Genomic DNA, 57671 nt, shown 5'->3' with positions numbered 1-57671 from the left:
CCCAAAGACTTCCCCATATTTTCGATTCATATTTTCTTAGTGAGGAATTGATTAAACTTCTAAATGATCTATCCGTTAAGGTATCGACCCAATCATAAATCGACTGACACAACATGGTGACTTCCTCATCGCTATAAGGATGTGTAAATTGTTTGTCATTCTTCTTTGCTAAGTGCTTATCTTTGCTCGTAAATTCACCATTTGGTATGGGATATTCTGGCAGAACAAAGGGTGTGAGCCATTCTGCAACTGGGGTATTCAATGTCTCATCTTGGGTTTCTAATTTCTCAGGTACTACCTCTTCCATAGGGGCGTCTGTAGTAGTCACTTGCAGTTGAGAATTCGTTTCCTTCACCTCTATCGTGGGGCTTGTGTCAACTGCAGTGGTTTTATCAATGACCGTTTTTTTCTTAATAAGTTGGTCCATTTCTTCTAAAAAGTACTCTACCTCAGTGATTAGAAAACGACGATTGTGTGTTTTTACATAATTTAGATAGTGTTCCGCTATTTCTTTACACCGCTCAGGGGAATATTGTTCATTGCCTTCAAGCAGCCCTTTTTTATGCATCTCTCTCAGCACTTTTGCTACTTTTGGACCCGATTGTCTGTTTTCTTTAACAAAAAGAGCAATTTCTGCAGGATAATCGGTTTGAGTTGTTTTAGTGGATTGGTTCATTGAAAATATCGAATTCGGTATTTTAGAAGTCCAATGTGTATTCCCTTTATTATTCAAAATCATTACTGGATTTCCAGATTGAATAAAAGGACTGCTATCATTTCTGTGAAGGTGTAAAACGATCTCATGATCATAGAAGGTATCAATAGTTCCTTTTGTATTACGCACCATACGTTCACCTTGAATGGCTCGATGTAAGACAAATAGTGTTTCTTCCGAACCCCATGTATACTCATTTTGTAGATGATTTGTATATTGAATCAGATGCTTATCATTATCTGCTGAAAAAAATGCAACCGTTTCTTTTCTCAGGATATTATCTAAAAGATGTGCTTTGTGAGATTGAATCGCCGTTTCACTTAATCGTTTACCGGTTGATTTGATTTTTTGTTCTTTAATTGACCACTCGCGGGAAAACTCTTCTTTGACCTGAAGGAATCGTGCTTTGGCAAATTCTCCCATTGCAGTTTTCATGCCGCTAACTCGATATATTTCTGCTTCAGTATAATCCGCATGAGTAAATTCATGCGTGATGAGTCCTGACAACTCCTGATACTTCGTCTTAAACTGTTGCTTAAAATAATATTCTAAACCGTATTTAGAGGCAGTAAATAATGGTGAATCTTTAGGAAACATTTTGAATTCATGTTTTGTATGTTCCGCAGCCAAATCTCGTGTTGCTCTACCCAATATGGGTTCAATAATTGTTTTGATCTCATGGGAGGTAAACTCTTGATTTGCTTCCTTAGACAATAGGGCTCGCAAACTGACTTTAGCATCTTCTTTAAGTTTTAACTTGTTAAAAATATCTTCTGTCAGTTGTGGAGTGTTTTTCGCACGTAAAAAATACATTAAAGAAATGCCATATGCATAATACATGCAATTGCCTTCACCACTATTGTCTACATGAAACATAATAAGCTCCTTTTATTGTAAATCTCGATTCCTTAGAGAGATTTCTTGTGTCAATAGTTTTTATTTCTCACTTCTTTTCAAAAATATTTTTATGGCTCTAATCGTTAATTTAACTATTAATCAAAGACAGCCCAATAAATAATTGGGTTCGTTTTAAGCATTAGAAGACAGCTTTTTTGCAGGATGGAACAAAAGTAATGGCACCATTGTAGTCCTTTAGTTTTTACATGGCAATGATAACATCACTACTTTTATATCACTATCAAATCAATAAGTATTATTTGTGATCAATAATGAAAGAGGGTAGTCGACTCGGTCAAATTAATTACTTCATTAAACACTGGATTACTTAAATCATTTGATTACTACAACTAATGGAACTTAAATGAGATCACATCACAGTGTGATCTCATGATCTACCTACTATCTATGCCAGGTTGTACCAGTCCGCACCTTACCGCAATGACCATCAACACAACCTTTTTTAACATTTGTATGATGGCAGGTGCCTCCTTTACAAACAGTGGTAGATTTATGATATCCCCAAGCTGCAAAAGAATTAGATACAAAACAACTTACAATCAAGATCATAAAAATCTTTTTAATATGAGACATATATCAACTCCTCAATGATTATGGCATTAATCGTGGACATTAAAAGAACAATTTGTATGATTAGTATAGTTTAATTTGGAAGATTTTTTCTGCGGAAGGGAAAAAGGATGAAATTGATTTTGCTTTACTTTCTCGTTACACCAGAATTTAACAGAGCCATAAATTCATAAGGACTTACCTGGCGTGAGAAATAACCCCCCTGCCCATACTTGCAACCATACTGTTGCAGTTGTTCTCTAACTTCTTGATTTTCTATCCCATCAGCTAAAACATTTAACTCTAAAGTTTGTGCCAGCTTAACAATCGCTTCGACAATTTTAGATTTTTTCTTATCTTTAATCATGTCCAAAATGAGGGATTTTTCAATTTTAATTTCATTGATAGGAAAATTTACCAGATATGTAAATGAAGAATATCCACTGCAAAAATCATCTATCGATATTTTAACGCCTAATTTGCTTAATTGATTTAACACCTCAGTTGATTTTTCTTGATCAGATAAACAGGCACGTTCATTGAATTCTAATATTAAATATTCGGGTGCAATTTTATTTTTATTAAGTAATTTCTCCACAAAATCAGGTAATTTCCCGTCAATAACATCCTGAACAGACAAGTTAACCGAGGCAAATATTTTATACCCCTCTTGATGCCAAAGCACGAGTTGCTTTATGACATCGATTAACATATATGAGCTTAGTTGTTGAATTAAACTTGAGCCTTCAATAAGCGGATTAAATTGTTCCGCACTGATTAATCCATATTTTTCATGAACAAAACGAACTTTAGCCTCGGCACCAATTATTTTACCTGTTGCCAGCTCTACTGAGGGTTGATAATAGATCTCGATCTCTTGGTTTTCTATTGATTTTTTTAACGAACTCATCACAATTCGGTTTGAAGTAAAGTCGTCTTCCATATTCGAATTATAAAGAGCGAAAGGCTTATTTTTCTTTCTTGCATGGAAAACAGCAGTTCGAGCATGACTCACTAATGAAACGTCATTTTCCCCAGCATGAGGATATATGGCTACACCTGCAGTAGTACTGATGTTTACATGAACACCATCTACAACAAAATTAAGAGTGGTTGCCCCAATAATGGCCTCTAACAAGGTGTTGAAATTAATATTTTTATTTAATCTTGGTAACAATAAAGCAAACTCATCACCTTCTATCCGAGCAATGCTGTTTATTCCCATAGTAGCTTGTAGCATGAAAGGATTGATCAACATATCTTTTAATTTTTTAACAAACTGCATTAAGGCGCTATTCGCATTAAAATTACCGAAATTGTTATGAACGACCTTAAAATCATTCAATTTTAAGATAATAACTGCCAACTCATTGGGTTTCTCAATCTTATCAATTGCTTGTTTGATTTGTTCACTAAACAGGAGTGCATTGGGCAGTTGAGTAAAATAATCATGTTCACTTTCATATTTAAGTTTTGATTCAAGATCACCACTTTTATATAGAAGCTCCTTAGTTTTATCTGCTACAAGCGATTCTGCTGTGTTGGCCAATCCATGACAAAATGACTGGCCCCAATAGGCAAAGAGAAAAGGACTGAGATCAAGAATCCATATGGCAGGATTTGTTGTTTGAGCTCTAACAAAACCATTCAGATTGATGAATCCTGTTATTTGATAAGACACAATAAGTGACGCAATGAAAATACTAAAAATAGAAATACCCAAGCCTATATACGCATACTTGTTCACATATTCTTTGAAAACAATAGAGCTTTTTGCGAGTCTGTGATTTATATCCATTTATGTAAATGTGTCTTTTATCTCCATATACTAATTTTAGTACTTAATTTACAAATTTTTTAATCAAAAGCACAATTCATAGCTACTCATCTTCTGAGCCATTTTATCACGCAAAATGAAGTAAAAAGGAAACACGCTCTGATACTTTTGGAATAGCTTTAAAAGCATCTAATGGTGAATGGAGCGCTTTTTTTGATAAATTTGCCGATACCAATTCTGAGGGTAAGCGATTCGTCTCGATGGTGCGATTACGTAAATTTTATGAAGACAGTCATGAAGTAGGCGAAGAAGTTGAAAACCGATTCGGTAAAACGATGTAAGACTGAGATTATCAGAAAAAATTTTGAATAAGAGCTATGTGATAGCAAGCGTAATCCAAGTGTATTAATGTCTTAGATTACACTCGCTTTTTTTGGTAGGGTTGTCAAATTTCTAAAGCTTCAGGCCAAACGCTACATTGAACTTCGCCAATATGTTTTTTTTGCAATAAAAGCATCACTAAACGAGATTGACCAATACCACCGCCAATTGTTTGAGGTAAAGAGCCGGATATTAATTTCTGGTGCCAATCAAAATCCAAACGATGCTGACAACCTGTTAATGCCAATTGATATTTTAATATGGTTTCATTGACTCGAATACCCATAGAAGAAATTTCAAAAACATCTGCAAGTATCGGGTTCCAAACTAAAATATCACCGTTTAAGCCGGTAAATCCTACTTCATTCACTGAACTCCAATCATCATAATCAGGAGCACGTAAATCATGAGGTCTTCCATCGGATAACGAACCACCGATCCCAATTAAAAAAACAGCCCCATATTTTTTAGCGATAGACCGCTCTCGATCTTTAGGCGATAGATGAGGATATAAAGCGCGTAATTCTTCGGCGTAAATAAAATGAATATATTGAGGAAGAAATGGAGTCAGACCATAAAGCTCACTCACCACATGTTCTGTTTTTTTTATTGCATCATAGAGTTCAATGACCGTTTTTTTCAAATAACTTAAACAACGATCTGCCTGATCTATGACACGTTCCCAATCCCATTGATCCACAAAAACCGAATGGGTTGCGCTTAATACCTCTTCGTCAGGTCTTAAAGCGCTCATATGAGTATAAATGCCCTCTCCTGCCTGAAATGCAAACTCTCCAAGTAATTTTCTTTTCCATTTTGCCAAGGAATGAACAACCTCAAAAGAATGATCGGGTATGGCTTTAACCTTCACAGAAACAGCTTGTTCCGTGCCAGACAAGTTATCTTGTACACCATCCCCAACACAAGTCAATAATGGTCCTTGCACCTCAATAAGACCTAATTTTTGTTCCAATTCACGGGAAAAAAAACCCTTCACAAAGCTTATTTGCTTTTGTTTTTCAATAAATGCCTGTTTCATCACACTGCCTCTAAATTAAATGAGACTAACATTATATTGAATTTTTAGTTTATTTTTATTACCGATTTAAAATAAATGTAGATAAATAAAATAATATCCATTAAAATTACCATTTAATTAAATAAATTTTAATAAACACCCGTGAAAGACCTAGAAAATTATCCAATCGATAATCTTGACCGAAAAATACTGAACTCATTAATAAAAAATGCTCGTACTGCTTATGCAGAACTCGCTAAAGCATGTGCTGTAAGTCCTGCTACAATTCATGTTCGCGTAGAAAAAATGCGGCAAGCGGGTATTATTGAGGGAGTGCATGTACATATTAATCCCAAGCGATTAGGATATGATGTCTGTTGTTTCATTGGCATTACGCTCAACCATGCGAAAGATTATCAAGCGGTCTTAAAGAAATTGGAAGATTTAGAAGAGGTCATCGAGGCTTATTACACGATTGGTCATCATTTTAATATTTTTATTAAAGTAATGTGTCAATCCATAGATACGTTACAGCAGTTACTCGTTAATAAAATTCAGCTTATCGATGAAATTCAATCAACAGAGACACTGATTTCACTGCAAAATCCCATCATGCGCTCAGTAGTTCCCTGATCCTGCTGTGATTCGTATTCCTTAATAAATGAGTCGGGATAAAACTGTTGATATCAGTTGTGTTTTATACTCAGGTCTCTTTCTTCTTTAACAGTCCCCACTTTCGTGGACTCTTTCTCTCTGGGAGAGAGTAATTCATTACTTGGTGGAAGAGTGGTTCCTTGAGGTATTGTTTTTTGCGTTGATTTAGGAGCACTCATTAGGGACATCTCTATCTCGGTATCTGATTTTTTTGGGGCATTACTTTTATCAAGAGCTTTAGAAAATTTATCCATAAACGTAGAAAAACCTTTTTCTACAGCATTTACGTATTTTTCTTTTAAACTGCCGCCCCCCTCGAAACCCTTTATGAATGCTGTTATTCCATCTCCTGCTGCACTGGCATAGGCTTTAGTCATATCCCATAATTTTGATGGCATACTTTTAGACGAATCATCAAGTATTTGATTTATATTTCTGGTGATATTTACCGTATCCTTTCCTAATTTTTCTACTAGCCCGGGATCTAATTTTTTGTCATCGCCAAGAACAAGACGATGCAGGAATGATAAGCCAGAGCTTTGCAGCGACGTACCTGCATTGCTTAATTGCAATAGTTCTAAGGAACCCACAGTCTTTGAGAGTTTTTCACCTTCACTATTATTTAAATCTTCTTCAAGATCATCTAAATATCTGGCTTCCTCGTCAATAATTGCTTTTCGTGCCTGTTTTATGGGATTATCAGGATCATTTTCTAACTCCTGCGCTACTTTGTCATGTGCACTTCTAAGATCGGATATAATTTGCTTGCCTCGTTCCTTCTCGCCCAACAAACTCGTAGCAAGTGATTTGTTATATCCTCCCATGCCTTGTTCAAAACTTCCCGTAACCATATTCTTTATTGTGTCAAAAAAGCCTTTGCCTTCCTCAAATCCTTGTAGGGCACCTTGACACATACCAATTACTCCATTACCGCAGGCCTTAGCAAAACCTATCATTTTTTCAGTCAAGGATGTGGATTTATCAAAAGCTAAGTCAGTTGCCAAGTTCCATGCGACTCTCACTGAATTTATACCCACTTCCTGAAGTGATTTTGGATCAACCCGTTCCTCTTTGCTTAGATCATAAGTCATAATTACAGCATTACTCAGTAGTTGAGCTGTTGTAGTCTTCTTATTCAGGTCTTTAAGCGACTCATAAGCTTCGTTAAGACGGCCTTTTTCATCAGGAGAAAGCGCCTCGACTTGAGCTTTGTCTAATTCCTTAAGCACGGTGTCTAATCGATCAAGCTCTTTACCTACCGCTTCTGTAACATCCTTATGGGCATCACGATATTGGGCAGGCATTTCAGTTTTCTGCCAATCTGAAAGATTCTGACGTATGCTCTCCACTAAAACTTGTGAATCCACAAATTTACGTCGTTGATCTTCAAGTTCGCGTCGTTGACGCTCTTCTCTGCTAAGCATAATTAATATTTTCTATTTTATATTCCATACAAAAAGTATAGCTTAAGAAGTCACCCGATGATCAGTAAACGCATCATTCAGAAAATCAAAAAGACTACATTTCGCCGCTTTATGCGCAGAATTCAGTTAAGAATTACTTAAGGTCTTCCTGTTAAAATAAAAAACACATTGTTTTAATGATAGAAAAATGAAACAGGTCCTGACTGGTATATTGACAACACTCCTATTGCCATTTACTGCTGCTGCAAGCGTAGTGATAGTAGCATTGTTACTGGCCATGCTTGCTCTCCTTTCTCCTGTTATCCTTATCGGCGGTGCTTTATGGTCTGCTGGAAAGTTATCTGAAAAATTCACAAACTGGCTATATCCTCCTCAAAATATTATGACGTCAAACCACGGAAATGGCCCCATAATTACCTCATTATCAACGACAGGCATCCTTTTCTTTTTGCTCATTGCACCGGTTGCTGTGGGTTCTGCGGCAACAGCTGCCATAGTTTCTATTTTACTTGTACCCGCCCTGGCAGTAACTGGTGCTTATAAAATTGCTGACTCAACAATAAATTATCTCTATAAGCTACTCCGTTTAAACAAAGAAGAAGCTCGAGTAAAACACAGCTATAGTATATTACCGCACGATTTAGATGAGTCCACTGAAGGTCCCGAAGACGTCTTGAATTTTGATCCCTTATTTCGACAAGCCACGAATAACGTGAAAAAAAGGCATGCTTTTAGCTCCGAAGAAATAACCACTCTGACACATGAGGAGTTAGGGCATAGAGCTCTTGGCTACTCAACATCTTCAGATGAGACATAACTGACTCAAAGTGTTATTCTACTCAGTTTATTTTCTTGGCAGAACAACTATCTGACATGGATAATGAGCAATGAAACAATTTAAATTTCTAAAAACAATTCATTTTAAATATCAACTAAAACTCTACAAATTAATGACCGCATCCATTCAACAAGAGATCGCGCATCTCGAATCGAAGAAAAAAATTAATGAACTCACAATGGATGAAACGCATGCTCTAGAGTTTTATGAACAAAGCATACAGACTCTAGTTGAATCGACCTTCCTGCAAATTTATGCCAAATTAGAAGAAGCCTTGTATTATGAATGTACCCAATTGCTCATTAAGAAAAATGCAAGCATATCACGATTTGAACTCGCTCTGAGCGAACTAGGGTACATTATTGATAACACGCATTGGAACATGCTAGTCAATATTTCTAAAATTCGTAATTGCCTCTTACATGGAAATGGAAGATTAGATTCAGACCGATACGGAGTGGACACAAAAGAAACCATTAACGCCCTTAACTCGGATGCAAACACCCTCCTAATTGAAGTAATTCCTTTAAAAGATCATAAAGAAGGAATTTCTAAAATAAAACTCAATGAGCCATTTCTCCGCTATTGCTTTATTGAAATAAAAGACTTTATCCATTCTCAAAAATAGAGGTTTAACGTACGCTCGCTCCTAAACATCCCAAGCATCGCGATGAACTCCTATCAAATTCAATGAAACTGAATAAATAAATATCCATTTGATCAAATAATAATCTCATACTACAATAAAATTGCATTTTAACGACAGGAGGTCATTATGAATCAAACAATTAAGCTCGTGGGGATTGCTGCAACGCTAATAGGTCTAGGTGGTTGTACCACGACTACCGTGAATTCACCTGGATACCGCGCCAATCATGTTTATTCTGCTGGTTATACTCCTCCAGGATATACAACTAATTATTATAGAGTAGGTAGTTATGGAGCTGGCTGGCATGATGGCTATTATGATAATCCCTATAGCTCATATGGTTATAGGCCTAGCTATTACTCTGGAGGAAGAGGATATTACTCAAACAATGTCCTCTATAATACTGGAAAAACAAAATATTACACCGGCTATAGAAACTATAATAAGCACCACGGTTACTACAACAATAATACCTACGTTGGATATGGTCATACCAAGTATTATAAAGGCAACGTAGGGTATGATAATGGCCAGGTACAATATCAAAAAAGATATAGAAATGGTCAGCTAAACTATCAAAATGGTCAAGTTAATTATCAAACTGGCCAGCCGAACTACCAAACAAAATATAAGAAAAGCCAGCTAAATTATCAAAACAATCAAGTTAATTATCAAGCTGGTCAACCGAATTATCCAACACAATATAGAAAAAGCCAGCTAAATTATCAAAATGGCCAGGTAGGTAATCAATAGGATGATGATAACTCCATGCTGGGCTGCACTATGTTTAGCCCAGCCTACTTTGTTATTTGCAATATGTGAACGGTCGTAGTTATATAGTTTAAATTGTTGGGTCAAAATGACCCAACCTACTACTTCCTCAACCTTCCAGTCTTGGGACTATCAGGAGATGTATTATGACAATTCACATGCGTAGCACACATAATCACGGGAGAAATTAAGCGATATTATTTTTTAGCATTTTATTACCAGGAATGAAACGATTACAAATATATATGATATTTCTTGGGGAATCGCTATTTTGACAATTTTCTGCTCTCGATATAAAGAGGTAAACAAAAATTAAGTAGGTTGATGGCGTTGGGTGTCCTCATCTTTTTGCAAATTTTGTTGCTGCTCCAATTCTGATTTGGATCTAAAAAATCTGATTTCTCCAGCTCTTGCCTGATGGGAAAGCTTTTTGTCAAAATCAAGAATTGCCTGATAAAACGCCGTCGTCTCTGGCTTTTGTAACTTTCTAGGATTATCAACCGCCTCACGTGCTAACTTCATAACCTCCAAATACTTAGCCGCTAAGCTTAGTGTATTATCATTGGCAATGTTATAAATTTGGGCAACCCGATGGGGAACTTTTATTTGCTGACCATCAACTGTAATTGGAGAGCCTCCTCCGAATCCCCATAATCCAGTTCTCCATTTTTCAGTTTTGATTTCGTTTGTGATGAGATTAATGATGAAACTATTGAAAAATGCGTGGTAACTCTTTTGGTGGGAATGTTTGGGTACATACGTACTCACAATATCAGGCTTAGACTCCCAAGGAGCATCCACTTTGACTAGTTGTTTCTCTTTCAAAAAATAAAAGTTAATTTTTCCTTCTTCATAAAAAGGCTTAAATTGCTCCCAATGTCGATAAAGAAAACGAAGTTCAGCGAAGGTTATCTTATCAAATCTTTTCTCAAAGCACATTTTGTAATCAATATTGTTTAAAACAAAATGAAGTTTATTTTCATTATTTAATACCCACATAATGCCTAATTTAGACATTTTTTTGATGAAAGGTGCATTGTCCTCTGCTCGCCATGAAGGAGAAAATTGCTCTAATTCAGGTTTAAAAAGCGTTGCATAAGATTTGAATGATTGGGCAGGAACATAAAAAGGATCGCTTGGATTTGATGAGTCCTTGAGAAAAATATCAATATAAGGATCAATAGTAGCCTTGTGTGTTCCATTAGCAAGTCGAGTAGTAAAATCATCTCGATGCTCACTTTGCAAGGCATTAAATAACATGATACGGGCACCATTTATACCATAAACCAGGTCGCCAGCTGTAAAACCATCGGAGATTGCGTGTAAGTCCGCCTCCATAATCTCAGGAATAAATTCTTTCCATCGAAAAGGATAGTGAGGTACAGATGGATCATACACAACCCGCACCACATGCTCGTATTCCTCTTGAATTTGAGCAGGAATTTCATCGTCACCACTCAGATTTGTTAAAGACTCATAGCTTTTTCTTAACTCATGAATCTCATCCAAAGTTGAGTCTTGATTTTCATCCAGAAATTTCGCCAGTTCATTTTTTCTCATAAAAATAAAAAAAAACAAATTGTATAAATATTATAGCATTTATTTATTTTCATGCATGGTCGTCTATACCCCCATAATGGGATTTCTCGCATATTTAGCGACGGTTCTTAGGCGTTTTGGTAGTTCATTTAAAAATGAGATATCTAGTCCATATTAACCAATGAGAATCTCATTGTTGGTGACAGAATAATAAAGAAATTAACCCCATATTCGTCATTCCTGAATGTAGGGTTTGGATATTCTATTTTCGATCTTATCAGGTTAGATTGATACTTGTATCGTTGAGGCCATCATGAACAGGAACAATTTTTGACTCCTCTGAATTTTTAGGAGCATAGATACTTCGAGACAGTAATGGCGATGTTATTGGTTTAACCGAGGACGGCAACTTAGATGCTGCTTCTTTATCAAGTAGGATAGTAACGTTTTTATGAGCATATAAAGCGGTTGCCGGAATATCTTGAGTCGGTGAAGAAGCCAGATTAACAGCAGCAATAATATCTGCCTTTGCTGAGCCTGACGCGAGCAAATAACACGCTTTACTGTGTTGCAAAATCGTTCTAATACCCATTGTTATTGCATGGGTTGGCACTTCATCTTTTGAATTAAAAAATCGCTTATTCGCCTCGCGAGTCTTATCATCTAACTCGATTAATCGTGTTTTAGAATCAAATGAGGAGCCCGGTTCATTAAAACCAATATGGCCATTCACACCCAAACCTAAAATTTGAATATCTATTCCACCGACTTCTTGAATCTTCTCTTCATATTCTTTCGCATGCTGTTCAATGGACTGAAGTGGAACAGTTCCATCAAGCATGTGAATATTCTCTTTTTTGATATTAACATGATCAAAAAAATGATGATGCATGTAGTAATTATAAGATTGAACATGGGTTGGTTCTAACCCTAAATACTCATCTAAATTAAACGTGATGACTAATGAAAAATCTAAATTTTCCTCTTTATGCAGACGAACTAATTCTTTATATAAAGGTTCAGGAGTACTCCCTGTTGCCAGTCCCAAAACGGTAGGTATTTTTTTCTTATTATTTTCCATGATTGTCATTTGAATAGCTCGAGCAGCTTTACTTGCCATGCCTTCAGATGTTTCCCTAACAAAAATGCGGCTAAACATAAATATTTTCTCCGAGAATTCGAGGTGTTATATCCGATATAAATAGGAATTTAGAAGAAAGACGATCAATATTAATTAAAAAGGTCTTCATTCATCTCATTCCCATATTTTGTTACAATTACAATGATGCAGGATGCCAATGAATCATAAAGAAATTAATTTATCGACATGCGATTTTAGCCAATTTAGCAGTGAAACTCTAGGGCATTTCCTGATGGGGTCCGGGTTCTAAAATATGTCTTTAGAACGCTGACCGAATAGATTAAGCGCCCAGCAATTGTTTGTGGAGCTCAGCCAAGGAGGGTATTAAATGCTAATTAAAAATATTTATGTCTACAACGATGCCGGGATTAAAGAATTAAAACACGTGCACGTTACTGAAGATGGGTCAAGGATAATTTTCAATATTGATGCTAATTTATCATCTCTCCAAGAGGAGAAAATAATTGATTCTAAAGGCTGTTATTTCTTCATGCCAGGAATGTTGGATTCTCATGTTCATGGTCAAGGTGGTATTGATTTCGCTGATTTAGGCGATGAAATAAGTACTGAGGGCTTGGAGCGTATTGTCAAAGCACTAGGAAGAACAGGGCTTTCTTATGCATTAGCAACTCTAGTATCCATGCCTATCCCCGCCTTAAAAAAATCACTGATACAACTTAATGATTTCATTCAGAAACAAGAACAGAATCCTATCCCAGGCTGTACCCAGATCCTTGGTGTGCATTTAGAGGGCCCCTTTATCTCAAAAAGTTGCAAAGGTGCTCATGCTGAAGAGGCACTACAAAACAGTATTTGTATGAAGCAATTCAGGGATATTATTGACGTAGCGCCTCATATTAAACACTGGAAAATAACAATTGCGCCTGATTTATTAGGTGCAGAAGATTTTATTAAACAGACAAAGGCACTTGAGCAAGAAGGTATTTTCGTAAAAGTATTTATTGGCCATTGCAATCCGGATGATAAGGAGATCATTGGCCGTGCTATTGCAGCAGGCGCTTGTGGGTTTACTCATTTGGGCAATGGCTGCCAAGAATCGTGTAGCAGAGAAACACGCCCCCTTACTTTAAGCGACGCCAAAAGCCATGTAGTACAATGGATACTTGAAAATCCTGAGCATTGTCCGTCTGGGGTGGAACTCATTATTGATGGGGTACATTTATCCCCCTCATTTATTTCGCTCATTCAAAACGCGGTTAAAAACAAAATTATACTTGTGACTGATGCCTTAGGTCCTACAGGTTGTAACGATGGAACCTATAAATTAGGAAGTTTGGATATTCGTAAAGAGCAAAATAGTTTCTATTTGGCAGATAATGAAGGTAATTTTCTGATGAAAGAAGGCAGACTATCTTCTGGGGAAAAAGGCTTTGTAAAAACACTCGCAGGCAGTGCAGCCTCATTATCTTTTTGCGCGCAAAAGTATTTTGAATCGATGCGTGATGAACCCCTAGAAAGCCGCATGGATTTTATGTATGCAGCACTTATCACTAACCCCAGAATGACCTCCTTATCGAAGAAAGCAATCCAAAATTTACCCGATAAAAAAAATTTCTCTATTTTTAATCAGAGCGGACAACTTATTTTGAGTTCATGCCATGGTAAAGTAATTGAGCATCAGCAATTACAATGGCCAATATCAGGTATGCTCAATTATGGATTTTTATCAAGACCTTCTACTATTGAAAACAACGGTCCCGAACAAGAAAGAAGTTACACCTGTAATTAGGGTCTACAAAAACCTGAGGGATCGTCAGTTTTTTGATAAGAAAAACTTCCACTAATTTTTTGGCTTACGTACCGCGCATAAAGCCTGAGAGATCCTCACAAAATCGAAACAGGAAAATACATATTCTACATTTACAGCTATACCTAAAAAACTGTCATCCCCTGCCTTCGCAGGGATGACAGCCTTTTTGACTTCGATATAGGGCGTCCATTCCTTAGGCTGGATGGATTCAAGTAACAAATGAATTCTACCTGGTTAAATTTTGTGAGGATCTCTCAGGCATAAAGCGCAGTACGTAGAGAAATTTTAAATGAAAAACTGACGATCCCTCAGGCCTACAGCACAATATTGCTAACCCAAGAAACACCTTGGGTTAGCCCCATTTCCTATTAGGTCTGTAAAAGACCACTTTCAGAACCACCTACACTAAACGTAAGAGCTGAAATAGCGCCAGGAATAGAGGCGATACTCGGCAAAAAGATGGTCCAGGTTATTCCATTATCCAAACTTTGATAGGTTAAAGGAAATGTATTCTCCATTGCGTCAACATAAAAACCTACAGCGGAACATATATTATTCTTACACGAAACTCCGGTTAATCGGGCATTCTCAAAGCCTGCAGGAATCCCGCTTGTGGGAGGAAATATAGCTTCTGACCAAGTCACTCCATTATTTGCACTGAAATAACTCACAGGTAATTGTTGATCAGCACCGTCGGGAGTTTCTCTAGTATAATACCCTACTGCAGAACAACGAGTCCCTGCACAACTTACGCTATTTAGAAACGCCCCTCCGTTTCCAGGTGGCAGTGCAGCTGTTGAAAGAAACCTTACTGAAGACCAGGAAATTCCACCATTTGCACTGGTATAACTTAGAGGCAAGTCGACGTTAGAATCTGCTGGATTAGGACTCTCACCTACAGCACTGCAATTAGTTCCAACACAGCTTACACTCGTCAACCTGGCACCACCTACATATCCAACTGGAAAATTAGCCGTGCTTGGTATGATTGCTTCAGACCATGTTACGCCATTATTCGCACTATAATAACTCACAGGTTGTCGATCACCTGTAGCGTCATTATAAAAACCAACCGCAGAACAATTTGTTCCAACACAACTAATTGAGCCCAGTCTCGCGCCCTCGTTTCCAGGTGGAAGAGCTGCAGTTGAAAAAAACGTAGGCTGAGACCAGGTGACTCCATTATTAGAACTCCTATAGCTCAGTGGATAAGCATTTCCAGTAACACTGTCTCGCCATGTTCCTGCACTCACACAATTGCTACCCACACAACTCACAGTAACAATGAAAATCTCATTACTTGTCGCAAGAGGACCGGTTCGTGCAAAGAAACTAGGCGCAGACCAGCTCGCCCCTCTATCTGAGCTTGAATAGAAAAAAGGTAGAGCGTCGTCTACTTCTCCGAGAACCGCACCAATGGCAGTACAGAGATTGCCATTGCACCCAACAGCAATAAGTGCTGCTTGATTGCCGGGTAGACCAATAGTTGGCGGTAATACTGGAGTAGGCCAGGTAGCGCCATTATTATTACTTATATAAACAAGCGGAAATCCTGAAGTCAAAGTTCCATAGCCTCCTACTGCAACAGAAATTTGAGTTTCAGGTGGGGCATTGGTTACAGTGACGTTTAACGAATTAGCAGGTGTTGGGCCGGCACAAGTTTTACCCCCAGGGAAGCAAGCAAATAAATGATGGTGCGGATCAGGATCATTACGATTGACCGCGCCAGATATTTTCAACTTTAAAGTACAACTTTGATTAATCGAACCATTTGGACCTAAATTAAAAAAAAGTGGGCAAACAGTCGCGTCTGTTGGCTCGAGTATTTGCGTTACATTGGGCGGAAACCACTTAATAAAATTATTAAAACGCATGGATAAGGTGTTGTTTGTCACCGTATATGCAGCATTCACGCTTCCTCCCACAGGAACGGTGGTAGGTAAAGTACCTTGGGGAGCAATATTGAAAGGTAAGGCAAAACTGGCCATTGAAGTAACAACCCCCAAAAAACCAACCGCGCACAAATGATATTTATAGTTCATTGTTCATCCTTTGATCGATGCTTAAAAAATTAGCTACTCGAAAAGCACATCTTTTAATTCAAGTACTGATGCCCAAAGCTCAAGACACTATCAATTGAGTGAGAAGAATGAGTTAAATCACTTGCATGACAATTTAGATCACACTCAAAACGCCAATCATGTCCCTAAAATTTAAGCATCTGAAGTAAATTTTGTGCTTTATTGGAGTCTCCATAAAACCAAACTAAGTTTTACATCTCCTTTAAATCACAAAAGTGATTTGTCCTAATACTTCGTTAGTATATAAATGAGATTGTGATAAATTATTAAATGTTGCAACTCCGTCGATTGAAGCATTTCCAAGCTCCACTTTACCAAAGTCAGAAAATCGATAGCCCACACCTACACGGATATGATTGGTCACCTCATAATCTACACCCGCCCCTACTCTGTAAGAGAAGGAGGTACGCGTCTCATCCTTAAATTGATTACTAAAGGTACTAAATTCCGGTACAATATTGACCGTGTAATCTTTTGCAGTATTTGAACTAACCCCAATACCTCCTGAAATGTACGGATGGAAAATCAGCGATTGATACATGAAGTTATACAAGAGTTTGTTTTCAAATAATACTTGTTGTGCCTGTATATCATACTTATATGAAAATGAATCAAATATTAATACATCCGATGCGCCTTGTGTCACAACACCTTGGGTATGAAACTCCATGGGTTGATAATAACTAAATCCAGTTTGTAAAAACCAACTCGGATTTAATAGAACTTCTATCCCAAGCGAAACACCGTATATAAATCTAGATTGATCCGTATTGTCGGCAGCATAACTAAAAGACTCATCTTGAACAGGATCGTCAATAGAAATAAATTGTGACTTACCTGCATCGTCAGTGAATGCCGCACCTAATGATACAGTTGCAAAAGGACGCCAACTCATTGAAAACCAGTCAACTTTTTTTTCAATCTGATCTTTCCAAACAGCATGCTTTTTTACTACTGGCGACGTTGCCGCAATACTTGGTTGAACACTAATAGAAGTTAATCCAAAAATAGCTAATGCAAATCCATATTTACTCTTTAACAATTTCTTCATCCTTAAAAAATAACCACACGAAAAAAAGTGCTTTAAGCAAACTTCTTCTGCTAAGAACAACAACGAATTAATTTAACAGAGATTTTGAAAGAATTATAGGTGTACCTAAAATAAAAAAATACACTATTAATTAATAAGTTAAATAATTTTGATGCACTTTTTTTAATAAACAACTAAAAAATCATCAATAATATTCAAGCATCACAACCTATTTAGCTGGTTTTAAATATACCAAGCACAAAATGCCAGCAGTCAATGCAGTGATACCGCATAAAATAATGGGGGTAACAATTGACAAAACAATCAGAAAACCACCAACAAAACAAATAATCGCGTCACCTAGAGTACGCAAACTTAATTGCGCACCCATGACTTCGCCCTGAATGGCGGTATGAGACATGTTTGAGATGTGAATCGTCATAGTAGTTGTAACAGTAGTGATACTAAACCCAATAAGTGTGAACAATAAAAATAGAGCTGAGGGGTATTGAAAAGCAACCATTGCTGCAAAAATCAGGGCAGTGGCCATCATAGCCACGATTATTATTTTATGAATGGGCATATGTTTTGAAAGATAATGAGGAAGCCATGCAGCACCTAAAGCAAGGGCGGCTGACAATGCAGCGTTATAAATCGCGATCATGCCTGGAGACATGAACCATTTTCCGGCCAGATAAACCGGGCCGAATTCGTAAAACATATCCACTGCAAAGGTAAACAGTGTACTGATGATGAGCAAATGGATTAAATGAGGATGATTTTGAAATAAGAGCTTGAATTGTCGGATAATATTGAGTTGGCCCAATATGGATTTTTTTTCAGGTTTGGATAGAGTTTTATGTTCTGGTAATTTCCACCAGGCAAGGCTCAGTGTGGTAATTGAAGCGAATGCTGCAAAAGTAAAAGGGAATGACCATGAAAACCAGGGAACAATATTTGGGTTTGATAATAAACCACCCATGATTGGTCCAATGATGTAGCCAATGCCAGCCATGCTGTTAATTCTACCAAAGCTGACAAACTTGTTAATTGTAGTTAATTCTGATGCCAATGCCCTTGCAACAGCAAAAGTCCCCTCCATGAATCCGGTTAAAAAGCGGCTGAATAATAAGAGCCAGAAACTGTTTGTCCAAAATGCGATGACAGTCAATAAATACCCCAGTATGCTTCCGGCCAAACTGATGACCATTATTTTTTTGCGACCATACAAATCAGAATTTCTTCCTAGAATAGGAGAACCAATAAATTGCCCCAAAGGAAAAATTGCAAGGGTTAGTCCCAGCAAAATACGTCTGCTCGTTTCACTCCATTCCGGAGAAATAATTAACTGATCCGTAGATTGTAAAAACAATGGTGGAAAAATGGGGTAAGCAATAGATGAACCAATAAAACTAATTAAGACGATCAGTAAAATAATCCAGAGTTGTCTTTTTTCTTGAGCTGTTTGTGCGTACATATTCATTCTTGGCCCTTGGGATTATGGAGCGGCGAGCCGACTTTAAAAGCAAATTTTATTGAAAATATTGGCATTATGGAAAATTTTTCATCAATAATTCTAACTTTTTTTTCTAAATAGTGCGATATTTATTTTTGTTCCTGATGAATTCTTAAGTCCAGTTAACTCGTGCATTCATTCTCAAGTGATGCCTTAAATTGCTCTACCCATAAATTATCCACATAATTTGGGAGCACTATATTTTCTGCTGATCTCAACGTTTCTGCAAAATGCTTATATAAATAAGGGCGATAATAAACAAGGTCTGGAACCTCCAAACCAATTTCCTTGGCTTTTTCATCATTGACTCGCACTCGTAATATCTCTTTAAAATGGGTGTTTGCCTCAAAGTGCAGCATCTCTTCATCCGACATCACTCCACCTTGAAAGAGAAGCGTTTTCTTACTTGCTGCAGATAAACGCTCAAAATAGTCTTTTTTCTTTCCCGCCAGATAGCGTTTGGCATTCACATGATTACCAATAAGCAATGCAACTTTTGCAGAAAATCCTAAGATATAGGCTAATTGCGCGCCGATCCATTCATGATGCACAACCCCTAAATCTGCCATCTTGTTTTGCTTGGTATCTGAGGCAAAATGCCCTATATCATGAAATAAGCACGCGAGAATGACTTCCTGGCTGTGTCCCGCTTGCTCGGCAAAATAGGCGCACTGTAACGCATGTTCTAATTGCGAAACAGACTCTCCAATGTAATCCATGCCTTCGGAGAGCCACAAATACTGAAAAGCCCTATCAATTTTTTGGTCGATATGATTCATTGTCTTCATTGCATCATTTCACTAATAGGATTAGCGACATTATAAATAGCAGCACCGGCTGAGTAATCTTTATTGGGATCACGCTCACAATCTGGAGGAAATTTTTCTCGTTTATCCTGGTAATAAGCTTCACGTTTCGCCCCGCCTTCAGAAAATCTGCTAAAGGTAATAAAAATCGCACGACGCGGTTTATTACTGCGATTTGCCTCAGAATAATGAGGTAAATAAGAATCAAATAAAATGACATCTCCTGTTTTACATTCAATTGGAGTCCACTGGAAAGTCTCTGCAATTTCCTTTTTAATAGACCCATCCGCTTCTTGAGGAAGAATTACAGGTTTATTCGCTCCTCCTGTAACTACTTGTAAACAACCGTTTTCTAAAGTGCAATCATCAATTGCCACCATCATAGTTATGTGAAATCTTTGGTTAAAGCTAATAAAAGCAGGAGCATCTTGATGCGGTTTAAAACCTCCCCCGCCCGGAAATTTATAGTTAATTTTTTCTTTGAAAATAGAGGCCTGCTCTCCCATTAATGAGGACACTAAGCTTAAAGTACGTGAGCCATTAGCAACCTCATCCATCCCTTTATGATAATCAATAAAATTTTCAACGCGACAAAGCTGGCGTTCACCCTGAGCATTTTTTTCAAAATACTTCATCCACTTTCCTGGTGTTTCAGGCCAAGATGTTAATTCATCACACCAGGTTTGCAGATGTTGTTTCAGATTAATAAAGAGAAAATCTCTCAAAATGACAAATCCCTGTTTTTGCCAAAAACTGTGTTGCTCTTCACTTAATTGATAATTCATGATTTTCCCTTTTAAGACGCTGATAGCAATGTATTCTCAGAAATTGAATCCGAAACAGTAGTTAATTTACCCTCTTCCCGTTCTAACCATTTTGTTAACAACCAACCCAGAAGAAGGGTACTGGCAAGAATCGCCAAAGTCAGATAGATGCCCAAGTGAGCCTGGAAAATAGGTAAAAATACCGTTCCAATAAACGCACCAAATTTCCCAGTTCCAGCCGCCAATCCATGTCCGGTAGCTTTAAATTCAGGATTATAAAGTTTAGCGGGCAACAGATAAGTTGAAATTCCTGGACCAAAATTTATAAAAAAATTAAACAGAATAAATCCGATAAAAATAATACTGATATTGGGGAACAGATAGCTGATGCTAAGAATTAACAATCCCACAAATGAAAAAAGAAATCCTGTTTTCTGCAGTTTAATTAAAGATACGTGATTGACAAAAAAAATGACGACAAAAGCGCCTAAGGTAACAAAAATATTGACCACTAAAGTGCTTTTTAGAACTTCCGTTTGCGCGCTGAGGAAATTTGCTTCGCTCGAAAGATTAAATGCCTGTAAGACGTAAGGAGTGAATAGCCCTATTCCATAATACGATATATCGAGTAAAAACCAGCAAAGACAAAGACAAACAGTAACTCTTATCATTTTTGGCGAGAATATAAATTGATAATGAGTGAAAATAGCACGTCTTGAGCGAGGTTTTAACCGTTGATGAACTTGCCATAAAAAGCTCTCTGGCAGTTTCGCTCTAAATAACAGTCCTATAATTGCAGGAATTGCTCCTGAAGCAAATATCCATCGCCAAACATCGAGTTGAGGATGCAGTTTAAATAAAAGCCACGCAACAAGAACACCTACCGGCGAAGCAAGGCAATTGATAAACATAGCAGTTGCGATAAATTGGGCACTTTTACGAGGCGGAATCATTTCTGCTAAATAGGCTGCACAGATAGGATAATCAGCACCCACACCAAAACCGAGTAAAAATCGAAAAACACAAAGTGAGGTTATACTCCAGGCAAAAGCGGAAGCCAGAGCAATGAGCACAAAAAATACAAGATTTATAATGAGCATACTTTTCCTGCCCAGCATATCTGCCAAGCGACCAACAATGATTGCACCAAATACCGCACCAAGAGGTGCTGCAGCTTGAGTGAGGCCAATCATAAGGGAGGATGGATGATATAAAGCATTAATAAAAGGCTCTGCAACAGAAGCAATATATAAATCATAACCATCAATGAACAAACCCAGCGCACAGACTATCCAGACATGAAGAGCCAGGGATTTATTATTATTTTCGTCCATGAAAATCTCTTTATAAGATAAAGGATATTTGTCGCTTTATTGCGACATGAAGCCCCTGATCTTTAACATAATCACGATATAAAAACAAACAAGTCCCCTGAAAAAACGAACTTACAAAAGATATCTATAATTAAAATAGATGAGACTTAATCAAAAGCAATGAAATAAACACTCTTTGCTCTGAAAAAGGAAGGATAAAATGTTAACTGCAGCTTTTATTTTTTTAGTGATAGTGATTGTTTCAGGATACATTGGATATAAAGGCTCTGATCCTTCATTAACAAATAACGCAAAAATTGTATTTTATATTTCTCTAATTATTTTTCTCATCTTACTACTTCTCTATTTCTTTTCCCCAGCCCCACCCGTTCAAAATGAAATAAAAAATCCCCTTTTATAAGCATCTGTTTCATAGTCACAAGTTAAGCATTTTGGGGAAAAGTCGGATTTAAGTGCAGGTTGAGTGAAAAAATACAGTGATAAGATGGGGGTAATCCTTAGACTAATAGCATTTTAGCCTAACTCGACTATACCTTTGAAAAGGAGTTTACTGTTGCATTAGCAACAATAACAATAAGGAGAGAATATCATGCCAAGCTTTTTAGTAAATTATGGAGGGCCAGCGCCGCAATATAGTACAAATAATCAATCTTTTCCTGGAATATTAGCAGCCTGTGAAAAATTTTATCATAGCCAGCCTAAATCTACAGCGTTTACGGTCAATGGGCTTGATATAACCTACTATCGAGTAGGAATTCATCGGATGATACAGGTAGATTTACCTGATCAAGTTATGGAAGACATGAAATCTAATGATAAGGATATCAAGAAAAAAGCAATTGAAACAAAAAAATTATTTGATAAGGCTAAATCTCATGCCAGTGACTTTAATACTAAAGACTATAAGCTATTAGGGAACAATTGTGTCTCAGCTGCAGCAAACGTGCTCAATACGATTGAACCTGACTTATTAGGAGGATTACATAAAGTCATACCCCAAGTGCTTGATGACAATGTGGAGAGCGTGCTTAAATTAGATGCTGCGGTGGATAGTATTTTAAGAGGAACCATCTTACCTCAACAACACGATCAACAACATAAAGACTATACACATGCGCACATATCCTCTGAAATATGGGAAAATGTCATGACACCCGTGGGTCAACAGCATCAAAAGGAGCTAAAACAAAAATTACAGCAATCAAAGCAGACTGACATCAAACCACAATCTGAAGAGGATGTTGCACATAAAATCTGGGAGCAGGCAATGACCCCTGTTGGAAAATCTTCTCAGTAAAAGAGCACATAGCCTGGGGGCAGGTTCAAACCGGAACCCGGGTTCACACCCAGCCATAAACTATTACAGCGATAGCTTTTTCTTTATAGTTAAAACACTCCATATAATTTATGCTAAAAACCGCTGTTAACCAATGGAGAGAAAAGATGAAAAAACAATTAGTGCAACAAATCGTTAAAGCCAAAATAGCAAAAGGTATGATGCGCTGCAAATGCTGTCGCTACTCCTAAAATTCTGTTAGCCATAGATTATTTGTGAGAATGACCATGAAAAAATTACCCGATCTCAGACTATTACTGGAATACAAAAATCCATTAGTTATAGAACGATTTAAACAGAATTTTCCTGGTTTTTCTGATTCTGCAGAACTGCTGTTTGCCGACATGCTCAAATACCTATGGCTCAGTGTAAAACACGAACATGATTTAAAAGCCAACCCTGGTAATCCAGAGCTCCAATTCATTCCTGTGATGCATGAAGAAATGAGGCCTGTGGATAATATGTGGCATGAATTTATTCTGATTACCTTGGATTATCATGAATTCTGTAATCACTACTTTGGAGAGTATTTGCATCATGTCCCCAATATGCGTGAAAAATTGAAGTTTACTGAAGACGATTTTACCAACCAATTGGAGCTGTTTTTGAATTATATTTACGAGCAATTAGGTGAAGAAACCTTAATCCGTTGGTTTAATGAACATTTAGAAGAAGACATGCTTTCAGATGTTGCTTAACCATTTAGGTTTGCAAATTTTTGCACGAATCACGAATGGTTTGCACCATAACCTGTAATGCCTTAACGTGCCTTTGCTCCGGTCGGTATGCTAAATAAATTTCATCATGAAAAGTGGGTGTGTTCGGAACTTGGGAAAGTAGCGGCTGATGATGAGTATACACTACTGAACGCGGTAGAATACCCACACCACACCCCGCTGCAGTCAAACTGGCAATTACATCCAGATTCGAGGTAGGTAATAAACGATATTCCTTGATGCCCATTGCCTCCAAATCTTTGAGTAATTTTTGCGTTTGCAATAAATCGACATCGCATAATAAGGTTAACATCTTTTGCTCTTCCATGAGATTTTTATCTTTAGGCTGCCAAAAACCAACCTCATCATCATAAAGCTTTTGCAGAATCAAATCTCTATGCCTCACTGGATTAACAACAATACCAATATCAATGGAAAAATTAATAATTCCTTCGAGAATTTTGCGTGATAAATCATGTTTCAGGGTAATTCTTATTTGAGGATATTGCTCAAGCAATTTGGGCATAAATAAAGGCAAATGATATTGAGCTACAGAAGGATGACAACCAAGAACAAAATCCCCTTGGATTTCATTAACACTTGCTAGACTTTCAGCCCGAGCGGTTTCCCATAAATGAATCAATTGCTTGGCGTGGTTGTAAAATTGTTCCCCCGATTTAGTTAATTTCAACCCATTTTTTATGCGAATAAAGAGACTGGTACCAATTGCATGTTCAAGTCGTTTGACGGCACTACTTAAAGAGGGTTGACTAATTCCCAGGCGTTCAGATGCGCGTGACAAATTCAGCGTTTGACACACTTCGATAAAATAATATAAATCATTTGAGGAAGGCAGCATGGGAACCATCTTAAGAAAGCAATAAGAGCATGTCAAGGAAGTGTTCCATTTACTTGAAAAACACTAAAATATATTTTAAAAACAAAAGCTTGGTTCATGATGCAAAGCCCAGGTTTCGGACCTGAAAACCTTCCTGGCTTGCTATTAAAACCATTTAAGACGGGAAAATTTATTGTCATTTTGAACAAAAAATAACAGTCATTAAGGAAATCTCAATAAATTTAGAATATAATTTCTTATTTTGGATAACAAGGAATCAATATGGCGATAGTATTAGCATTCGATGTATCAGAGACATTACAAACTGGTTCAGAACATGATGACAATGGCCTAGGACAACCGATGCGTGTAGGAAATGAAGTTATTCCAGGAGCATATTCAGTAATGGTTGGCGGACAAAAAACAGCAGAGTTACTTCAACGCGCCCAAAGAAAAGGCATCCCCATCGTTTTAGTAACAAATAATGGTGCAGATTTAGATAAAGAGGTAATTCAACGCACCCTGGATTTTTTTAAAGGCTATGGAGTACATATCCCACCTGAAAACTATATGGGCCCAGAAAAAGATACCGACGGCAGCAAGGTACCAAGACTGGAATCACTTTGCCAACGATTTAATGCAGCTAAAGAAGACATATATTTTTTTGATGATTCCTTTCATAATGTATCAGAAGCAAGAGCCAATGGGTTTAAAGCAATTCAAGTAAAATCTCCAAAAGATTTACAAGACGGCATTACCGAAGTGCTCGATGCACCCTCAGCAACACAAGAAGCAGAAAGAAATCCTTCTATTCCAGGAAACAATTCCAGTTTCTTTACTAATGAATGGGACTTATTTGAACCAGAGTTAAAAGCCTATATTTCTGAAACGACACGTTTGGTACGTATCGAGTTTTTTAACCATGTTCCAACTGGCGAATATTGGAGTATGATGGAAAAACCAGAAAAAGAAGTTATTCTCCAGGATTTCCTCCGGAAAAAATCAAGAAAATATGAGACATTAGATATTGAATTTAGGTCTTATTTATCAGAAGAAACGCAAGGTATTCGCCATAAGATGTCCCCAAAGCCAACGACGGAAGCTTTTTGGAATGGATTAGATGAACAATCTAAAGATCGGTACCTTCAAAAATATGAACAAGCAGTTGGTTATGCTTTATAAATAAAATAGGGTCTGTTTACAGACCCTAACATTATTCATCCCCAAACTACTGCTTTTAACTAGGAACTTAAGACAGTTTATTTACTAACATACCCTCTAACATTTGTGATATAATTGCCCTGAAAATAAACAATTTGAAATGAAAACAAGACCATTTCCCCTTACACTGTCCCCAATAAATAAAGGAAACCGCATGAGTTTTAAGCCGTTAGGTTTAATCGAACCATTACTTCAAGCCATTAACGAATTAGGTTACAAAGAGCCTTCCCCTATTCAAACTCAAGCCATTCCTAAGATATTATCAGGTCGTGACGTTCTGGCTTCAGCACAAACAGGAACAGGTAAAACAGCAAGTTTCGTATTACCTATTTTACAAAAACTCAGCTCAAAACCTCGAGCTAAAAGCAATCGAACTCGAGTACTCATCCTCACTCCAACACGTGAATTAGCCAGTCAAGTACATGAAAGCATCATTCAATACGGACGCTATCTATCGCTTCGTTCTGCGGTAGTTTTTGGCGGAGTAAAAATTAATCCGCAAATGATGAAATTACGTTCGGGGGTTGAGCTTCTAGTCGCTACCCCGGGACGTTTATTGGATTTGCATCAACAACGCGCCATACAATTCGATGAAGTGGATACGCTTGTTCTGGATGAAGCCGATAGAATGTTGGATATGGGCTTCATTCATGACATGAAACGAATTATTAAATGGTTGCCAAAAAACCGGCAAAATCTTATGTTTTCAGCTACTTTTACTGATGAAATTCGTAATCTTGTAAAAACCATTCTAAATCAACCCGTAGAAATTGATGTTACCCCTCGCAATACAACTGTAGTTAAAATCCAGCAAACAGTACATCCAGTTGATAAAAGTCAAAAAGCAGCCTTACTGAGTCATTTAATTCATAAAAATAAATGGGGGCAAACTTTGGTCTTTTCAAAGACCAAACATGGTGCAAATAAATTAGTGAAGCAATTGGCCGAAGCTCAAATTCATGCTGCTGCTATCCATGGCAATAAATCGCAATCCCAGCGAACTAAAGCGTTAGCCGAGTTTAAGTCTGGAGAGTTACATATTTTAGTCGCGACAGACATTGCTGCACGAGGAATTGACATTGAGCAATTGCCCTGTGTGGTCAATTTTGATTTACCGCAAGTTGCTGAGGATTACGTCCATCGTATCGGGCGAACTGGACGCGCTGGCGCCTCAGGATTAGCTATTTCCTTAGTAAGTGCTGATGAAGTAAATCAATTACACGCTATAGAAAAACTAATTCAACGCAAGTTAAACCGTATTGAAGTCGAAGATTTTGAACCCAAGCACAATGTCCCTCAGACCACTATCGGTTCAAAGCCCAAAAAACATTCGTCTACTCATAAGAAAACAACATCAACATACAATAAACCCAATAGAAAACCATTCACAAAAAGCTCAAGAAAAAGTGGCTCTAAAACCTAAATTGGCTGAAAAGCAGTTGTCATTCCTGCAAAGGCAGAAATCCATCCATGATTGAGCACAATGCCAGCATAAAAATGGAGTGCACCAACTCATTCAAGAAAAAGAATTACGAGAAAAGCAAAAATATGCGAATGGCTCATCACGTTTTTTTACGAGTACAGTTGAATCCCAGCAAGTTTCTACGGAACCCATGTCACAGATCTCAGCTGCATTTTTTCCTGGTGCTTCAAATCCAAGTGTAGGGGATAACTGCTAAAGGCATTGCTCTGAGACAGTAAGCAGTGGAATATTGATTAAATAATGGCTAGGCTTACTAGAATATTTAGGTTTATCAAACCAGGAATTATGCTAGGTCAAAAATGACCCAGCATAATTCAATTAAAATTCAGAAGAAATCTTTTTCTCCTGTAATTCAAGATGCTTTACCAGTGCTGTATAGCGAGGTAACACATGATTTAAAGATTGCATTTTAGAAGATTGAAAGAATGGCTGATGATGTATTTCTCCCTTATTTAAAATTAATTCTACTTCCTTGTCTATTTTCACTTCTGTTTCTAACCAACCTGATGAGTCATGTACTAATACCGGTAAGGCAGTAGGCTTAGAAGAGAGAGCTTGATTCAATTGACGGCTGTATACCCTTAGCTGGAATCTAAGAGGATCAGCTACACACGTTTCAACACTATAACCTAATGTAAGCAATTTATTTGTTTCTTTAGGAGTAATGCCTGGAGTAGCAATTTCTTTAAAATCATTAAAAGAAAAAACCTGTGGTGCTTTTTTCAAATGATTATAAACCACTGTTCCTTCATCGCTTTCAAGAACTCTCTGTTTACCTGATGCAGGAATCTGAGATAAACCCATTTCATCCAAAGCAGTAAGAACTTTTAGATCAAGATTACCCTTACCTGGTTTTTTTATTATATCAATAGTATATTCCCCATCCATAAAAGCAATTTCATTTTTAATGAATGATAAATCTGTATCGGCATCCACGTGAGTTATACTGACATTACCTTTTTTGTCAGCAATAATTATTGCCACACAGCCCTCTAATCCTACGGTAGCAGGAAACCCATTTTGTGCTGCTGTTTTTCTAATTGTTTCATTTTGACCCGCAACCCACATTGTTCTAGGTGGTCGTTCGGTAAATATTTTTGCATCCATTTTTGTCTTCTATTAAACACGTTGAACGTGCTTGAAGTATACTTTATTTTGGTCTTTTTGACTAATTATTTTGCATCCAATAATACCCCCATAAGTAAAGCGGGTTCGGTATTATAATTTATCCAATAATGATTTGTTCCGCGTTGCACAACAACATCAAATGGTTTCAGTTTTACTTCAGATTTATCCAATAACAGAGTTACCTCACCTTTTAAAAGAACAACATAATCGATTGTTCGAGTCGTATGCATCATAGGATTAAGGCGAGTATCAACACGACAATGGCTTGCCTGCACAGACGCAAAGACTTCCGCTGCTTGTTTTTCAGCTTCTTCAGGAGATAAATTCTTTTGAAATGGAGGAATTTCAAAAAATCGAAATAGTGTACCGTGAGTCGAGGCTTCTAAACGCGTTGGTTTTCCAGGCAAAAGATTTTTTCCATGAAGGGAGGCAGGCATTTCTTCTGTTTCCCAGAAATCAATAATACCAAGAGGGCCCACACCTACTTCCCGATCTTCTGAAATAAACGATTTTCCATTTTCTCCCCTTTCGGTAACGATGCAACGAAATTTCTTTTCCATTATTTTCTCAATTCCTAATTGTAATTAATAATATAGCTACAAATCCAAAATTAGTTTCAATTTTTAATTATTAGAGAGGAACTAAAGATACAATTTCTCAGCGCCCTGAAATAGAAATATGTTTTATTTCTGCTATTCTTCTTTAAGAGATAATAAAAATTCAAAGGAAGAATCATTATGAAACGATTACCTATCGCCGCTGCTTTATTGGCAGCCTCCTCACTTAGCTTTGCTGCATCGATTTCTTCAATGAGTAAATCGGAAGTAACAGAAGCCTTAAGTGATAAGACTGTCACGACCATATCAGCCGCTACACTCAACGATAAAGTTCTTGCCAATAGTTTTACTGGCTACTTTGGTAAAGATGGTAAAATGATGGGAGGATTTGCGAAACAAACCGAGGGTGCCCCACAAAATGATAAAGGAACTTGGCTAGTAAAAGACGATGGTAGTGTTTGCATGACTTGGGAACACTGGTTTAATGGAAAGGAAGAATGTGTTTATTTTTATAAACTGAATAACGGATTGCTGGTTGTAGGAGCTGACCAAAATTTTGAGAGTGTCATCTTAAATTCTGAGATAAAATCAGGTAATCAAATTGCAGCCAATCCTCAACAAAACCAATAAATAAATTATGTTCTCTGATTGTCGTTTAACAGCAATCAGAGAACTTACAACTCAATAGACTCGCCTAGCTCCTGGATTTTAACCTCTAACTGACGACAAAATTCTTCTTGCCTGCTACTTCTTCATTCGTATCCACTTCTACCGATGTTTTTATAGCTACAAGTTCATCTTTATATTGCTTAAAATTTCGAGCAACATCTTTTTTAGAACTATCCTCTTCGATAGTTTTATAAGACTCCGAAAATATTGAATCCTCTACATCGAAAATCTTTTTACCAATAAAATAATTAATTAATGCTTTAAGTTCATTTACCGTCCCAGGAGCTACTTTCATTAAGCACTCATATTGAGTAACAATCTTAACAGCATCATTGATTAATTCTTGCTGTGCATCATGTGCTGAAGAATTTGGATTTTCCAAATCCTTGGCCAAAAGAGCTCTTAATTCTGCCTCCAGAAGAAATGCAGCTCTTCCTGCAAGATGTTCTTGTTCATAACCATATTTATAATCAAGATTTTTCACATTCTTATAAAAGTGTTCTACTGCTTGATGCACTTTTGATTTAGGCATACATAATTCCTTAATTTTATTTCTGATCCCACGCATAAAGCTTGAGAGATCCTCACAAAATTTAAACACGAAAATACATATTCTACGTCTTCTATTATATCTAAAAAGACTGTCATCCCTGCGTAAGCAGGGATGACAGGCAACAAATGACATTCTTCCTGGTTAAATTTTGTGAGAATCTCTCAGGCATAAAGCACCGAATGTAGACTTTTTGATTCTATATTATTCGATTAGATCACATTTACCCTGTTTTATAAAGAATTACAATATGTCATTTAAGGTTCCCTTAATGATGCTTCTATATACTTGCGACATTTTGTCTTAAATAAATGATTCTACAAAAATCGAGGTGTTCTTATGTATGAAAAAAATGATTTTTTTGATGGCATCGAAGAAAATAATTTTGATTTCTTAGATTTTAATTTTGATGACCTCGATGTTTTTGGAGAAAACCGTACGCCAATTCATTTAGAACAAGAATTGAAACAAGATGATGAAAAACTCTCTACCCCAAGTGATTTACTGAGTTGGATCCCTTCTGAGCAATTCGATTTATTTCCAATACTTGATTCGCAATCGCCTCCTCAGGTCGAACATAGCTCCAAAAAGAGAAAACTTAATAATATGGAATTACAAAATAGAATTAATTCTCTTGAAGAAAGACGAGGCAAACTCCACGATGAAGAGAAAGAAGAATTAAGAAGAAGAAAAAATGCCTTATCTCAACGTCGTGTGAGAGAGAGGGCCAAACAAAAAATAGTTGGCCTGGAAAATCAAGCTGAAACGTTGAGGACGAGTATTTGGGAAACAAATAAAACAATTAAAGAGCTTGAAGTAGAAAATAATCTCCTGAAAAAAGAACTATCCTTTTTATCCAGTTTAGCTAAAACAATTCAGCAAATTAGTAATAATTCATCTGTTCAAAACTACTTCTTTCAGAGTAATCCATTTGAAAACCCTTCTGTAACTCGTTCACATGATGATAACAATTCCACTCGTGTTTCATCGGACTTAATACCCATGGACAGTCAATTTCTCACCGAGGATAAAAGTCATTATTTATATACGGAGAATGAAAGAGCGCCTTATTTAGTACATTTTAATAATGGCAAACTTTATAATTACAAAAATGAAGTCATTTTAGATAGTAGATTGCTCTATGTTCTTGATAAAAATAATAATCTTTATGCCGTGCCTTCCAGCTATGAGTGGAATCATTCTTGGTTTTTTGCAGGCCAGCCAGTAAAAGCCGCCGGCTTTATAGAAACAGATAACACAGGTGAAGTCTTTTTAATTAGCAATGAAAGCGGGTACTACAAGCCTACCATGTTGCAGATGTTGCCGACATTGCGCTATTTTTCACAACAAATTAAACTGTCTCAATCTCCTGCAAAATCAACCGTTGTTTACGAAAGTCATGATAGGGCAAATGAAGGGATTATTCTTACTTACAGACTCAACGATGTTGCACGGTTAAATGGAGCGCAAGACATAAACAATGTTTTACATAAGCTTATGGTGATGGGCAAACAAAGTACAAAAAAAACCAACGTAGTATCAGAGGGAATAAAAGGATATGAAACTAAGATGTATGAGGATAATTCAGAAGTAACACTGTCTCGTTATGGTTTAGGCTCCCAAAAAACTTAATCGCTGCACTATTTTTAAATTAACTTATTCCATAGAGAATCAGCAAACCTGGGATTACCCGTAACCCGGGTTTTGCCTCGCATGCTAATTCTCTCCTCTTTTTCCTTAAACCGGATATAATCGCAAGTTCATTCACATGCTATATCGGAATACTGAAAGAAAACATCATTGTACTGAGCGAGCTCATTATGAAATTTTTTAAAAAGTTATATGTGCAGGTTATTGCAGGAATTATTATTGGTATCATTCTGGGTATTGTTGCTCCAGCGCTAGCTATCTCATTTAAACCCTTTGCAGATTTATTCATCAAGCTAATAAAAATGATGATTACCCCCATTATTTTTTTAACCCTTGTTTCCGGCATTGCTGCAATGAGTGACTTAAAAACTGTAGGGAAGATTGGAGGTATATCACTGATTTATTTTGTGCTAACAACGCTTTGTGCCTTAACTTTGGGGTTGATTGTTGCAAATATATTCCAGCCGGGTACCGGAATGAATATAGACCCGTCTTCTTTAAATATCTCCGAAGCACGCTCATATCTTGGTAAAGCAGAGCAAATAGACAATGTTCAGGATTTTGTTCTCAATATTGTTCCTGAAACATTTTTTAGTGCATTTATTCATGGGGAAATTCTGCAAGTATTGTTTGTTGCAATCATATTTGCATTGGGCTTGATGTCTTATGGAAGCAAAGGAAAATTCATCTTAGAAGGCTTCGAGCATCTGGCAAAAATATTTTTTAATATAATCCATGCGATGATGCATTACGCTCCAATAGCAGCCTTTGCTGCGATGGCTTACACAGTAGGCCAATATGGCGCCCATTCTTTACTTGAATTGACTGAATTACTGATTTGTTTTTACTTAACATGCATTGTATTTATCGTGATCCTGCTCGGCAGCGTCCTCTATTTTGCTTTAGGCTTAAATGTATTTAAAGTGATTCAGTATTTTAAAACTGAAATTTTTATTGTTTTTGCTACCTCATCTTCTGAAACAGTAATACCTAATTTATTGGAAAAATTAATTGAATTAGGGTGCGATAAATCAGTGGTCGATTTGGTGATACCAACAGGTTATTCTTTTAACTTAGATGGGACTGCAATTTATCTTACTCTTGCAGCTTTATTTATTGCACAGGCAACTAACTCTGATTTAACGTTTCATCAGCAAATCTTTTTATTGCTTATCATGATTATCAGTTCAAAGGGAGCTGCCGGCGTTACAGGTAGTGGTTTTATTATATTGGCCAGTTCTTTAGCGGCTGTAGGCACGATTCCTGTTGCAGGAGTAGTTATAATTCTTGGGGTAGATCGTTTTATGTCTTCAGGAAGATCCTTAACCAATATGATTGGTAATGCCATTGCTGTATTGATTATTTCAAAATGGCAAAAATTGATTAATATGAAACGAGTTCACGAAAAGCTTGCGTAAAAGAATAAGCCTGGCTGCAAGCAACTGTCTTTTCACATCCTCTGCTTACGCCCCGCTGCTTGTCCTGTTTTTTAGGTAGTAGCCTGGGTGAAACGCAGTGAAACCCGGGTTCCGGTCTTACAGACCTGCACCCAGGCTACACAATTAAGTAAGCGTATTTGTTTGTTGTATTTCTGGAGCTAATGATTTTTGAGAAAACACCACCGGCTTCGATAATCCAAAAAAAGTTCTGTTATAATCTGAAATCCTCATGGAAGGTTCTGTTCCTGTTTTCATCAATCTAAAGAACGCATCATAAGCCCCCTCAACGTCATAAATCTTGGTTGCAACCTGAACATGAGCCATTTTAGAGCTTGGCGTCTTATCTATTTTTGTCTGGCTTGTGCTTAAGTCGACAGTGAGCTGCAGCGGCTCAAATAATGCCATCAAAGGATTTAACGCGATCATGGCGGATAAACTATCCCAAAATTGTAATTTACCATAGAACAATTCCTCTCCCATCCCCCGTAATAAAGACGTTAACATATCTTTGACCAATTTTAACGCGGGTAATGTTTCCTTATCTAATCGGGCAATAAAAGTTCGAGTCATAGGCATTTGACACGTAATGTCGATTGGAACAAGCCATATAGAAAGATTGGGAGTCGTAAAAACACGTTCTGCAGCTTTTGGATCAGCGTAAAAATTCCATTCTGCTTGGGTATTTTCTGTATTAGGGATCAGATCTGAAATATTTCCTGGCACTTTTACAGCACCTCCCATAATGACTATTTTTTCAATTTTTTCTATGCAATCAGGATGAGCAGAGATCAGCTGAGCAATATTGGTTAATGGTCCAGTAGCTACTAGTGTTATTTTTTCATCACTGGACATTAACGTGTCATATATTAATTTAACAGCGGAGTCTGTAACTTGAGAATCAGTCACCAATGGCACATCGGTATCATTTAAAATCGTATTTGCTTCTTTAGTAATATATTCAGGAAAGGGAGTACCATGATGATCCATTGCAGAATTAACACCGTATGCAACAGGGATTTTTGCTGTGGGTTTTAACATCCGACATACTCGTTCCATATTTTCGGCACCGATTTTGGTAGTCGACTCTCCATACGCTACAGTGACAGCAACTACATCCGCATTAAGCAGCAATAAACACAACGCCATTATATCTTCATAGGCAGCATCACCATCATGTATTACTTTCATTGCAAATCCTTAGTATATTTTACATAGTGTATGCTATGTTAAATTCATAAAAATTTCTGCATCCAACAAAATAGAACGAGAAAAAATTTTGGAGCAATTCGCTATCTTGAGCCAAAATGCTGCGATTTTTAGAGCACAGAAACGGAGCATACACGAACTATGTGAGTATCGGAGCGCAGAAAATCGAAGCATTTTGGCCAAGAAAGTAGAATTGTAAACAGCCCCCTATGGAGTAGCGTGTATGCCAAAACTAAATACTGTTCACACTTACGATCCCTTAAAATTTATTAAAAAAATGCACACTAAAGAGGAACTCATTAATGAAAAGGAACTTATTGAATATCTCCATAGTGCATATCGTCACGCTTTAAGGAAAATATTACTCGCATCCCCTGCTTCTTTCGCAGAAACATCCTCCATATATGAGCTTTGTGTTGATGTCATCTTAAACAGCGATGATTTAACCCAGGTCACTGTAAAGTGGATTGATGATCAAATAAATAAAAACAAAGAATTCCATAAATTAAAAAATTTAAAGTCAGATGACCCTGATGCTGAAAAACTCCAATTAATCAAGGATATCACCAAGGCACACCAAGCCAATTTAGCTATTGATGAACATGTTGTTTCTTATGTAAATAGTACTCTAGCTCTTGAGAATATATTAAATAAAGAATATAAATATGGATTTTTTGCAACTCAAAAGAGCGATTTGGCAAATAAAGAAGCTGTTGCGGCACTTAAAGATGCTTTAAAAGAAAATCCAACGAATCTCTTAACACATTTACCCACCTTACGTAAGGGTGAATTAGGTGGGGCTATTAGAGTCTTTGTAAAACAAGGTTTGGCAGATAAATTATTGAATGGCACAACAGTTCATACGGTAAGCGATTTCATAACGGCATTACACGAGCAAGCGCATCTTAATCAGCCCGCGACAGCAGGCGTGTCGTAACCTGGTTGTTTGCAACTGTCTCTTAGTCACAAGTTAAAATTCTTGGGGAAAAGTCAGATTTGAGTGCAGTCCCAACCCTATTTTTTCGTATCACCACTACTTGAATTATTTGGTGTTGTTTTTGGCATTTCTATAGTAGTTTTAGGAACCTCTTTAATTACTGCAGGAATTGTGGGTGTTGTAGTACCAAGACTCTCACGAAAGAAATAATATGCTGCAATAACGACAAGAATAACAATCACGACTAGAGCAACAATTGCAACACTACTACTTGAATCATTTCCAGCCATTATAATCTCCCTATAGTTATAATCCGCAGCAATTCAAGTGTAAATTTATTGCTCAATCCTAGTAAGTATAGGATAAAAACAAGCTGAATTTACATGATAAAATTTATTCCATTATCACGCTATATGAAAATTCAGCTTTGGGAACAAAGGGGAAATAACCTGTTGGTCTCATACTCAAGTTGCCGAAAATTGAGTCTTGATTTCCCCCTCTACAGCCTAATTGACCTAATAGTAAGAGCTATAAGAGTTAGAAAATGGGCTGGGATTAAATTTCCCTTCTTCTTGCTTTTTATCCTCATTTCTTACTTGATCCACTTCTTGAACAAGTTCATTTGAGTGTGTTTCTAGTTTTTGCTCTTGAACCGTTTGGGTTGCTGGTGGCATAAGGTTAATCATTTTTTGTGTACTATCACTTGGAGCAGTCACTTCCTCCTGAGATCGAGACAATTTCGGTGATTGTTTTTGATAGCTCATTCCGCGCTCACATCGTTTTTTTTGCAAAGCCTCCCAGTCTTCTTCCAAGCCCGTAGCAAAACCATATTTCTCTTTAAACCACCTCATCGCATGCTCTACTTGAAAATAGGGTTTGATCAGTGTCTCAGCAAGAATATGTCCATTTCCCTCATCGGGGCCCTTCGCAAAAAAAACGGTCGCTTTCCGTTCTTTTAAATCACCGGTTAAATCAATTGCAACCCACCCTCTCCATGGTCCCATATCCCCTGTCTTAAACGCAGTAAGTGGTTTGCCGTTTCCATCTACTTCAAGTTGAAACCCCAAACATTCAGCTACATAGTTTAAATCCTGGTGATCCGACACTGTCGCTTTTGCCCAAGGATCCTGTGTCATCCGAATTCGAGGATTAAAAGCATAGTGCAATGTTTTATCATTCATCCAAGCTTGCACAAATCGTGCATAATCTTCCGCAGTAGTAGTTAAGGTATTTGCTGCGCATGGTTTTTTCCCAAAACTGCTGTGGTCCATATGTAAAGGGGCAAACACATATTTTTTAGCAAGCACATCAAGGTTTGCGGTATGACCCCGTTTTGCTACTTCTTCAAGAATTTTGGGTAAGTAGGAATTAAGCTCCTGGACATCCGTAAGCTTTTGTAGATTACAATTGAGCGCATTTAAGTCTATGGTGCTCGATCTTCCTACCCCTGTAATATCAACAATAGTATATCTTAGATTCGGAGGATTGATTGAAACATACAGTGTGTTTTCTTCAAAAGAAACATTCTCCGGCATTAAAGCAAGTTTGGGTTCGTGAAGCTTTTCAATCACTTTTTGCAAATAAAACAAAGGTAGACCTGAATATCTATAATATTCTTGGCCAGGTTCAAACTGATGATTCACCTCATTGGTCCAGTTATTTAAATCAAAACCGGTTTTATGAGAGAGGATCATTTCTGGCGTGAATGCATTAATGCGTGCTATGTCCTCTTCATTAATTTCCTCATCTTCTTTCCATTTAAAACCATGTTGTTGACAAAAGTCCTTAAAGGGCAAAATGTCATTAAGCCTCTTCATATCTAAAGAGAGCTTGCCAGCTTCTGCAAGTTTTAATACCAGATAAGTAAATACTGGCTTACTCAGTGATGCAGCGCCAAACACCGTATCTTCATTTACGTCTCCATAGCCCTGGGTTACAGGAGTGTCATTACCTCTCACTGTAGCCACACTTATTTGTTCTATATTGGCTTTCTTCCTAATCATTTCCACATTAGATGCTGTGCTGTTGGACTTAAAGATCGGCGCCACAAAACTTATAAATTTTGCTTTCATGCTGTTCTCCTACAATGTTACCGTTCAATAAATCCATTATATCGAAACACACACCGCAAATTGTATAAACTTTGTATTGATTGGGTATATTTAGACAATAATTTAAAGAAGGGTTATGGGATGATCTGCTTCCATTTCGCTAGATCGAGTTATTTTGGCCAAGATAGTAGAAATGGGCCAACATGACTACACTAATATTAAACCGCATAGAAAATATAAACGATGAACATAAACATACTGTTGGTTGAAGATAACCTCAAATTAGCCAAGTATTTAAAAAAAATGCTTACTGATGAAGGGTATCATGTTGCTACGGAGTCTCGGGGTGATAGTGCTGCCTATCGTATCCTTAGAGAGCAGCCCGATTTAGTGATTCTTGACATCATGTTGCCAGGGATGAATGGAGAACAAATTTGTGAAACGGTACGCGATGCGTACCGTGGTAAAATATTGATGTTAACTGCTTTGAACACGGAGCAAAATGAGGTAACCAGCCTTAAACTTGGTGCAGATGACTATGTCACGAAACCCGTTAAAGAAGAGGTATTAAAAGCACGAATTGTCGCACTTTTAAGAAGACCCAACTTAATCGTAGAAGCTAAAAAAATTCAGTTTGATCATTTGATTATTGATTTAATAAAAAAAAGTGTCCGTTATTGTGGAAACCCCATTGATTTAAGCCCAAGTGAATATGAGCTGCTCGCTCTACTCGCAAAGAATGCTGATACCGTTTTAAGCAGAGATAATATTGATTATGCATTACGTGGCAGAGAATACGATGGTGTAGATCGAAGTATTGATCTTAAGATATCACGATTGAGGAAGATATTAGGTGATGACCTGGATAATCCTTATCGAATTAAAACGATTTACGGAAAAGGATATTTATTTTTATCGGATGCATGGAAGGATAAATGATAAAATTATACCTAAAAACAATTTCAGCCTCTTTATTGATATTATTTTTCATCCTTTTAGGTTTTTATCTTTCCTTTACTTACTCCATACGAGTAAGCGCCCAAAAAGTTCATGACATTTTAGGGATAGGCAATTTTTCAGTACTCGAACACCTATTACTTAAGTCAAACGAGTCACAATGGAATCGATCTAATGAGGAATTAAAAAAATTATTTCCGCAAAACATTAATGCCGCCCAAGTGATTGCTATGAACTCCCTACCCCTTACAGAAAAAGAAAAGGAGCAATTGCTTGCGGGGGGTATTGTTTACAAAGATGAACAGAATCTTATGTTTTTAACCTATAGTCTTCATGATGTCTATGCCTACAAGCGTCTAAACAAGAGCGCTTATGTCTTGAAAATACAAGTAGGAACATCGATGAATGAGATCATTCAAAGTTCAACTTATCTGATGAGAGCACTCATTTTAAATACGTTAAATACTACCCCGTTGAGCAAATGGAATGAAGCATTAGACAAACTCAGGCTTCAGTATCAGATTCCTTTAACACTCACATCAATTAACAGTAACCATATTACTTATAAAACCAAAAATAAATTAATGAATGGTGAGGTAGATTATGACATCCCTACTGATGAGAAACCTATAACAACGATTTATTTTAAAATTCCTAACAGTGACAAAATAATACGCGTAGGTCCTTTAAACTATCCTTACTTTTCACTTCAATTATCAAAGATTCAAATATATTTTGTTATCACAATAACCTTATTAGCTGTTTTTGCCGTAGCAGTGCTCACGTGGTTATTCAGCAGAAACAGTGCAAAAATACATAAGTTAACCCAAGAGTACAGCCAAGGTCATTTTAACTATGATGTAAACCTGAATCGCTTTTCAACTTTAAGAGGCGTCTATGAAAATGTCGTTGCTATGGGTAACAAAATAAATTTACTGATGCAATCACAACAAAATATGGCACGATTTGTCGCCCACGAAGTTCGCACTCCTTTATACACCATACAATTGGCCCTTGACTCGTTAAAAAAACTTAAAACTCAGTCCAGTGAAGAGCAAGAACATATTGAAAGCATCGAAGAAGATATCCAAGAATTAAATCGCTTGATTCACACGTTTTTACTCTACTCACAAAGTACGTCACACGAACTTAAAATAAATAGGGAACAACTTAATCTACGTCAATGGCTTGCGAATTTGTTAAAAACACATCAATCCTATGAAGTAAACGTGTCATTTAATTACCAACAAAGTGACAATGAATTCATCTCTTTTGATCCAAAACTCTTATATCACGCGGTAACAAATCTCATTAGTAATGCACTGAAACACGCTCGTAAAGAGATACTGATTCGTTTGGAATATCAAAATGAATCAGTGATTATTCACATAGAGGATGATGGCCCAGGTGTTCCTGAACAGGATAGGGAAAAAATAGTGGAACCTTTTACAACATTAAATTCAGGTGACACTACAGGAAAACATATTGGGCTTGGTTTATCCATTACGAAATCCATATTGAGTTTACATGATGGGATGCTTGCAATAAGTGATTCAAAGATCTTAAAAGGAGCGAGTTTTAGTCTTATTTTTCCACGAATAACGTGACGCAACCATGTCCTAAACAATACAGATTCCCCCCGGCTCTCTACTCATTATTTAAACATAATTATTTAACCTAGGGCATTATTGAGCTTTCTAATTACATCTTTTTTATTACTAATCATACCCTGGTTTTGCCCAGTCATCTTCATCACAAGTAGTACTCTCCTTAGCTCTATGGATATAAGAAGCATCGATGATTTTAGTATAAGGATGTTCTTTAAATGAGTTACCAGATGAACTTAGGAAAAAATCTTTCATCAAACCTATTTTTGATGTTACATGATTCGATTGAAAAAAATTCTCCATAAATTCCGGATAAAGCGTTAATAACTCTGAAAAGCTTTTATTAAAAGGATTGCCACTCCCGCTGAATTTATCATAAAACTCTAAATAGGCTGTAACACAAGCGTATAATGCTGTTTTCTCTTCTTCATACGCTACTTCTTGAGTGTATTTTTTTCTTAAAAGTGAAATGAGCTGACAGTAGAACGCATTAAACGCAATTGTTGCTTCGTGATTATCGGGAGATATACAGACATAAAAAGGATTCACTAATTCTTTATAGTGAATCGTTATTTTTTTTATGCTGCAAAACGGTACAATTAAGGCTGTATGCTCTTTTTCTCGCTCCATTCGTGCAGGAAAATTTAGCTGATTTTTACGAAAAGTTGCATGAACATCTACAACATAATTAGAAAATAAAGAAGGGTCAATTTCAATAAAGCATCCGCTCCCCCAATCTAATGCAATCTGAAGATCTTCTGACATACTTACCATATGAAAATCATTAGATAAGTTTGTTAATTTGTGCAATCTTATTTGCTCCATGTCTACTACTTCAGGAAGGCTTTGGCAAAAAACGCCTATAAGTAGAGTGGGCAAAAGAAAAACCACATCTGAAAGATGATTATCCCCTCGATATAATGTTTGGATTGCAGAGGAAGTTTTTACAACATTTGAAAACTGTACCCCTGAGAAAGTTTCTATATTTTTACTTGGGAAAAATCCTGGATATTTACAATACATAAGCCGTTTTATGGTATTTAAATTTGCGCAATAATATTCCAAGTTGTCCATAAAATTAAACATAAGGGCGCTTTTATGCAACCTAAATTACATTTAGAAATTGTTAACAATCTGAAAACATTGAAAATTAATAAAGTTTAACTCACTACTATTTTAGAGTAATACGTATAACCTTTTTCAGCTCCTCCGTAGAAAGTTGCTGGATCTGGGGCTACTAGATGTATTAGCTAAGGAGCGATTGACCAAGACTTTAACATGGCTTTAGCAATGGGTAAGGTATCTTTTTCTTGTGCTATAGGAGATACATAGACAAATCTTAAATACTTCGGTGCCGTTTTACGTTCGACCATAACAGCCAAGAGTTCAAACCGAAAACTACCTAATGAATAAGTCGCGATAACATAATATGCCTTTAAATTGCTGCCATCGGAAGCTTTTATCGTTAATGGGCCATCGTTTAAAAATGTAATGTTTTTATTGATAACTTGGGTAAAATCATTTTTCAGGTACGTTACATCAGGTTTTTCTTTAAATAATTCAATCACACTCTTGTACTTGTCGTCTAGGCTTGAAACAAAAACCACCCATGGTTTTTGAGGGATACCAAATTTTTGCACCCCTGAACTATCCAACCATTGTTTCCAGGTACTGGGATATTTAATCGAATATCGATTGATTGGATCATGGAAAACCTGCTCTAGAGCGACATTATCCGTTGATAGCTCAGAGATTGACGAGGGAAGATTTGCTAATTCTGGTTTTATATATGGGGATTCGGGCTTAGTATTTACTTCACTTAAAGGAATAGTTCGCGTACACCAATCTAGGCAGGGAGTAAACTTTGCGTTAATGCATATTTTACAGTCTAATAATTTTAGAGTTCCTACATAATCATTTTTGATAGCAAAAATAAACGATTTTTTTTCTGAACATTGTACTCCCCAAATCGCCCAGTCTGTTACTTCAAAATTAAGAAACTCTATTTTAACGATGTTACAGGCTATGTTCGTTGTACTGAACTCCTTATTGAAGAACGCTTTTCTATCCTCCTCAGAAGCGCTTAACAAATCCAGATTCGCAGGATTGGAATAGATATTGGATACAAATTGGGTTGCTGCTCTCAATATGGCATCAAGTCCTTTTGGTGAAGCCTGATTTAAACTATTATTCGCTTCCACGACGGAACTAAAAAAAAAGAACAATACCATCAAGAGCCATTTCATCATAATCATCTGATATCCATCTAGAGATATAGAAAGTTTATGCAGTAAGTACCAATAAGTAAAATATAAGCTACTTATATAGAGTGATATAATTAAGTAACATATTATTATGACTATTATAATAGGAGTTTGTGGTGAGTAAGGCTTTTACAAAAGAAGATGATGAGTATGCTGAACCAGAGCGTCCAGACTTAGAGTTACCCGTCAAAAACTATATGACCCCTATTGGTTTTGCAATGCTGCAAACTGAATTACGTGATTTAGTTAGCAATGAAAGGCCTGAAATTGTGAAAGTAGTAAGTTGGGCTGCGAGTAATGGTGATCGATCGGAAAATGGGGATTACATTTATGGAAAAAAACGTTTACGTGAAATTGATAGACGCATTCGCTATTTAACAAAACGATTGGAAAGCGCTGAAATAGTCGATCCTAAGCTTCAAGTGGGTCTTACTCAAGTATTTTTGGGCGCCACTGTCCAATACATCAATGAACATGGTGAATCTCATTCTGTCAAAATTGTAGGTCTGGATGAAGCAGATATCAATGCAGGAAAAATAAGCTGGATTTCACCCTTGGCGAAAACATTATTGAAAGCTAGAGTTGGGGAGAGCAGGACCTTACGGGTTGGTGATGGGGAATGTAATTTAACGGTGACAAATATTTCTTACGAAGTATAATTTTATATTTATTAAATAGTTAAATTAAAAATATAGTGGCAATCTGGTGGAGTCGTTGCAAACTATACGCATCCCATTTAATATTTTATTAATATCAATTGTTCATAATTTGAACTTCCAAATTAATCAAAAGCAGCTCATTATGTTTACGTCTATTGAAAAAAATCGAAAGCTAGAACACAGTCGTTTATTAAAAAATATAACGGAATTACATACCCTCATTTATGCTTGCAGAAGCTCAGTGTTAACTTCCCTTAAGAAAGAAAATCTCGTACCGGACGAACTAAGTGATTTGCAAGAAATCAATTGGGATTTATTTGTGCTAGAAATAAATAGTGGCTCCCAAAGAGATCAATTGAAAAATCGTCCACATCTTGATAATGCAAAACTTAAAGTTTATGTTGCGCAATATGAAGAATACAGTGCAATGTACGAGACGATAGTACAGAGGATTAATAGTGGGCATAATTCTTTGAATGGTACTAATGTCGATGCTGACTACTGGTTCGATTGGGATTATTCAGAAAGTGAATCCCGTGAAGAATCATTTAGTCCTAGAAAATAATCGTAAGATAACTCTATAGTCTTAACACATCATATCTTTTGTTTTTCCTTTTTGTTTAACTATCCGGAATTTTCCGGATGGTTGAACGTGATACAAATTCATTTTTTGGATTAATTAGGAGCTTAATAATCTGTTTGTTATTCTATTATTCCCTTTATTTTGGATTATTGCTTATGAGTAAATATAGATCAAAATTCAAAACAATAAACACCCAGCTTGCTTCCCCTTTAGAAGAAATAATAAATGCGTTAGGGCAAACGGAACAATCGGAACCAGAACAACTAGAGCACCTAGAGCATTCAGAGCAATTAAGTCACAACCGGAACAGTCTTTTTTATAGGATAAATAATGACGACAAACTGAATTGTGCTGTATTAATCATCATGCTGTCAGGCATGCTAATTTTTACTGCATCGTTTTGTTCACAAGATAATAATCACGCCATCACCGGGTTATCTATTGCATTAGCCGGTTTCTATTTAAGGGTTGTCGCCGATATCATAAATGAATTCATGGAAAATAATAGCAACTATGTCTATCAATCACACTATAGGAATTAAAATTAACTTATTTCCCCTGCTTTGAGCAATTGAGAGGAGTTAACGCTTCGAGTTATGTACTAACCTTACTGGAGAGATTATCTAAGAAAGATTTTTTAAGATAATCTCTACTCATCAAGCAAACAGGCTACCTAAATTATTTAAGAAGAAAAGTAAAAGGAAGTGTAAATCACACAATTTAACAAACAAAACTGCTAACTAATGGCTCATGGTTATTAGCTTGTGTAAAATTTATATTTTTAATTTCAATCGAAAAATCTTTTTTCCAAAATTGGTTGCTTTTTTGTTCAGTGAAATTAAGCTCCGCAAAAGTTATGTGATCACCCTCTTGAATGATGGCATCAATTGCATCTTTGCTCACTCCTTCAAACATCCAATAACAAACACCGGAACTATTCGAATAATCTAAAGCTTTTCCATCTGCTGAAAGACCCCTGACCCCTAAAAGCCTTCGATCATTGTAATGAGCCTTAAGTCGTTTATCGATTTCCAGAAGTACTTTTTCTCCCATAACATGCGTGTCATGTCTTTTAAAGTACGTATCAGTGGGATTAGCTTTTATTACGATATATTTCATATTAATTATCCTATTTATCAGTAAGGCCTGAGATTTTCTGAAAGATTTGTTACATAGTCTACTTTTACGAGACTGTTAATTGGCCATTGATTGATTGAATATTAATATTTTGAATTGATAGCATAAAACATCCTTGAAAACTTAAAAAAGATAATACTATCATAATGTTATATGAATTCTATAATTGTTTTTACTTATTGACCAATATCATTTTAACCAAGAACTGACTCATCTTTAAAACTCCCTGTATTTATATTTGTTGTGCACATAGATTAATCACGCGTACTAATAAAGAAAATTCGGATTATATATTTTGCATACATGATAACAAGTTATGAACAAATAGAATTGTATCTTATCGATAAAATGAGTATGATTTGGTAGATTATCTATCAATCAATATTAGTTCGTGCTCAGTAAATATAGTTTTTTTGAAAAAAGCACAGAAGAGATAACTCCTCGCCAAGATCAGGTTAAATTGGGCTCCACGGACATTCGAAGAGAACCAGAATCAGGTTGGGACACTGAACTTACAGTATACTTCTATGCAATGCTTACCTATCATTTTAATAAACCAACCGATTTTCATAAAATTATAATTGTCGCTGAAGGTGATAATCAATTCAAAATTAATTTTCAGAAGCCCCAAAACCCATTACTTTTTGAAAAGTGCCTGGAAGAATTTGGTTTCAACTATGATGAGATAGAAAAAGAGGAAATGAACTTTGAAATTTTATCAATAGATTTAGAGAAGTTAATGGCCGTTTTGAATCTCTTATATAAACAAAAATACATTTCTGAGCCGCTTTTACACGACATAAAACTGGCCATTTCTTCTGAAAATCCAGATTTGATTAAATTAAATCAAGCAAAAGAGATGGGTTTAAAAAAACCCAAAATGATATATCCAAGTGAAGCACACAAACAATTTTACTTAAGTAAAAATTTATATCATTATTGCGCCAATAAAAATATGCGTCTTTATACGCATGAGGATATTCCTGCTACTCTTTCAATAATTGAAGGGATGCTTCAAAAGAAGGTTATTCCAAATGATGGTGGTAAGAATGGTAAATCGTCACTTATGGGATTAATTTTAAATCAACACTGTGATGCAGATACGAAACAAATTGCTAACCTTCTTCTTAGATATAACGCTCAAGTAAATGCTATAGATTTATATAGTAAGACCGCTTTGCATCATGCGGCAGCCAGTCGAAATTATTTATGGATTGAATACCTCTTAGAAAATGGAGCAGATGCTACATTAGAAGATTATTTAGGTGACACACCAAAGAAAACCTATCTTAATAGCTGCAAAAACCACGGCGTTCCAATTGATTCTCAAATAGAAGATCTGTTTGAAAAAGCTGAAAGTGCAAAAACTATGATGTTGCGAAGGTTTTAATCAGTAATGCATAATTTAACATCTCCGTTAATTACAATTCGATATAATTAAAGTCAACTTGAATTATTACTGAACTTCAATTTAAATCAGTGAAACGCTCCTTTATAAATCCGGTAACAGATTTATTGATAATGACGTTCAACTATTCGAGGAAGAAAATTTTTAAGGGTGATAGGGTAGATTTTATAAGGCTGTGTGGCGTTCAATTGATAATTTTAAAAAAAGTTCTTGAATTTAAGGTCGAATCCTGAATTTAATAGGATTAATGGCCATTTATTGTTAAGCAGATTAACTATGGGGGGGCTTTGGTTTCAAAAAAAACAGGCGTCATATTCTTGCTGTGCAGCACACTGCTAATGCTCGTGATTGGCTTATTGCTCCCACCCATTCCCCAGCCACAAAGTTACCACCACTTTGCTGAGCAACGTACTTGGTTTGGCATCAATAATACTTGGGACGTGTTATCTAATCTGCCTTTTGCTTTAGTAGGAGTTTGGGGCTTGTTCCTCTTATTTTCTCATAGAAAAATCCAGTTTATAGAGTGCAGTGAGCGCTGGATTTGGGTCGGTATTTCGCTTGGACTGATTTTGGTAGCATTGGGTTCTGGCTACTATCATTTAGCCCCAGACAATCATCGCTTAGTATGGGATAGGCTACCGATAACTGTCGTTTTCATGTCATTTGTCGCAGCCCTAATCTCCGATAGAATAAACAGCCGCCTGGCTTTGTGGTTCTGGCCTTTTCTTTTATTCATTGGTATTCATAGTGTTTTACAATGGTATCTCAGTGAGCTTCATGGGACTGGTGATTTGCGACTTTATGCAGCCGTACAAGCATATACGGTCTTGGTAGCATTCGTAATGCTGCTGTTACCATCACATTATACCCGTTCCCGGGATGTAGCTATAGTTGCTCTACTCTATAGTTTATCAAAAGTATTGGAAGCCTATGATAATCAGATTTATCGATTCTTTGGTGGTATTACTAGCGGACATACTTTGAAGCATTTGGCTGCAGCACTGGCTGCTTTCTGGTTGATACGGATGATGTGGAAGCGACACATTTTATAGTTGCAAAATGCAGGGAAGTTGCTCGTCCACCAGGCAAACGGGATTAATTCCCTAGCATGAAGAAGTCATCCTGCTTGCTGCAAGCAAACAAGATTGATTATATTTCAGGCAAATAACTAACAGGGATTCTCTAAGTTCGAATTTAGCAGTTTTATTTAAATCCCATTTCCCCTACAATGCTTTTCATTTATACAGCCACTTTAAAGAAAACCATGCATGCTATCCAATTAAATAAAAATCACGGTGGACCTTTGCAAGGGATTCATTATTACATGACCTATGGTTTTTATAACCCTGCATTGAGTCAATACGTGCTTCGCGATGCGGCGCAACAACCTAAAAACTACTTTAGAGTGCTTGGATATGAACATTGTGCGTTTGGCATAGGGTTAGACCAAATGTATTTTACTTCTGAGTTTTCAATAGCGCACATAGGGGTCAGATCTTGCCTTTTTCCTTTTTTATATAAATAGGCAAAAGGCAAGATCTGACCCCTATGTGCTCTTGACCTAATGATAGAGTTTAAACATGAATACCAGTATAGTTTTGACTATTTTGGACATAATGAGGAGATGGATATGGGTATCAAAGTTACGATTAAACTTGATGATGCAAAATTTAGAATTTATTTAGAAAGCAATGACGTAACAATTAATGAAATTGAGAACTATTTAAAAAAGCAAGGTTATAAAAACATTGATGAATGTATGAAGGTTGAAGCAAAGACCCAAGAAAAGAAGCCTTCGGGTTATAGCCTACCAAGTTATTCGATGGCATATGACACGAAGGGAACAGAGAATAATAAAACGCTTACAATTGAAGCCTGGTTTAAAATTGCAAAGCACTTTACCGATGAAACTCTTGCTGCAGCAATTGAGAATTTGGTAATGCCTGTACTCCCACCTGTTAATGAGGATATAGAGCCTCCTAAACCGAATATGAAAGTATCTAATTTAAAAAGTCGACACTACATCACTGCATTTGAACAACACAATGCTCCTTTAGATGATGTTTTAAAATTGGTACATCATTTTGAATCAGTGGTATTAGATGTTAGAAAACAAGCTGGACTTGAACATGACACGATTCCAAGTGATGTGAGTGTTGCATTTGCCCATGTATCACCGGCCGTTCATACAAAAGGATTAGCGGTATTTGGTTTAATGCCAGCCCCATCCAACTACCCGAATAGCTTACCATTGAGCTCATATAGCCTTTCTGCAAGTAATAAGTACTAGGGGTTTGTTTACAATTCGCTATCTTGAGTCAAAACGCACATAGGGGTCAGATCTTGCCTTTTGCCTTTTTTATATAAATAGGCAAAAGGCAAGATCTGACCCCTATGTGCTTTATTTTAATACAAAAATAATACTACCATCTGCCCACAAAAAACTATATTTCAAATACAGAACGTAGCAATATATATCAATATGATATATCATTCGTTTTTTTAGGAGAAGCGATATGGGTATTGTAAAAATTTCCAATGAATTACATGAGGCTACTAAACTAATGGCTAGAGCCATGAGTCGTTCAATAAATTCCCAAGCTGAGTATTGGATTAGAGTAGGAAAATTAGCAGAGGAAAATCCCTCTATTACTTATTCCGAAATTCTCAAAATTTTAGTAAATCAAGCATCATTAGGGGAAATACACGATGTTAGTGAAGACGCCTGAAGAAATACAAAAAATGCGCGTTGCTGGAAATCTGGCTGCATCTGTACTGCACATGATAGAACCTTATGTTGTTGCAGGCATAAGTACTGTTGAACTTGAGCGAATATGCCATAAATATATTATTGAAGATTTAAGAGCAATTCCTTCAACATTAAATCATTATGGATTTCCAGCATGCATTTGCACCTCAATTAATCATGTTGTGTGTCATGGAATACCTTCGAATAAAATACTTAAAAATGGCGACATCCTTAATATTGACGTTACGGTACAAAAAGATGGATATATAGGTGATACAAGTAAAATGTTTCTCATTGGCGATGTAAAACCTTTCGCCAAAAAATTGGTAGAAGTCACACAAGAATGTCTTTATAAGGCAATTGATCTTGTACGTCCTGGAACCCGACTTGGAGATATAGGGAACATCATCCAAGGACATGCCGAGAAAAATCGGTATTCTGTGGTTCGTGAATTTGGAGGGCATGGGATTGGTAAAACCATGTGGGAAAAACCCGATGTAATGCATTTTGGCAAACCCAATACAGGCTTACAATTGCAAGCTGGAATGACCTTTACTATTGAACCGATGATTAATTTGGGTAGTAAGGAAGTCAAGACATTAGGTGATGGATGGACTGTTGTCACAAAAGATCATAAATTATCTGCACAATGGGAGCATACTATTTTAGTAACAGATAATGGACATGAAATCCTTACCTTAAGGCCCGATGAGCAATTATAGATAATCCAACGCGCTTTAAAGACTTTAGATTTAAAAAATTCCTCAAAAAATTATCCCATTTTTTAAATGACAATTGGATAGGATGTATAAGAAAAGCTTGGGAAAGGATGTGTAAAACCCAAGAAGAAATCCTGTTCGCAAGTAAAAACAGACTGGATCCAATCAAAAATTTGTCCTCTGCAGAGAGGTTTTTTAGGGTAATTCTACGTTCTTAATATCACCTTAATGTTTTTATTGTAAACTATTTGTCTGAAAAATAATCACATGAGTGTTTATTTTTTCTTATCCTATATTAATTTAAGTAAGGTATTCAAATGAAGACATTTTTTGATCACTCTATTATGCAACCTAATTCAACAATTGCTGCAATTATTCCTGCATCAAATGAAATGCATGTTCTTGATACTGATTTGAGTGGCGGTGATAAATTTACTTATTCTTTGTGGATGGATCTTGCAACTCGTAACCCAGGATTAATGATGCAATCATTACCAGTTCAAAAGACAAATGGTGGATTTGAACTAACCGTTAAAGGTAAAGAAAATATCCATAGCGTCATAGACCTAATGCTAGCATCTAAAAATCCAAAGCATGTAGTATTCGCTGAGGAAATTAAAGAACGATATTCATTTTATTTCGATGAAAATCAAAAGAATATGAAAGCTGATACACCATTTTAAATCAGCGGTATTAGATGTTAGAAAACAAGCTGGACTTGAACATGACACGATTCCAAGTGATGTGAATGTTGCGTTTGAACATGTATCACCAGCCGTTCATGCAAAAAGGTTAGCGATATTTGGTCTAATGGTAGCTCCATCCAACTACCCGAATAGCTTACCATTGAGTTCATATAGTCTTTCTGCAAGTAATGAATACAATTCGCTACCTTGAGTCAAAATGCTGCGATTTGAGAGCACCGAAACGGACCATACATGAAGTATGTGAGTATCGGAGCGCATAAAATCGCACATAGCACATAGGGGTCAGGTCTTGCCTTTTGCCTTTTTTATATAAATAGGCAAAAGGCAAGACCTGACCCCTATGTTTACTGAATATATAATTGGGTTGTATATCGAATTGTTTACTTATTTATGCTGGCTCATTTTGAAAAACTTATAAAAATAAGTCAAAGAAGATCAAAAAAATCCATCTAATTATGAAAATGTTCAAAAAATAATCTATTATATAAAAAAACGTTGTAACTTTGATGTGTCGTTGTATGTCGTATAATATGTCTTTTGCCCATAGATCTGATGAATTCTATTCTGTTGATCAACTTGATGAGAACACTAAAAAAATCATAGTCGATATTATTAGTGGAGCTAAATCATCCCAATCTGATGCTGCAATTGTTGCACAAAATGGTAAAATTCTAGGAGCGTACTTTTCAAGGCCGCACGTAGGATCCATCGAGGCCATGTCGGTTACCAAGTCAATCGTTAGCTTGGGTATTGGAATATTATATGATGCTCAACTGATTTCATTGGATGATCCGATTTTTCGGTTTTACCCAGAATGGAGGCAGGGGGCAAAGAAATTCATTACGGTTCAGCAATTACTATCACATACTTCCGGTATTCAGGCTGACCCAACAACTCAAGAAATTTATGCTTCTCCAGATTTTGTGCAACTCGCATTAGCTGCAGAACTCAGCAACCATCCTGGAAAAGTATTTTTCTATAATAACAAAGCAATCAATTTATTAGCTGGCATATTTAAAAAAATATCCGGATTGCCAATGGACCACTTTATCGAAGTAACATTGTTTAACCCTTTAGGAATTACTGATTTTGCCTGGATGAAAGACTCTGCTGGTAATCCTCATGGAATGGCAGGACTGCAAATTAGAGCAGAAGATTTGCTTAAAATTGGTGAATTGATACTGAATAACGGCATTTGGAACGACAAGCGAATTATCAGCAAAGAATGGATTAGCTTATCAATGAATCCTGAACCACTCTCTAACCGCTTAGAAAGTGGAATCAATTATATGTGTGGTTTGCTTTGGTGGGTAAAGATGCAACCAACGATGTATTTTGCTGAGGGATATCTAGGCCAATACCTTGTTATTATCCCTGAAAAAAATATCGTCGTAGTACGTCAGATGCATGCATCACAGAACAAACAAACCAATACGTTCCCTGATTTTTTTAACCTGGTGACTCAATTGGCTGCTTAACTCACGCATCATGATAAAAAAATGAATTAATCGCCAACCATCTACCCAGATATCTCTCCCTGAATTCGAAAAGGGAGACTCATTCTCTTATCTGTTGAATAAATTCTTTTGAAATCAAATAACACGTATCAAATTGCATGATTTACGTAGATGCATTAATAAGACAATAACTGCTGTTTAAATATAATACTACAAGACCAGTATTTGGTTGATTTGAAGTAAGAAAAATGTAGAGGTTAAAAGTTATGCAATCAAAAGCAAGAGAAAAAGGTAACTTTTTTTCATATGTAACTATCGAAGGAAATGAAAAAGTCAAAAGGAACATCTCTGTAGTATCTTTAGAGAAAGCACCCTATTTTTATTGCTCTTCAGGTACAAATTCCGCAAGTAAAGGAACATGGTTTCCTTGTTATGGAATCAATGAAGGCTGGATTATAAAACCGCCACAAGTATCGTACCCAGATAATTTTTCAGTATTCATTCGTAATATGTTTCTAAGTAAACAAGTCAGCTTTCCCATAGTCGAAAGAGATCAAAAAGAATGTACTAATGAAGCCCAAGTTATCGAGAAAAAATTACAAGCTTTTGCTCTTCGCTTTGGAAATATAGAATCACTACTCTTTTCCTATGCAGTTGGTGGCGGGTATTGGGATACAAAGGATAGCCTTGTATTACGAAATTATCTTGATGCAGTGTATGCGAAAGAACTTCAAGCAATAAAAAATAATTGTCCTGAAATATCAATGTTGCGAAACCCACCCGCTGCTATCAAGGATCGGGAATTTTTCGCCGATTTCGACAATAATCCAATTGTTGCTTTGTCCACATCGATGCAATTACACACTACTTTAAAAGAACAGCGTAACCACATTGAAAATCCATTTGCTTTAAAAATTAAAAGAAATGATATTAATACAAAGCCTCCTTTATTGCCCAAAACAGCCAAGTCCTCACTTTTATCGCACTCCATGTTTTGTAGACCAGAGAACAAAGTCGTGGAAAACCATGCGCCTCAAAATCGGGAAGTGGTAAGCAAAAATTCAACTCCTAGATCGCAAAAAGATTTAACTTATGCATTGGATGATTACCTCGCATTTGAATGGGCTGCTGACAAAAACTGTGTTGCAACCCTTAGCATGCGAAAAGAAGCAGCAAGTTGCTTACTCAAATGGTTAAAAGGTGGTGAGATAATGCTGACCCATGATCAAATCAATGCGCTTGACGAAAAAAGTGTTTTAGGCGACATTTTCGAAGATATAAAAAGATCTGACTTTTATAAAAATAATAGCGAAAAACTCCATATGGAATCGACGAGTTGTAGTTTAAGATAGCAAGGTAGCCTGTATAGATTATACAGCTCAGTTTTTCCTCTTATTAGTTAGCAAGTATCCATTTCCGCTATTAGGACAACCTAATAAACCACCTAAAAGTGCATAAATATTTTTATATGTGTATAAATATTACAATTGCTGATCTTAATCATTACTTAAATCGACTTGCCTCATAATACATCCATTAGATTAATTTTTAAACAGTTAGTCAGCGATGAATCAACATTAATGGAGGCAGATATAATGCGGAAAAAACTTGAAAATAACACTGTAAAAGAGAAAAGTGTAGAATTACCAAAAGTAAATTACTTATGGGTAGGTCCGCCAAAGATTGATTTATCAGGAGCAAATAAGCTTGGATCTGATGTTGAGGATGTAATTGATGTATCACAACGAGCTACAAATACAATTTGTTATTATTGTCTGGATGAGCATGTTCAACATTATCATGATTTATTCAAAAAGAATGGCTGCAATGTAGAAGTTAAATCAATCGATAAATACATTGCCAACATGCAAAAACACGAAGATTTTTATATTCGTGAAAAAGCAGATAAAATGGTAGAAGTTAGAAAAGAGCTTTTAACCGAGCCACGCAATCGAATTATTGATAAAGTAACCTTTAAAGATGCTTTTGCACTCTTTTTATTAGCAACTGAAGGTGGATATACCTTAGATGCAGGTATTAAGTTAGCAGAAGGAATAACAAATTTTACCTTCCCTGCAGAAGATAATTTTAAAGCGCCAGTTGCCGCGGAATATGAATGTTGGATGTTGTATGCATCGCCTCATAAATTAGAGCAATCCAGAATCGTACTTGATAGCTATTTATCAAGATGGGATCATGCCCAAAAGATTATTCGTGAAAAAGTGAGTGATATCGATAGAATTTCCAGATTTCATGGCCAAATTACATTCTTAATGATTGATTCAATTAAATGCGGCTTAAAATCAATACAAAATAATAACTTGGATAAATGGAGATTCCAATTCGATAAAACCAATACAAGTTTAGCCAAAGTAAGTGGTTTTCCTATCATAAAAATATATCGTAATACCCATAAACCCTACGTTGAAATAAAAGAAATTTTATTAAAAAACATTACTGAGTATCTGAAACAACCCCATGGCAATCAAAAAAATCGAAATAAGCTCGTTGCTAACGTAGCAAAAGAACTGGAAACCCTCAGAAATACAGGCCTTGATAACTACCGAAAGATGATGGAGTTAAATAGTAAATTACATAAAGTTTTCGAAGCGCTAGAAGAAATTGATATGTGTGCTGAAAAGCTACCTAAGGATAATGTAAAAATTGATCATCATACGAATAAAGCATATCTACAATTAAATAATTTCTTACAAGGAAAAGCTAAAAGTCCAGTTGAAAATCCTCAACTGATCATTGACAATTTTAGGAAAAAAATAAGTAAAATCTCCCCAGAAATTAAATCCCAATTAGATGGTATCCTTTTAGCTAAGGCTCATGAAGATTTAGCAAATAGAAGAGCGGAGGCTATTGATCATACGGATGAACGTGGGATGACTTTAATCCATTTGAATGTATTATCTGGAAAGCCTGAAATGGTTACCGCCCTTTTGCAGCGAAATGCGAATCCAAATATACAAGATAATGAAGGAAAAACCGCACTTCACCATGCTGTTATATCGGGACGTCGTGATCTCGTTGTAACACTTCTACCTAAAAAGAACGGTGCGAATCCTAATATAGCGGACAATAATGGGATGGCCCCACTGCATCATGCTGTTCAATTGAAACGGCATAATATTGTCAATTCACTTTTGAAGCGACATGCTATTCCTGACATGCCAGACAAACAAGGGCTTACCCCGTTGCATCACGCCATAAATTCAGGCGATATCAAGCTTGTTAACGCAATAATTGATACGCTTGTTAAAAAGGGACTTAGTGTTGATACTCCCGATAAAAATGGGCTATCTCCATTAGCATACGCCGTACAAAAAGGCCATACTGAGATGATTGAAGCGCTTTTGAAAAATGGTGCTAATCCTGATGTGGAAGACAAAAATAATATGACCCTCTTCCATCACGCAGTAAAATCAAATCATCCTGATTTAATCCAATCACTCGTGGCGTTTGGCGCTAACCCTAACAAAACGGGAAAAGGGATGTCGCCGCTGCATTACGCTGTTTTCTTCGGTACTTATGCTGCAGTAAATGCACTATTAGATGTAGGAGCAAATCTTAATATTCCAAATAAGGATAATAATAAAACTCCTCTGCATTTAGCTGTATGCCAGGGAAAGAAAGAGGTAGTTGAATTGCTTTTAAGTAAAGGTGCTAAAACGGATATTGTGGATACGAGTAATAAGACCCCACTTGATTATGCAAATGCAAGAGGATTTACCGCAATCGCTGAAGTGCTTACTAAGTTCCAAGAAGAACAGAAAACTGCAATTTCAGTGGTGCCTGAACCAGTAAAATCTCAAAATCAAATTACTGTTGTTCAAAGTCAATTGGGCCTTTTTGATCATTCAAGAGAGAAAGTAAGCCCTACAGTAGTAACAGAAAAGGTCAGCATGGATATTTTCTAGAAACCGGTTAGGCCGGTAGGATTTGAAACCTAAAACCCTACCGGCCCCATGCACCCATTTGCTTAACAACCGCTGAACTGCATCAGGGCTTATAGGGATGTCTTTTATTTACCTACCTATGAGTATAAAAATTGCAGCTACCAAAGCAACTACAGCGGTGATGGTGCTGGGAATTGCAACTCCAGGCGCCAAAGTACCAAGAGCTACTATAATCAGGTAAACAGCGAGAAGAATAAAACCTATATTTTTGGTGAATCGCATAGTTTAATCCCTTATTAATTATGTCCTGAACAATAAAAAATCGAGAATGAATTTCTGATGACTCAGTATTCATTTCTAGATCTAATATACAATAGCGTCAATGTAAAGACTATTTTAGTAAGCAGGGATGTAATTAAATTCCCTTTAAGGCTATAAAATTCATAATAATCACCACTGACTCATCGATTGAATACTTTGACGTATCAATCACAATGTGCTTGCTTTCCCAAGAATCATAATCACGATTCAAAACATCTTGCCATGTAGGCAGATTATGACCTTCTATATCTGCAATGCGCTCTTCCACTCGACTTTGATGTACTTTTTCATCGGAACAAATGAGTTCAATCTCAATAAAATCTGATTCAGTTTGTTTTGCAACCTCCTGCCAATCGTGACGTGTTATAGCAATCGGATTAACCGAGTCGGCCACCACATTTAAACCTAAGGCTAAATTCTCTCGAGCGACTGCGTAACTGATTAAGTAACCCTCTGAACCTACTACCAATGAATCAGGATAGCCATCTAAGTTAATTAAAGTTTGCTCAATGGTATCTACTCTCAGGTAGGCTGCATTTAAACGCTTGGCTATAATTTTAGAAATTGTCGTTTTTCCTGTTCCAGGTAACCCACCAAAAATAATTAACATCGCTAGAGTGCCTTTTATAAATGTTCGTAGAATTTTTTTATCATTTTCCTTTTTCCTTAAAAATGTGCCACTTATCCCTCACAAAATTTGTTTTTAAAAGCCCCACACTAAATTTTCTAAATCCTGCAAGCTTCTTACTTTATCCTGCCAATCTGGAATTCTTACCTGAATGTTCAAATTGCTATATTGGTGGAGCAGCATTAATGCAGTCAATTGATGACTCAAGCTCTTCGTCAACTCATGTGGCAAGTAACCATAAGCCATTAAAAATGTGTGCAGTAATTGCTTGTCTCCCTGTATAAGAAAAGCGCCAGGGCCAAGCAAATCATACTCTGGCAAACCGAGCATTGCATCGCCAAAATCAATCAAGCCGCTAAGATGCCAAACGCCATCGACTTGTCTGACTAAAAAGTTCATCGGAGTATATTCCCCAGTTAAGAGAACTGGTTTTTTTATCTCTGGTAATACTGCTTTGCTTGAATCAAGGTACGCAGGAAGCTGTTGCAGCAAAGCCGTTGAAAGTCCTTTTGTTCGATGATGTTCTACGCAATGCGCCATTTGCTTTTCAAGAAATTGCGGCCAGCGACAATCAATAGCCTCAAGCCCATTGGTCGGTAAAGCATGCACTTCGCGAATGAGTGCTCCCAACTCATGAAGAATGATCACTTTGTTGTTGTGTGCCATGTTTTCCCAAAGACTCTCTAAAAGTGTTCCTTCAAGCTTGCTGAGGATAAGGTAAGGCCAACCCAATAGTTCACCTTCATGCTCAAGTATAGGCGTCTTGATCGAAAGCGTTCCCTGCACATGCTTCAATACTAATCGCTCACTTTCAAATTGGCTTTGATGAAACGGCGGAAAAATTTTAATGACTTTACTATCCCCATATGCAAAAACAATGTTTGTCCCTTCAGCAAAGAGCATTAATGATGCTTCGTGTAACTGGTGTTTATGAATAATCGCTCGAGCGAGATCTTCTTCAATATACTGCTTCAGTTTTTCATAGTCTTCGAAGGTATGAATAGCAGGGAGTGTTTGATTTAAAGTTGTGGTATCCATCAATTTAATCCTAATCTCTTTAGGGTCTGTTTACATTTCTACTATCTTGGCCAAAATGACATGATTTTCTGTGTA

55 protein-coding genes (1 of these 55 running past the window's edge) are annotated in these 57671 nt (G+C 36.6%); 30 read left to right on the top strand and 25 right to left on the bottom strand.

Annotation, left to right across the window (positions count from 1 at the left end; translation table 11 throughout):
- The 3 genes from Lani_RS20775 to asnA all read right to left on the bottom strand — a co-directional run.
- A protein-coding gene (locus Lani_RS20775; protein WP_019234993.1) for a hypothetical protein crosses the window boundary here: on the bottom strand, positions 1-1591 show its 5' portion. Its footprint begins 311 nt before the window's first position; 1591 of the gene's 1902 nt are visible here — the first part of the coding sequence; the start codon lies at positions 1589-1591; the stop codon falls past the left edge of the window.
- Between the two features lie 739 nt (positions 1592-2330).
- Complete coding sequence (locus Lani_RS12110; RefSeq protein WP_019234991.1) at positions 2331-3980, bottom strand: putative bifunctional diguanylate cyclase/phosphodiesterase; 1650 nt, start codon at positions 3978-3980, stop codon at positions 2331-2333.
- Between the two features lie 424 nt (positions 3981-4404).
- Positions 4405-5379 carry an aspartate--ammonia ligase gene (gene asnA, locus Lani_RS12105; RefSeq protein ID WP_019234990.1) on the bottom strand — a complete coding sequence of 325 codons (975 nt, stop codon included), beginning with the start codon at positions 5377-5379 and terminating at the stop codon, positions 4405-4407.
- Positions 5380-5520: 141 nt separating this feature from the next.
- On the opposite strand from asnA, the gene asnC reads away from it, so the two are divergent.
- Positions 5521-5991, top strand: coding sequence for a transcriptional regulator AsnC (asnC, locus tag Lani_RS12100; protein WP_019234989.1), 471 nt, complete (start codon positions 5521-5523; stop codon positions 5989-5991).
- Positions 5992-6044: 53 nt separating this feature from the next.
- On the opposite strand, the gene Lani_RS12095 is transcribed toward asnC, so the two are convergent.
- Positions 6045-7436: a hypothetical protein gene (locus Lani_RS12095; RefSeq protein WP_019234988.1), complete on the bottom strand. Its 1392-nt coding sequence runs from the start codon at positions 7434-7436 to the stop codon at positions 6045-6047.
- A gap of 187 nt (positions 7437-7623) precedes the next feature.
- Between Lani_RS12095 and Lani_RS12090 the strand changes: the two genes are divergently transcribed.
- From Lani_RS12090 to Lani_RS12080, 3 genes are all read left to right on the top strand, one after another.
- Positions 7624-8253: a hypothetical protein gene (locus tag Lani_RS12090; protein ID WP_019234987.1), complete on the top strand. Its 630-nt coding sequence runs from the start codon at positions 7624-7626 to the stop codon at positions 8251-8253.
- A gap of 70 nt (positions 8254-8323) precedes the next feature.
- Positions 8324-8902: a hypothetical protein gene (locus Lani_RS12085; RefSeq protein WP_019234986.1), complete on the top strand. Its 579-nt coding sequence runs from the start codon at positions 8324-8326 to the stop codon at positions 8900-8902.
- A gap of 147 nt (positions 8903-9049) precedes the next feature.
- Positions 9050-9676 carry a hypothetical protein gene (locus Lani_RS12080; RefSeq protein WP_019234985.1) on the top strand — a complete coding sequence of 209 codons (627 nt, stop codon included), beginning with the start codon at positions 9050-9052 and terminating at the stop codon, positions 9674-9676.
- A 330-nt stretch (positions 9677-10006) separates the two neighbouring features.
- On the opposite strand, the gene Lani_RS12075 is transcribed toward Lani_RS12080, so the two are convergent.
- Both Lani_RS12075 and nagB read right to left on the bottom strand, forming a co-directional pair.
- A complete protein-coding gene (locus Lani_RS12075) occupies positions 10007-11254 on the bottom strand; it encodes a hypothetical protein (protein WP_019234984.1) in 1248 nt (415 codons plus the stop codon).
- A 256-nt stretch (positions 11255-11510) separates the two neighbouring features.
- On the bottom strand, positions 11511-12392 hold the full coding sequence (gene nagB, locus Lani_RS12070) for a glucosamine-6-phosphate deaminase (RefSeq protein WP_019234983.1): 882 nt from the start codon (positions 12390-12392) through the stop codon (positions 11511-11513).
- Positions 12393-12702: 310 nt separating this feature from the next.
- Here nagB and Lani_RS12065 point away from each other — a divergent pair, with 310 nt between their 5' ends.
- Complete coding sequence (locus Lani_RS12065) at positions 12703-14124, top strand: N-acetylglucosamine-6-phosphate deacetylase (protein WP_019234982.1); 1422 nt, start codon at positions 12703-12705, stop codon at positions 14122-14124.
- A 389-nt stretch (positions 14125-14513) separates the two neighbouring features.
- On the opposite strand, the gene Lani_RS12060 is transcribed toward Lani_RS12065, so the two are convergent.
- The 6 genes from Lani_RS12060 to Lani_RS12035 all read right to left on the bottom strand — a co-directional run bounded on the left by Lani_RS12060 (position 14514) and on the right by Lani_RS12035 (position 21676).
- Positions 14514-16187, bottom strand: a complete 1674-nt coding sequence (locus Lani_RS12060; RefSeq protein ID WP_019234981.1) for a sialidase family protein — start codon at positions 16185-16187, stop codon at positions 14514-14516.
- A gap of 241 nt (positions 16188-16428) precedes the next feature.
- A complete protein-coding gene (locus tag Lani_RS12055; RefSeq protein ID WP_085956470.1) occupies positions 16429-17277 on the bottom strand; it encodes an outer membrane beta-barrel protein in 849 nt (282 codons plus the stop codon).
- A 208-nt stretch (positions 17278-17485) separates the two neighbouring features.
- Complete coding sequence (locus tag Lani_RS12050; RefSeq protein ID WP_019234979.1) at positions 17486-18739, bottom strand: MFS transporter; 1254 nt, start codon at positions 18737-18739, stop codon at positions 17486-17488.
- A gap of 155 nt (positions 18740-18894) precedes the next feature.
- The gene (locus tag Lani_RS12045) at positions 18895-19560 is read right to left on the bottom strand and encodes an HD domain-containing protein (protein ID WP_040523186.1); all 666 of its coding nucleotides are present in this window, start codon (positions 19558-19560) and stop codon (positions 18895-18897) included.
- Positions 19557-20363, bottom strand: a complete 807-nt coding sequence (locus Lani_RS12040; RefSeq protein ID WP_019234977.1) for a phytanoyl-CoA dioxygenase family protein — start codon at positions 20361-20363, stop codon at positions 19557-19559. The genes Lani_RS12045 and Lani_RS12040 overlap by 4 nt, the downstream gene beginning before the upstream one ends.
- Before the next feature lie 11 nt (positions 20364-20374).
- Positions 20375-21676: an MFS transporter gene (locus tag Lani_RS12035; RefSeq protein WP_019234976.1), complete on the bottom strand. Its 1302-nt coding sequence runs from the start codon at positions 21674-21676 to the stop codon at positions 20375-20377.
- A 199-nt stretch (positions 21677-21875) separates the two neighbouring features.
- Here Lani_RS12035 and Lani_RS12030 point away from each other — a divergent pair, with 199 nt between their 5' ends.
- The 3 genes from Lani_RS12030 to Lani_RS12020 all read left to right on the top strand — a co-directional run bounded on the left by Lani_RS12030 (position 21876) and on the right by Lani_RS12020 (position 23710).
- Positions 21876-22076 (top strand): DUF1328 family protein, encoded by a 201-nt coding sequence (locus tag Lani_RS12030; RefSeq protein ID WP_019234975.1) that lies wholly within the window; start codon positions 21876-21878, stop codon positions 22074-22076.
- 189 nt (positions 22077-22265) lie between these two features.
- Complete coding sequence (locus tag Lani_RS12025; RefSeq protein ID WP_019234974.1) at positions 22266-22973, top strand: DUF778 domain-containing protein; 708 nt, start codon at positions 22266-22268, stop codon at positions 22971-22973.
- Positions 22974-23239: 266 nt separating this feature from the next.
- Positions 23240-23710, top strand: coding sequence for a glycine-rich domain-containing protein (locus tag Lani_RS12020; protein ID WP_019234973.1), 471 nt, complete (start codon positions 23240-23242; stop codon positions 23708-23710).
- A gap of 4 nt (positions 23711-23714) precedes the next feature.
- On the opposite strand, the gene Lani_RS12015 is transcribed toward Lani_RS12020, so the two are convergent.
- Entirely contained in the window at positions 23715-24587 is an 873-nt protein-coding gene (locus Lani_RS12015) for a LysR family transcriptional regulator (protein WP_040523201.1), read from the bottom strand.
- 261 nt (positions 24588-24848) lie between these two features.
- Between Lani_RS12015 and Lani_RS12010 the strand changes: the two genes are divergently transcribed.
- The 3 genes from Lani_RS12010 to Lani_RS20215 all read left to right on the top strand — a co-directional run bounded on the left by Lani_RS12010 (position 24849) and on the right by Lani_RS20215 (position 27466).
- Complete coding sequence (locus tag Lani_RS12010; RefSeq protein WP_019234971.1) at positions 24849-25748, top strand: HAD family hydrolase; 900 nt, start codon at positions 24849-24851, stop codon at positions 25746-25748.
- Positions 25749-25941: 193 nt separating this feature from the next.
- On the top strand, positions 25942-27210 hold the full coding sequence (locus Lani_RS12005; protein WP_019234970.1) for a DEAD/DEAH box helicase: 1269 nt from the start codon (positions 25942-25944) through the stop codon (positions 27208-27210).
- Positions 27211-27289: 79 nt separating this feature from the next.
- Positions 27290-27466: a hypothetical protein gene (locus tag Lani_RS20215; RefSeq protein WP_019234969.1), complete on the top strand. Its 177-nt coding sequence runs from the start codon at positions 27290-27292 to the stop codon at positions 27464-27466.
- Between the two features lie 122 nt (positions 27467-27588).
- Here Lani_RS20215 and Lani_RS12000 read toward each other — a convergent pair whose 3' ends face one another.
- Both Lani_RS12000 and Lani_RS11995 read right to left on the bottom strand, forming a co-directional pair.
- Positions 27589-28377, bottom strand: coding sequence for a hypothetical protein (locus tag Lani_RS12000; RefSeq protein ID WP_019234968.1), 789 nt, complete (start codon positions 28375-28377; stop codon positions 27589-27591).
- Positions 28378-28442: 65 nt separating this feature from the next.
- Positions 28443-28958, bottom strand: coding sequence for a cupin domain-containing protein (locus Lani_RS11995; RefSeq protein WP_019234967.1), 516 nt, complete (start codon positions 28956-28958; stop codon positions 28443-28445).
- Between the two features lie 177 nt (positions 28959-29135).
- On the opposite strand from Lani_RS11995, the gene Lani_RS11990 reads away from it, so the two are divergent.
- On the top strand, positions 29136-29585 hold the full coding sequence (locus Lani_RS11990) for a hypothetical protein (RefSeq protein ID WP_019234966.1): 450 nt from the start codon (positions 29136-29138) through the stop codon (positions 29583-29585).
- Between the two features lie 85 nt (positions 29586-29670).
- Here Lani_RS11990 and Lani_RS11985 read toward each other — a convergent pair whose 3' ends face one another.
- Positions 29671-30156 carry a hypothetical protein gene (locus tag Lani_RS11985; RefSeq protein WP_019234965.1) on the bottom strand — a complete coding sequence of 162 codons (486 nt, stop codon included), beginning with the start codon at positions 30154-30156 and terminating at the stop codon, positions 29671-29673.
- Between the two features lie 357 nt (positions 30157-30513).
- Here Lani_RS11985 and Lani_RS11980 point away from each other — a divergent pair, with 357 nt between their 5' ends.
- Positions 30514-31806 (top strand): bZIP transcription factor, encoded by a 1293-nt coding sequence (locus Lani_RS11980; RefSeq protein WP_058388552.1) that lies wholly within the window; start codon positions 30514-30516, stop codon positions 31804-31806.
- Between the two features lie 188 nt (positions 31807-31994).
- The gene (gene dctA / locus Lani_RS11975) at positions 31995-33242 is read left to right on the top strand and encodes a C4-dicarboxylate transporter DctA (RefSeq protein WP_019234963.1); all 1248 of its coding nucleotides are present in this window, start codon (positions 31995-31997) and stop codon (positions 33240-33242) included.
- A gap of 144 nt (positions 33243-33386) precedes the next feature.
- On the opposite strand, the gene Lani_RS11970 is transcribed toward dctA, so the two are convergent.
- Positions 33387-34451, bottom strand: a complete 1065-nt coding sequence (locus Lani_RS11970; protein ID WP_019234962.1) for a nucleoside hydrolase — start codon at positions 34449-34451, stop codon at positions 33387-33389.
- A gap of 241 nt (positions 34452-34692) precedes the next feature.
- On the opposite strand from Lani_RS11970, the gene Lani_RS11965 reads away from it, so the two are divergent.
- Positions 34693-35406, top strand: coding sequence for a hypothetical protein (locus Lani_RS11965; protein WP_019234961.1), 714 nt, complete (start codon positions 34693-34695; stop codon positions 35404-35406).
- 77 nt (positions 35407-35483) lie between these two features.
- On the opposite strand, the gene Lani_RS11960 is transcribed toward Lani_RS11965, so the two are convergent.
- Together Lani_RS11960 and Lani_RS11955 are read right to left on the bottom strand one after the other, a co-directional pair.
- Entirely contained in the window at positions 35484-35696 is a 213-nt protein-coding gene (locus Lani_RS11960; protein ID WP_019234960.1) for a hypothetical protein, read from the bottom strand.
- Positions 35697-35921: 225 nt separating this feature from the next.
- The gene (locus Lani_RS11955) at positions 35922-37478 is read right to left on the bottom strand and encodes a serine hydrolase (protein WP_019234959.1); all 1557 of its coding nucleotides are present in this window, start codon (positions 37476-37478) and stop codon (positions 35922-35924) included.
- A gap of 222 nt (positions 37479-37700) precedes the next feature.
- Between Lani_RS11955 and Lani_RS11950 the strand changes: the two genes are divergently transcribed.
- Both Lani_RS11950 and Lani_RS11945 read left to right on the top strand, forming a co-directional pair.
- Positions 37701-38396, top strand: a complete 696-nt coding sequence (locus tag Lani_RS11950) for a response regulator (protein WP_019234958.1) — start codon at positions 37701-37703, stop codon at positions 38394-38396.
- A complete protein-coding gene (locus tag Lani_RS11945; protein WP_019234957.1) occupies positions 38393-40021 on the top strand; it encodes an ATP-binding protein in 1629 nt (542 codons plus the stop codon). The genes Lani_RS11950 and Lani_RS11945 overlap by 4 nt, the downstream gene beginning before the upstream one ends.
- A gap of 111 nt (positions 40022-40132) precedes the next feature.
- Here the strand turns inward: Lani_RS11945 and lart1 are convergent, their stop codons facing one another.
- Both lart1 and Lani_RS11935 read right to left on the bottom strand, forming a co-directional pair.
- Positions 40133-41044: an NAD(+)--arginine ADP-ribosyltransferase Lart1 gene (lart1, locus tag Lani_RS11940; protein ID WP_040523194.1), complete on the bottom strand. Its 912-nt coding sequence runs from the start codon at positions 41042-41044 to the stop codon at positions 40133-40135.
- A 227-nt stretch (positions 41045-41271) separates the two neighbouring features.
- Complete coding sequence (locus Lani_RS11935; RefSeq protein ID WP_019234955.1) at positions 41272-42276, bottom strand: hypothetical protein; 1005 nt, start codon at positions 42274-42276, stop codon at positions 41272-41274.
- A 125-nt stretch (positions 42277-42401) separates the two neighbouring features.
- On the opposite strand from Lani_RS11935, the gene greB reads away from it, so the two are divergent.
- From greB to Lani_RS11920, 3 genes are all read left to right on the top strand, one after another.
- Positions 42402-42944 (top strand): transcription elongation factor GreB, encoded by a 543-nt coding sequence (gene greB / locus Lani_RS11930; RefSeq protein ID WP_019234954.1) that lies wholly within the window; start codon positions 42402-42404, stop codon positions 42942-42944.
- A gap of 142 nt (positions 42945-43086) precedes the next feature.
- On the top strand, positions 43087-43509 hold the full coding sequence (locus Lani_RS11925) for a hypothetical protein (protein ID WP_127908249.1): 423 nt from the start codon (positions 43087-43089) through the stop codon (positions 43507-43509).
- 173 nt (positions 43510-43682) lie between these two features.
- A complete protein-coding gene (locus Lani_RS11920; protein ID WP_019234952.1) occupies positions 43683-44069 on the top strand; it encodes a hypothetical protein in 387 nt (128 codons plus the stop codon).
- Between the two features lie 178 nt (positions 44070-44247).
- Here the strand turns inward: Lani_RS11920 and Lani_RS11915 are convergent, their stop codons facing one another.
- Positions 44248-44646, bottom strand: a complete 399-nt coding sequence (locus Lani_RS11915) for a hypothetical protein (protein WP_019234951.1) — start codon at positions 44644-44646, stop codon at positions 44248-44250.
- A 409-nt stretch (positions 44647-45055) separates the two neighbouring features.
- Between Lani_RS11915 and Lani_RS11910 the strand changes: the two genes are divergently transcribed.
- The 10 genes from Lani_RS11910 to Lani_RS11865 all read left to right on the top strand — a co-directional run bounded on the left by Lani_RS11910 (position 45056) and on the right by Lani_RS11865 (position 55630).
- Entirely contained in the window at positions 45056-46054 is a 999-nt protein-coding gene (locus tag Lani_RS11910) for an ankyrin repeat domain-containing protein (protein WP_019234950.1), read from the top strand.
- Between the two features lie 305 nt (positions 46055-46359).
- The gene (locus Lani_RS11905) at positions 46360-47124 is read left to right on the top strand and encodes an alkaline phytoceramidase (RefSeq protein WP_127908250.1); all 765 of its coding nucleotides are present in this window, start codon (positions 46360-46362) and stop codon (positions 47122-47124) included.
- A gap of 212 nt (positions 47125-47336) precedes the next feature.
- Positions 47337-47597 carry a hypothetical protein gene (locus Lani_RS11900; protein WP_019234948.1) on the top strand — a complete coding sequence of 87 codons (261 nt, stop codon included), beginning with the start codon at positions 47337-47339 and terminating at the stop codon, positions 47595-47597.
- A 105-nt stretch (positions 47598-47702) separates the two neighbouring features.
- Positions 47703-48362: a nitrogenase component 1 family protein gene (locus Lani_RS11895; RefSeq protein ID WP_019234947.1), complete on the top strand. Its 660-nt coding sequence runs from the start codon at positions 47703-47705 to the stop codon at positions 48360-48362.
- A 226-nt stretch (positions 48363-48588) separates the two neighbouring features.
- Positions 48589-48801 (top strand): ParD-like family protein, encoded by a 213-nt coding sequence (locus tag Lani_RS11890; protein ID WP_019234946.1) that lies wholly within the window; start codon positions 48589-48591, stop codon positions 48799-48801.
- Positions 48782-49543: a type I methionyl aminopeptidase gene (gene map, locus Lani_RS11885; protein WP_019234945.1), complete on the top strand. Its 762-nt coding sequence runs from the start codon at positions 48782-48784 to the stop codon at positions 49541-49543. Before Lani_RS11890 ends, map begins: the two co-directional genes overlap by 20 nt.
- Positions 49544-49857: 314 nt before the next feature.
- On the top strand, positions 49858-50223 hold the full coding sequence (locus Lani_RS11880) for a hypothetical protein (protein ID WP_019234944.1): 366 nt from the start codon (positions 49858-49860) through the stop codon (positions 50221-50223).
- A 542-nt stretch (positions 50224-50765) separates the two neighbouring features.
- Entirely contained in the window at positions 50766-51725 is a 960-nt protein-coding gene (locus Lani_RS11875; RefSeq protein ID WP_051045720.1) for a serine hydrolase domain-containing protein, read from the top strand.
- A 245-nt stretch (positions 51726-51970) separates the two neighbouring features.
- Positions 51971-53056 carry a hypothetical protein gene (locus Lani_RS11870; RefSeq protein ID WP_019234942.1) on the top strand — a complete coding sequence of 362 codons (1086 nt, stop codon included), beginning with the start codon at positions 51971-51973 and terminating at the stop codon, positions 53054-53056.
- 243 nt (positions 53057-53299) lie between these two features.
- Positions 53300-55630, top strand: coding sequence for an ankyrin repeat domain-containing protein (locus Lani_RS11865; RefSeq protein WP_019234941.1), 2331 nt, complete (start codon positions 53300-53302; stop codon positions 55628-55630).
- A gap of 108 nt (positions 55631-55738) precedes the next feature.
- On the opposite strand, the gene Lani_RS20475 is transcribed toward Lani_RS11865, so the two are convergent.
- The 3 genes from Lani_RS20475 to Lani_RS11855 form a co-directional block, all read right to left on the bottom strand.
- The gene (locus Lani_RS20475; RefSeq protein ID WP_019234940.1) at positions 55739-55891 is read right to left on the bottom strand and encodes a hypothetical protein; all 153 of its coding nucleotides are present in this window, start codon (positions 55889-55891) and stop codon (positions 55739-55741) included.
- 133 nt (positions 55892-56024) lie between these two features.
- On the bottom strand, positions 56025-56540 hold the full coding sequence (locus Lani_RS11860; RefSeq protein ID WP_019234939.1) for a P-loop nucleotide/nucleoside kinase family protein: 516 nt from the start codon (positions 56538-56540) through the stop codon (positions 56025-56027).
- Between the two features lie 93 nt (positions 56541-56633).
- Positions 56634-57596, bottom strand: a complete 963-nt coding sequence (locus Lani_RS11855) for a phosphotransferase family protein (protein WP_019234938.1) — start codon at positions 57594-57596, stop codon at positions 56634-56636.
- Positions 57597-57671: the final 75 nt, after the last annotated feature.

It is taken from the genome of Legionella anisa, assembly GCF_001467525.1.
Lineage (GTDB): Bacteria > Pseudomonadota > Gammaproteobacteria > Legionellales > Legionellaceae > Legionella > Legionella anisa.
This window is presented reverse-complemented; position numbering and strand designations above follow the sequence as displayed.

What these genes read in the sequence shown, in the direction of transcription:
- Lani_RS12110 (WP_019234991.1), bottom strand. Translation starts at nt 3,980, where the DNA reads ATGGATATAAATCACAGACTCGCAAAAAGCTCTATTGTTTTCAAAGAA.
- asnA (WP_019234990.1), bottom strand. Translation starts at nt 5,379, where the DNA reads ATGAAACAGGCATTTATTGAAAAACAAAAGCAAATAAGCTTTGTGAAG.
- Lani_RS12095 (WP_019234988.1), bottom strand. Translation starts at nt 7,436, where the DNA reads ATGCTTAGCAGAGAAGAGCGTCAACGACGCGAACTTGAAGATCAACGA.
- Lani_RS12090 (WP_019234987.1), top strand. Translation starts at nt 7,624, where the DNA reads ATGAAACAGGTCCTGACTGGTATATTGACAACACTCCTATTGCCATTT.
- Lani_RS12085 (WP_019234986.1), top strand. Translation starts at nt 8,324, where the DNA reads ATGAAACAATTTAAATTTCTAAAAACAATTCATTTTAAATATCAACTA.
- Lani_RS12080 (WP_019234985.1), top strand. Translation starts at nt 9,050, where the DNA reads ATGAATCAAACAATTAAGCTCGTGGGGATTGCTGCAACGCTAATAGGT.
- Lani_RS12075 (WP_019234984.1), bottom strand. Translation starts at nt 11,254, where the DNA reads ATGAGAAAAAATGAACTGGCGAAATTTCTGGATGAAAATCAAGACTCA.
- nagB (WP_019234983.1), bottom strand. Translation starts at nt 12,392, where the DNA reads ATGTTTAGCCGCATTTTTGTTAGGGAAACATCTGAAGGCATGGCAAGT.
- Lani_RS12065 (WP_019234982.1), top strand. Translation starts at nt 12,703, where the DNA reads ATGCTAATTAAAAATATTTATGTCTACAACGATGCCGGGATTAAAGAA.
- Lani_RS12060 (WP_019234981.1), bottom strand. Translation starts at nt 16,187, where the DNA reads ATGAACTATAAATATCATTTGTGCGCGGTTGGTTTTTTGGGGGTTGTT.
- Lani_RS12055 (WP_085956470.1), bottom strand. Translation starts at nt 17,277, where the DNA reads ATGAAGAAATTGTTAAAGAGTAAATATGGATTTGCATTAGCTATTTTT.
- Lani_RS12050 (WP_019234979.1), bottom strand. Translation starts at nt 18,739, where the DNA reads ATGAATATGTACGCACAAACAGCTCAAGAAAAAAGACAACTCTGGATT.
- Lani_RS12045 (WP_040523186.1), bottom strand. Translation starts at nt 19,560, where the DNA reads ATGAAGACAATGAATCATATCGACCAAAAAATTGATAGGGCTTTTCAG.
- Lani_RS12040 (WP_019234977.1), bottom strand. Translation starts at nt 20,363, where the DNA reads ATGAATTATCAATTAAGTGAAGAGCAACACAGTTTTTGGCAAAAACAG.
- Lani_RS12035 (WP_019234976.1), bottom strand. Translation starts at nt 21,676, where the DNA reads ATGGACGAAAATAATAATAAATCCCTGGCTCTTCATGTCTGGATAGTC.
- Lani_RS12030 (WP_019234975.1), top strand. Translation starts at nt 21,876, where the DNA reads ATGTTAACTGCAGCTTTTATTTTTTTAGTGATAGTGATTGTTTCAGGA.
- Lani_RS12025 (WP_019234974.1), top strand. Translation starts at nt 22,266, where the DNA reads ATGCCAAGCTTTTTAGTAAATTATGGAGGGCCAGCGCCGCAATATAGT.
- Lani_RS12020 (WP_019234973.1), top strand. Translation starts at nt 23,240, where the DNA reads ATGAAAAAATTACCCGATCTCAGACTATTACTGGAATACAAAAATCCA.
- Lani_RS12015 (WP_040523201.1), bottom strand. Translation starts at nt 24,587, where the DNA reads ATGCTGCCTTCCTCAAATGATTTATATTATTTTATCGAAGTGTGTCAA.
- Lani_RS12010 (WP_019234971.1), top strand. Translation starts at nt 24,849, where the DNA reads ATGGCGATAGTATTAGCATTCGATGTATCAGAGACATTACAAACTGGT.
- Lani_RS12005 (WP_019234970.1), top strand. Translation starts at nt 25,942, where the DNA reads ATGAGTTTTAAGCCGTTAGGTTTAATCGAACCATTACTTCAAGCCATT.
- Lani_RS12000 (WP_019234968.1), bottom strand. Translation starts at nt 28,377, where the DNA reads ATGGATGCAAAAATATTTACCGAACGACCACCTAGAACAATGTGGGTT.
- Lani_RS11995 (WP_019234967.1), bottom strand. Translation starts at nt 28,958, where the DNA reads ATGGAAAAGAAATTTCGTTGCATCGTTACCGAAAGGGGAGAAAATGGA.
- Lani_RS11990 (WP_019234966.1), top strand. Translation starts at nt 29,136, where the DNA reads ATGAAACGATTACCTATCGCCGCTGCTTTATTGGCAGCCTCCTCACTT.
- Lani_RS11985 (WP_019234965.1), bottom strand. Translation starts at nt 30,156, where the DNA reads ATGCCTAAATCAAAAGTGCATCAAGCAGTAGAACACTTTTATAAGAAT.
- Lani_RS11980 (WP_058388552.1), top strand. Translation starts at nt 30,514, where the DNA reads ATGTATGAAAAAAATGATTTTTTTGATGGCATCGAAGAAAATAATTTT.
- dctA (WP_019234963.1), top strand. Translation starts at nt 31,995, where the DNA reads ATGAAATTTTTTAAAAAGTTATATGTGCAGGTTATTGCAGGAATTATT.
- Lani_RS11970 (WP_019234962.1), bottom strand. Translation starts at nt 34,451, where the DNA reads ATGAAAGTAATACATGATGGTGATGCTGCCTATGAAGATATAATGGCG.
- Lani_RS11965 (WP_019234961.1), top strand. Translation starts at nt 34,693, where the DNA reads ATGCCAAAACTAAATACTGTTCACACTTACGATCCCTTAAAATTTATT.
- Lani_RS11960 (WP_019234960.1), bottom strand. Translation starts at nt 35,696, where the DNA reads ATGGCTGGAAATGATTCAAGTAGTAGTGTTGCAATTGTTGCTCTAGTC.
- Lani_RS11955 (WP_019234959.1), bottom strand. Translation starts at nt 37,478, where the DNA reads ATGAAAGCAAAATTTATAAGTTTTGTGGCGCCGATCTTTAAGTCCAAC.
- Lani_RS11950 (WP_019234958.1), top strand. Translation starts at nt 37,701, where the DNA reads ATGAACATAAACATACTGTTGGTTGAAGATAACCTCAAATTAGCCAAG.
- Lani_RS11945 (WP_019234957.1), top strand. Translation starts at nt 38,393, where the DNA reads ATGATAAAATTATACCTAAAAACAATTTCAGCCTCTTTATTGATATTA.
- lart1 (WP_040523194.1), bottom strand. Translation starts at nt 41,044, where the DNA reads ATGTATTGTAAATATCCAGGATTTTTCCCAAGTAAAAATATAGAAACT.
- Lani_RS11935 (WP_019234955.1), bottom strand. Translation starts at nt 42,276, where the DNA reads ATGATTATGATGAAATGGCTCTTGATGGTATTGTTCTTTTTTTTTAGT.
- Lani_RS11925 (WP_127908249.1), top strand. Translation starts at nt 43,087, where the DNA reads ATGTTTACGTCTATTGAAAAAAATCGAAAGCTAGAACACAGTCGTTTA.
- Lani_RS11920 (WP_019234952.1), top strand. Translation starts at nt 43,683, where the DNA reads ATGAGTAAATATAGATCAAAATTCAAAACAATAAACACCCAGCTTGCT.
- Lani_RS11915 (WP_019234951.1), bottom strand. Translation starts at nt 44,646, where the DNA reads ATGAAATATATCGTAATAAAAGCTAATCCCACTGATACGTACTTTAAA.
- Lani_RS11900 (WP_019234948.1), top strand. Translation starts at nt 47,337, where the DNA reads ATGCATGCTATCCAATTAAATAAAAATCACGGTGGACCTTTGCAAGGG.
- Lani_RS11895 (WP_019234947.1), top strand. Translation starts at nt 47,703, where the DNA reads ATGGGTATCAAAGTTACGATTAAACTTGATGATGCAAAATTTAGAATT.
- Lani_RS11890 (WP_019234946.1), top strand. Translation starts at nt 48,589, where the DNA reads ATGGGTATTGTAAAAATTTCCAATGAATTACATGAGGCTACTAAACTA.
- map (WP_019234945.1), top strand. Translation starts at nt 48,782, where the DNA reads ATGTTAGTGAAGACGCCTGAAGAAATACAAAAAATGCGCGTTGCTGGA.
- Lani_RS11880 (WP_019234944.1), top strand. Translation starts at nt 49,858, where the DNA reads ATGAAGACATTTTTTGATCACTCTATTATGCAACCTAATTCAACAATT.
- Lani_RS11875 (WP_051045720.1), top strand. Translation starts at nt 50,766, where the DNA reads ATGTCGTATAATATGTCTTTTGCCCATAGATCTGATGAATTCTATTCT.
- Lani_RS11870 (WP_019234942.1), top strand. Translation starts at nt 51,971, where the DNA reads ATGCAATCAAAAGCAAGAGAAAAAGGTAACTTTTTTTCATATGTAACT.
- Lani_RS11865 (WP_019234941.1), top strand. Translation starts at nt 53,300, where the DNA reads ATGCGGAAAAAACTTGAAAATAACACTGTAAAAGAGAAAAGTGTAGAA.
- Lani_RS20475 (WP_019234940.1), bottom strand. Translation starts at nt 55,891, where the DNA reads ATGCGATTCACCAAAAATATAGGTTTTATTCTTCTCGCTGTTTACCTG.
- Lani_RS11860 (WP_019234939.1), bottom strand. Translation starts at nt 56,540, where the DNA reads ATGTTAATTATTTTTGGTGGGTTACCTGGAACAGGAAAAACGACAATT.
- Lani_RS11855 (WP_019234938.1), bottom strand. Translation starts at nt 57,596, where the DNA reads ATGGATACCACAACTTTAAATCAAACACTCCCTGCTATTCATACCTTC.